Source organism: Streptomyces sp. NPDC025721, assembly GCF_055558595.1.
The window spans coordinates 56,145-113,815 of the sequence record NZ_JBVHMF010000026.1 but is presented as its reverse complement, the minus strand read 5'-3'; the positions used below and the strand labels follow the sequence as shown (position 1 = coordinate 113,815).

Genomic DNA, 57,671 nt, shown 5'->3' with positions numbered 1-57,671 from the left:
CCGTGCAGCACGAGGGCCGGGAACGGGAGCCCGGCTGTGAGCGCCGCGTCGGCGGCCTCGGCCAGCGCGCCGGGGACGGGGGCGGCGAGGGCGCCGGCGACGAACAGCGGATCGGCGTCCAGCCGCCCCCGGTGCGTCGGGCACGCCGTGCGTACGGCCAGCTCGTCGTCCCACCCGGCCGCCGCGCCCGGTTCCGGCGCCCCGGCGAGCAGCAGCGCGTCCGGTGCGACGCCCGTACGCCCCGCGGCTGCCAGCGCGTGCAGGGCCCCGCTGTCGGAACCGGCCAGCACCAGCGGCCTGGCCGCGCCCGCCGCGATCGCTTCGACGGCGCCCGCGACCGGCTCGGGATCGCCGTCCTCGGGCACGTCGAGGACGTGGACGACATACGCGTCGGCCGCCAGCCGCCGGCCGAACCGCTCGTACACGCCCGGATGTTCACCGCGCCCGGGGAGCAGGACGACGGTGCCGCGGTGCGCCAGGCCCGCGGCCGGGTACCAGTCCGCGACCGGCGCGGCCTCCTCCGGCGGGCTCGGGACTCGCGGGTGCACCGGGTCTCCGGTGGCCTCGGCGAGGCCGACCGGGGCGCTCATCGGGCACCGCTCACGGCGGCGACCGCGGGAGCGGAGCCGGACACGCCCGTCGCGTCCGCGTCGCGCCGGGCCACCTCGGCCCGGACCAGCGGCAGCAGGTCACGGCCGTAGTCGATCACGTCGTCCAGCGGGTCGTAGCCGCGGATCAGCAGCGTGGTGACGCCGATGTCCACGTAGTCCAGCAGCGCCTGGGCGACGGTCTCCGGCGTGCCGACCAGGGCGGTCGAATTGCCCGCCGCCCCGGTCGCCTTGGCGGTGGGGGTCCACAGCGCGCGGTCGTGCAGCTCACCCTTGGCCGCGGCGGCGAGCAGCCGCTGCGAGCCGGTGTTCTGCGGCTGGGCGTCCGGGCCGACCGGCAGGGTCGTGCGGCGGCTGCCGACGAACGAGCCGGCCGCGCCGCGGGAGTTGATGGTGTCCAGGATGCGGTGCGCGCGGTCCCACGCTTCCTCCTCGGTACGGCCGAGGATCGGCCGGAAGGAGACGCTGATCCGCGGCGGCTCGGTGCGGCCCGCCGCCTCGGCCGCGGCCCGCACGGACGCGATCTGCTCCGCCGTCTCCGCCAGCGGTTCGCCCCACAGCGCGAAGACGTCGGCGTGCTTGCCGCCGACCCGGTAGGCCGCCTCGGACGAGCCGCCGAAGTACAGCGGGATGCGGGGCTCGGTGACCGGGCGCACCTCGGAGAGGTAGTCCTCGTAGTGGTAGAAGCGGCCCTCGTGGCTGACCGGTTCCGTGCTGGTCCAGGCGGACTTGAGGATGTCGAGGTATTCGTCGGTCCGCGCGTAGCGGTCGTCCTTGCCGAGGTGGTCGCCGTCCCTGCGCTGCTCGGCGTCGTGCCCGCCGGTGATGATGTGCACCGCAGTGCGCCCGCCGGAGAACTGGTCGAGGGTGGCGAAGGTCCTGGCCGCAAGGGTCGGGGCGACGAAGCCGGGGCGGTGCGCCACCAGCAGGCCCAACCGCTCGGTGTGCGCGGCGACATGGGCGGCGACCTGCGTACCGTCGGGGCTGCCGGAGCCGTAGCCGATCAGGACGCGGTCGAAGCCCGCCTCCTCGTGGGCGAGGGCGAACCGCCGCGTGTAGTCGGGGTCGACGACCGGCCCGGACGGAGGACGGACCTCGGAGACGTCGCGGGTGCCGATCATGCCGATGAACTCAACAGGCATGGCTGCTGGGGCCTTTCGTGAGAGGGAGCGGAAGAGAAGGCGAAAAGGGGGTCAGCGGGCGGACCCGCCGAGATCGAGGGCGGCGCGCCCGGTGCCGAGCAGCACCGAGTCGTCCTGCGGGGTATGGACGCGGGAGCACAGCACGTCCCGCAGATGGCGTTGCAGCGGGTTGTCGTTGGTCAGGCCGTTGTTGCCGATCAGCGCGACGGCCTGCTCGACCGAACCGATCGCGGCCCGGGTGCCGAGCACCTTCGCGCCGCCCGCCTCCGCGGCGGCGAGCGGATCGCCGCTGTCGACGGCCTCGGCCAGCGCAGCCACCAGCCTCTCCGCACCGGCCAGTTGGACCTCGATCTCGCCGACCGCGCTCTGGAAGCGCGGCAGCGTGGCCAATGGAGCGCCGAGCGCGCTGGGCACGCGCTCGTGCAGGAAACCGGTCAGCCACCGCAGGGCGGCGCGCGCCACGCCGAGGTAGAGCGCGGTCAGGCCCAGCGAGTTCCAGGCACCGCCCACGACGTCCCGGCCGCCGTCCTGGCCGGGCTCCGCGAGCCCGGCGGTGCGGCCGAGCGGCACACGGACCGAGTCGAACAGCACGTCGTCGCTGCGGCTGGCGCGCAGCCCCAAGTGGTTCCAGGTGGGCCGCACTTCGATGCCCGGCGAGTCGGTGCGCACCAGGAACGAACCGGTCCGCACCGGCTCCTCGTCGGTGCGCGCCCACACCATCATCCAGCGCAGCGCCACCGCGCCGGTCGAGAAGATCTTGTGCCCGGTCAGCTCCCAGTGGTCCTCGCGCCGCCGCGCGGTGGCCGCCGGAAGCCCGCCGCGTACCGGACTGCCCAGATCGGGCTCCACCCGCAGTGCGTTCACCAGCGCCGGGCGCCGCGCGGACTCGGCCAGCAGCTCGCCGTAGGTGTCCTGCGGCCAGTGCGGGGCGCGGGCCTGCGCCGCGTGCGCGAACAGCGTCATCGACGTGACCAGCGCGACCGCCGGATCACCGCCGCCGAGCGCCCGCAGGATGCGTACGGTGTCGGCGAGACCGGCCTCCGCGCCGCCGTGGCCGCGGTCGACGGTCGCGGTGAGCAGTCCGGCGGCGTGCACGGCGGCCACGCCCTCGTGCGGGAAGCTCGCGTCCCGGTCGTGCTCACCGGCCCGCGCGGCCAGCGCCGCCGCGACCTCGGGCAGCCGGTCGTAGTCGGGTGCGGGCAGGCCGGTGGCGGCGGCGTCCGCGGGCGCGGCGGAGCCGGTGCCGGACGAGGACGCGAGGTCGGTGGTCACGGTGTGGCCTTCCTGTGGTGGGGCCGTTCGAAGTGGGGGTCGCCGGGCTCGGGTGGTCCGAGGCGGCCGTACGGGCCGGGCGCGTACGTGTCAGCGGCGGTCGGTCCCGCGGCGGCCGTCGAGGGTGTCGCGTGCGCCGTACGGCCCGCGCGCGGATCGTCGGCGAAGGCGGGCGGCCGGCGGACGGTCACCTCGGGCGGCGGCCCTCCGGTCCACAACTCGACCTCGACCAGGGCGTGTTGGCCGGTGCAGCCCTGGGAGAGCCGGGAGCTGGGGATGTCGGCGGTCAGCACGTTCGGATTGCCGTGCGCGCACAGCGGCGGCTCGTGACCGGGCACCGGGTCGAACCACGCGCCGGTCGGCAGCCGTACGACACCGGGCCGTACCCGGTCGGTGAGCACCGCGCCCGCCAGGCAGGCGCCCCGGTCGTTGAAGATCCGCACCAGATCGCCGTCGCGGACCGAACGGGCCGCCGCGTCCGCCGGATGGATCCGCAGCGCCTCGCGCCCGGCGACCTTGGCGTCCAGGCTCGCGGCCCCGGTGTCGAGCTGACTGTGCAGCCGGTTGGCGGGCTGGTTCGCGATCAGCAGCAGCGGCAGCCGGTCCGCGGCCGGGGCGCCCGGCCACTCGTCGGGTTCGAGCCAGGCCGGGTGGCCGGGGCAGTCGGGCAGCCCGAGGGCGGCCACCGTCGCGCTGGTCAGCTCGATCCGGCCGCTGGGGGTGGCCAGGGGCGCGCCCAGCGGGTCGGCCCTGAAGCTGGCGAAGAGCGTGCGCTCGGCGGGCTGCGGCGGCAGTTCCCACTCGCCCGCCGACCAGAAGTCCGCGAAGGCGGGCGGCTCGCCGGCCCCGGTGGCCGCCAACTCCTCGGCCCACCGGGTGTACAGGTGCTCCAGCCATCCCGCCGGGTCCCGTCCCTCGGTGAACCGCTCGCCGAATCCGAGGCGTTCGGCCAGACCGGCCAGGATCGCGTGGTCGTCGCGGGCCTCGCCGACCGGCTCGACCGCGCGGTGCATGGCGATCAGATGCGTGTCGCGCCGCCCGCCGCCGATGTCCTCGCGCTCCAGGGACGTGGTGGCGGGGAACACCAGGTCGGCGTGGCGGGCGGTCGCCGTCCAGTGCGTCTCGTGCACCAGCACGGTGTCCGGCCGCCCGAAGGCGCGCCGCAGCCTGCCCAGGTCCTGATGGTGGTGGAAGGGGTTGCCGCCGGCCCAGTGCACCAGCCGGATGTCCGGGTAGCGGCGGCGCGTGCCGTCGTAGTCGTACTCCTCGCCGGGACGCAGCAGCAGGTCCGCGATCCGGGCGCAGGGGATGAACTCCGCGACGGGATTCGGCCCTTGGGGCAGATACGGCAGCCGGACCTGCGGACCGGTGTCGCCCACGTCGCCCATCGAGCCGTAGCCGTGGCCGAATCCGCCGCCCGGCAGTCCGATCTGGCCGAGCAGCGCGGCCAGCGCGAGCGCCGCCCACACCGGCTGCTCGCCGTGCTGGATGCGCTGCAACGACCAGGTGACGGTGACCAGGGTGCGCTGCCGCGCGGCGCTGCGGGCCAGGTCGCGGATTCGGTCGGCCGGGATGCCGGTGAGCGCCGCGGCCCACCGCGCGTCCTTCACCGTGCCGTCGTCGGCGCCGCGCAGATAGCGCAGGAAGGTGTCGGCCCCGGCGCAGTAGCGGGCGACGAACTCCCGGTCGTACAGGCCCTCGTCGACCAGGGTGTGGGCGAGCGCCAGCATCAGCGCGGTGTCGGTCGCCGGGCGGATCGGGTACCAGTCGGCGTCCAGGCCGTCCGGCAGGTCGTCGCGCAGCGGGCTGACCAGCGCGACCCGGGCACCGGCCGCGGCCAGCGCCGACAGATGGCCGGGCGTGCCGTGCCGGGTCACCCCGCCGGGGGTGACATGCACGTTCTTCGCGGGGATTCCGCCGAAGGCGATGATCAGTTCGGTGTGCCCGGTGATCGTCGGCCAGGTGGACGAGGACCGCAGCACCGACTCCGCGTCGCCGACCAGATACGGCAGCAGCACCAGCGAGGTGCCCAGGCTGTACGAGTTGCGCGAGCCCGTGTAGCCGCCGAACTGCGCCAGGAACCGGTGGAGTTGGCTCTGCGCGTGGTGGAAGCGCCCCGCGCTCGCCCAGCCGTACGAGCCGCCGAACACCGCCGTGTTGCCGAACTCGTCGCGGACCCGAGCCAGTTCGGCGGCGGCCAGGTCAAGCGCCTCGTCCCAGCCGAGTTCCACGAAGGGCTCGTCGCCGCGCCCGGAGGTGGGACCGGGGCCGTGCTCCAGCCAGCCGCGCCGGGCGGCGGGCCGCCGGATCCGGGTGGCGTGCCGGAGCGATCCCGGCACACCGCGCAGCAGCGGTGACGGCGAGGGGTCGGCGGGGTGCGGGACGGCGGTGACCGTGCCGTCCGCGTTCCGCCGTACCCCGAACGCCCCCCAGTGGGAGGTCGTCGGGGTGACCGCCCCGGCCCTCCTCCCCACCGAGGGCGCGCTCCCGGTCCCGGCGGTCATACGGCAGCCGCTCCGGTCAGCGCGGCGCCGTCGGTCTGCTCGCGGACCAGCCGCACCAGGGCGCCGTAGTCGCGGGCGTCCTCCAGCGGGCTGAAGCCGCGGATCAGGAGGGTGGACACGCCCAGGCCCACGTAGTCCAGCAGCGACTCGGCGACCTGCTCGTAACTGCCCACCAGCGCCGTGGAGTTGCCCGCGGCCCCGGTGACCTTGGCGACCGCCGTCCACAGCCGCTTGTCGTGCACGTCGCCCTTGGCGGCGTATTCGAGCAGCCTGCGCGAGCCCTCCTGTGCGGTGTGGTCGAGGTTGAACGCCTTGCGCACCTCGCCCGCCTTCTCCTTCGTCAGCCGCAGGACGTCCTCGGCGCGGCGCCACGCCTCGGCCTCCGTGGCGGCCGGTATCGGGCGCAGGCTGACGCTGAACCGCGGGTCGCGGCCGTACGGCGACGCCGCCGCGCGGACCTGCCGGATGCGCTCGGCGATCCCCGCGAGCGGCTCGCCCCAGAAGGCGTACACATCCGCGTGCTTGCCGCCGACCCGCACCGCGTCACCGGACGCGCCGCCGAAGTACACCGGGATCGGATCGGCCGGGCGGACCGACGAGTAGCCGCCGCGCACGGTGTAGAACTCGCCCTCGTAGTCGAAGGGTTCGGCCGACTCCCACTCCTTGCGCACCACGTCGAGGAACTCGTCGGTGCGCCGGTAGCGGGTCGGCTTGTCGCTGAGGTCGCCGTCCCGCGCCTGGTCGGCGTCGTCGCCTCCGGTGATGACGTGCAGCGCGACCCGGCCAGGGTGGAAGGCGTCGAGCGTGGCGTACTTGCGGGCCGTGAGCGTCGGGGCGACGAAACCGGGACGGTGGGCGAGCAGCACACCGAGCCGGGTCGTACGGTTCAGGATCTGGTCGGCGACGGTGAAGCCGTCGGGGCTCGCGGAGGAGTGCGCGACCAGCACACGGTCGAAGCCGGACTCCTCGTGCGCCAGGGCCAGTTCGGTCAGGTAGCCGGGGTCGACGACAGGCCCGGACGCGGCGCCGGTCTCACTGAACTGCTGGGTGCTGGCGATGCCGATGAATTCGATGGGCACGGGGTCTCTCCCGAAGATCGTGGGGTTGCTGGTGGTGTGCGCGGGTCAGCGGGCGGCGGCGACCGGGTGGTGACAGGCGGCGGCCCGCTCGCCCGAGTGCGGAGAACTGCCCGGTTGCGCACGGCAGTCGGCGTCCGCCAGCGGGCAGCGGTGGGCGAAGACGCAGGCGCCGGGGTCGGCCGCCCAGACCGGCACCTCACCGGGCGGCCCCGGCCGCTCGCGCCGCTTCGACGGATCGCGGTCCACGCGGGGCGCGGACGCGGTGAGCAGCGCGGTGTACGGGTGCAGCGGGCGGGCCAGCACATCGGCGGTCGGGCCCTGTTCGACCAGTCGCCCCCGGTACAGCACCGCGATCCGGTCGGCGATCCCGGCCAGCGAGCTGAGGTCGTGCGAGATGACGACGACGGCCACGCCCAGGTCGCGGCGCAACTCGTCCAGCAGCCGCAGCACATGGTTGCGGTTCGAGGCGTCCAGCGCGCTGACCGGCTCGTCCGCCAGCAGCAACGCGGGCCGCGTGACGATCGCCCGCGCCAAGGACACGCGCTGACGCTGGCCGCCGGAGAGCTGGGCCGGAATCCGGCCGCCCAGGGTGCCCGCGTCGAGCCCCACCCGGTGCAGCGCCTCCGCCACCCCGCCGCGCCGCTCGCCGCGCTCCACCCCGGCGACCGCCAACGGCTCGCCCACCAGGTCGTTCACCGTCAGATCCGGGTCCAGCGACCGCAGCGGGTCCTGGAACATGTACTGCACCAGCCCGGACCGCCGGTGGTCGCGCAACTCCCGTCCGCGCAGCGCGCCGACCTCGACGCCCGCCACGCCGATCCGCCCGGCCACCACCGGCGCCAGCCCGACCACGGCCCGCGCCAGCGTCGTCTTACCCGACCCGGTCTCGCCGATCACCCCGAGGATCTGACCGGCCGTCACCTCCAGGTCCACACCGCTCAGCACGGGGGCGCTGTGGCTGTGGCCGGGGCGCCGCTGGTAGGTGACACCGAGCCCTTCGACCTGGAGCGCGGGCGCGGACGCCCGCGTCTCGCGTTCGGCGGCGGGCACCGCGGACGGCGCGACCGGCCGCTCGATGTCCGCCGTGGGCGGGGAGACGTCGGAGACCGGCGCCGTGCGGGCCGCGGGGGTGGTGGTCATGCGGGCACCTCCTGGAGGGGCGGCGGGGACAGGGCGAGTTCCGCGGCGCGCACGCAGCGGACACGGCGGCCGTCGGCGGTCGCGGTGAGCGGCACCGGCCGCGTACGGCAGCGGTCCTCGGCGAAGGCGCAGCGGTCGGCGAACCGGCAGCCGACCGGGGCCTCGCCCGCCTCGGGCGGACGGCCGGGGATGACGGCCAGCTCGCGGCGGTTCCAGTCGCCGAGGGAGGCGACGCGCAGCAGCGCGGCGGTGTAGGGGTGCGCGGGGCGGTGGACGACGTCCTGGGTGGGGCCGTCCTCGACGATCTCGCCCGCGTAGAAGACCAGCACCCGGTCGGTGACCTCGGCGACGACGGCCAGGTCGTGGGTGACCAGCAGCAGGGCGAGACCGCGCTCGTCGCGCAACTGGGCCAGCAGATCGAGGACTTCGGCCTGCACGACGGTGTCGAGCGCCGTCGTCGCCTCGTCCGCGACGAGCAGCCGCGGATCGCAGGCGACCGCGATGGCGATCAGGACGCGTTGCAGCATGCCGCCCGACAGCTCGTGCGGGTACCGGTGGTAGACGTCGGCGGGATCGCGCAGGCCGACCGAGGCGAAGAGTTCCACGGCCCGCTCGTGCGCCCGCGCCCGCTTCAGACCGAGGCGTACGCGCAGCGGCTCCGCGAGCTGGCGGCCCACGGTCAGCGCCGGGTTGAGATACGAGGCCGGGTCCTGGAAGACCGCGCCCAGCTCCACCCCGCGCAGCCGCTCCCACTGCCGCTTGTCGAGCGCGGTCAGATCGGTACCGGACGACGAGGCGGCGCCCGACGACTTCCTGGCCGAGGACTTCGCGGCGGACGCCTTGCCGAACGTCCGGCTTGTGGGCCACGAGCTTGCGGGCGACGCCTTTCCGGCCGCCGACCCACCCGCCGCCGACCCACCCGCGGCCGAGGCACCGGCCGTCGCCGTACCGACCGCTTCCGTACCGTCGGGATCCGCACCGGCCAGCACCGCGCTGCCCGCCGACACCTCGCAGCCGGGCGGCAGCACGCCGAGCAGCGAGCGGCAGGTCAGCGTCTTGCCGCTGCCCGACTCGCCGACGACGCCGACGGCCTCGCCCGCGTGGACGGTGAAGGACACGTCGCGGACGGCCTCGGCGCGACCGCCGGAGACGGTGATGTGCAGCCCGTCCACGGTGAGTACGGGTCCGGTCGCACCGACGGTGCGGGCGCGGCCCGGCTCAGACAGCGACGACACGGTCATCGGCCTTCCTCCCCTGGGGTTCGCGGGCGGCTCGCGGCTCGGCCCCGACATCGGCGCCGCTGTCCCGTACGGCGTCCGCGAGCAGATTGAGCGCGCCGACGGTGATCATGATCAGGACGCCGGGCAGGGCGGGCGCCCACGGCTGCTGGGCGAGATAGCCCAGGTCGCTGGCGAGCATGCCGCCCCAGGTCGGGGCGGGCGGCTGGACGCCGACGCCGAGGAAGGTCAGCGAGGCGACGGTCAGCAGCGCCGTCGCCAGCGCGTGGGCCGTGGTCACGGCGATCGTCGGCAGCACCTTCGCGGCGATGTGGGTCCGCAGGATCCGGCCGCGCGAGGCGCCCATCAGCTCCGCGGCCTCCACGTACTGGGCCTGCTTCAGGCCCAGCGCGGCGGCGCGGGACACCCGGAAGAACAGCGGGGCCAGCAGCACGCCGAGCGCGAGCATCGCCTGGTTGAGGCCGTTGCCGAAGACGCCGATCGCGGCGATGGCGAAGAGCGTGAACGGCAGCGTCATCAGCGCGTCCACCGCCCGCAGCGCGGCCCACTCGAAGCCGCGGCCGAGCCACAGCGACGCGAGGCCCGGCACGACGCCGAGGACCATCGCCGCGCCGACCGACTCGACCGCGCCGAGCACGGAGCGGCCGGTGCCCGCCAGCAGCCTGCTCAGGACGTCCCTGCCGAGGTAGTCCGTCCCCAACAGGTGCGATCCGCTCGGCCCTTGGAGCACCCGCGCGGTGTCCTGCGCGAGCGGGTCCTGCGGGGCGATCACCCCGCCGAGCACCGCGAGCAGGGCGACGACGGCGAGTACGGCCAGTGCGAAACGGGCGGCGGGCACCCGTCCGGTGCGGCGCAGCGTCCTCATGAGGCACCGCCACGTGACGCGCCGTCAGCGAGCGCGGCGTCTCCCGATGCCGCGTTCGCCTTCGAACGGCCCCTGCGGGCGGCCGGGTTGAGCGCCAGCAGACCGGCGTTGATCGCGATGTTGGCGAGCAGGACCACCGCCACCGTGACCAGCAGCGTGCCCTGGATGACCGGCACATCGTGCTGCTGGGCCGCCTGGAGGGAGAGCTGCGCGATACCGGGCAGGTTGAAGATCCGCTCGGTGACGACCGCGCCGCCGATCAGCATCGGCACGCTCATGCCGAGGACGGTGAGCGCGGGTCCCGCCGCGTTGCGCAGCACGTGCCCGAAGAGCACCCGCCGGGCCGACAGACCGCGCATCATCGCGCCCGTCACGTAATTCGCCCGCAACTCCCCGACCAGCGAGGCCCGTAGCTGCCGGGCCACGTTCGCGGCGGCGTCCAGGCTGAGCGCGAAGGCGGGCAGCGCCGCGAAGCGCAGCCACTGCGCCGGATCGTCGCCGAAGGCGGTGTAGCCGCCGGACGGCAGCCACCCGAGCTTCACCGACACCACCGCGATCAGACCGATCGCGACGACGAAGGCCGGCAGCGTACCGAGCACCGAGCAGGCCGCCGTGATCGCGCGGTCCAGCCGCCCGCCGTTGCTGTACGCGGCGGCGATCCCGCCCGCCGCGCCGAGCAGCACGGCGATCACCAGGGCGAGACCGGCGATCGACAGGTCCACCGGCAGCGCCCGGAAGACGCTGTCGGAGACCGGGAGCGTGGTGAACCAGGAGCGCCCGAGATCGCCGGTCAGGGCGTGGCCGAGCCAGCTCACGTACTGCACCGGCAGCGGCCGGTCCAGGCCGAAGGCGTGGTTCATCCGGTCGATGTCGGCGGGCGTGGCGGTCTCGCCGAGCACCGCCGCGCCGGGGTTGGCGTTCGACAGCGCGCCGAGCCCGAAGGTCAGCAGCGACGACAGCAGGAACACGGTGGCGGTGGTGAGCACCGCGGAACCGATCGGCCGCGGCGCGATCAGCGCCCGGCGGGCCCGTGCCGACCGCCGCCGGGGCAGCGCGGCGGCGAGCGCCGTCATCCGACGGTCACCCCTTCGAAGCGCTGCACCACCGTGGTCTCGGGCAGCGCCGACACCCCGCGGGCCCTGGCGAGGATGCGCGGCACCGTGAACAGGAAGACGTTGGGCGTGGTGCGCACCGCGGTGGCGCTCGCGGCCTGGAGGACCTTCGGGTAGTCGGGGGAGTCGAGCGGAGTGCGGGTCACCTTGTCGATGGCGGCGGCCAGCTCCGGCGGGGTGGTGCGGCCCGGATTCATCAACCCCTGCTCACCGAAGAGCACTTGGAACGCCTGCACGGCGGAGTCGCGGCCTGCGAACTGGTCGACGGCCAACTGCCGGTCGTGCTGGATGTAGATGATCTGGGTGAACTGCGCCTCGGGGATGACCTCGATCTTCGCGTTGATCCCGACCTTCTTGAGCTGCGCCTGGATCTGCTCGGGCTCGCCCTGCGCGGCGCCCGTGGTCAGCGTGAGGTCCAGGCCGCCCGCGTGCCCGGCCTCCGCGAGCAACCGCTTGGCCTTCTCCGGGTCGTACGGGAAGAGATTCGCGCTGGCCGGGTCGTACCCCGCGTAACCCTTCGGGAAGGGCTGGTAGCTGACCTCGCCGTGGCCGAACGCCTGGGTCTTCAGCAGCGCCTCACGGTCGATCGCGTACTTCAGCGCCTCGACCACCTTGGGGTCGTCGAACGGCGCCTTGCTGCTGTTCACATCCAGGGTGGCGACCACCATCGAGGGAATGACCTGCACTTCGAGCCCGGCCGCCTTGGCCGCCTCGACCTGGCTGCCCGGGATCTGCGCCACGTTGTACTGCCCCGACTGGAGCGCCGCGACGACCGTGGAGGCGTCGGGCAGCGGGTACAGCTCGAAGTTGTTCAGCTTGATCGAGGCCGCGTCCCAGTACGTGGGGTTGCGCCGCAGGACGGCCTTGGCGTTCTGGGTGTACGAGGTCAGCGTGAAGGGTCCCGAGCCGGCCGGTTTGGAGGCGATGCCCGCGGCGTCCGAGGTGAAGGCGGCCGGATTGACGACCATCCCGGTCTTGCCCGCCAGCAGGTTGGGGAGCTGGTAGTCCGCGTGCGTCAGGTCGATCACGACGGTCGTGGCGTTCGGCGCGGACACCGCCTTGACCGAGGTGAGCTGCGGTGCGACCAGCGACTTGGGGTCGGTACGGCCGCGGTCGAGGCTCTTCTTGACGGCGGTGGCGTCCAGTGCGGAGCCGTCCGAGAAGGTCAGTCCGGGACGCAGGGTGAAGGTCACCTGCGTGCCCAGGGCGTTGTACTTCCACGCGCTGGCGAGCGCAGGTACGGCCGCGCCGTGCGGGTCGAGCTTCGTGAGGCCCGCGTAGACCAGGGAGAGCGAGTGCACGTCCCATCCGGCGGAGGAGAAGACCGGGTCCCACGAAGTGGGCAGCGCCCAGCCCCACTTGAGGACGGAGGAGCCCGCGCTGCTCCCCGAGGTACCGCTGCCACTGCCGCAGGCCGCGAGCGCCAGGGCGGCGCCCGCGCCGAGGCCGAGCCCGAGGAAGGAACGTCTGCTCGGGGAGGAGGGAAGGGAACTGGTCACGGCGGCACGATTCATGACGAGGCGTCACCTTTCGAGGGTGCGTTTCGAGGGGGTGCCCTCGACGGTGAGGGCGGCGCGACGGGGCGGCGTACAGCGTGCCGTTCCGCTCGGCGACGGCCAGGAGACCGGCGCGCCGAGGACGGAGGCGGCACGGATCGCGGTGCGGCGCCATGGCGGCGGCACTGTGCGGTGGGCGTGACAGGGGAGTGCCGCGCCGGGGGCGGGTGCCTCAGGCGGTTACGGCGGGGGTCATGGCGTGGACGTCACGGGACGACGGGGCCACGGAAAGACGAGCGGGAGGACGCGTGGGCGGGGCGCACGGGCCTGGACACAGGCCGGCCGATCGGGGGCCTGGGGCCTGGGGTCTGCGGGGCGGTCAGGCGCCGCGCGAGGGCCACGGGCGTACGGTCAGCGACAGAGAGCGCTGCTGGTACGCAGGAAGTCCACGTAGCGGCACACCACACCGGGGTGCGTCGTAAGCATGTGCCCATCCTGACTGCCGGGGTGAGCCGATGTCAATGGACACCAAAAGGTGTCTCATTCGGTGGAACGGTGACCGCGCGCGGAAGACCCGCTGGTCAACGCGGCAGCGGGGGTACGGATACGGGGGCCGGGTATGCCGCGGCCTCGGCCGGGTGGAGCCACAGCGGGCCGTTCCCGGTGGCCACCGGGACGGCCGACGCGGGCGGCGCGACCCCCGGCGCCAGCAGTTCCCACTCCGGCCCGGTCAGGCTGCGGTGGTACGCCAACAGGGCCTCGGCGGACGGCTGTTCGGCCGACACGGACACCCCGGGGGCGACCGCGAGCGCCGCCTCCAGATAGCTCGCCGCCGGGCGCCTGCCGGGCACCACGCGACGCCCGAGCGGCCCGGTCAGCACGACGGTGGGCAGCGCGTACCGCAGCTCTCCCGACGGGGTCTCCTTGGCGGTGCCCGGATGCGGCCCCGCCGCTGTGACGGTCAGCACATCGGCCAGCGGGGCGCGCGTCTCGCGGTGGTCGGCCGTCACAGCGGCGAGCACCCGGGGGGACGCGGCGTCGGCGGCCAGGCGTACGGGGTCGAGACCGGGCACGCCGTCGGCGGCGGCCAGCGCCAGGTCCAGTGTGTCGGCGGGCTCGCCGGTCACGAACATCGTCTCGCGCAGCCGCCGCAGCACCCGGTCGGCCACCTGCCCGCCCTGCGCCTCGGCCGCCTTGGCGACCAGCGAGGCGGGCCAGCTCGTCGCCGCCACCCGGCTCAGCCGCACCGCGTGCGGAGCCCCGGTGTGCCCGCTGATCTCCCGGACGAAGCCCTCGTACCACCGGGTCTCGGCCGCCGGATCGGGCGCCGGGTCGTCGCCGGTGTCGAAGAGGATGCCGAACACCCGCCGCCATGACGCCTGTTCGCCGAGCGCGGCCCGCAGCGCGCGGAAGACGGGCTCGGAGCCCCACGCCCACGGACAGAGCGGATCGGTGTACTCGGTGACCTGGAGGCGGTCGGTGCCACCGGGCGGCGGGGGACCGGTCATGCCACGCCCGCCAGGCGGTCCTCGCCCGCCGAAGGGGCGGCCGGAGCGGCGATCGGAGCGGTGTCCGGCGCGGCGGCCTGTGCGCCGCCGGCCGCGGCCGACCCGGACGGCAGCAGCGCGGCGATCGTCACCCCGGCCAGCACGGCGGCGGCGCCCTCCTCGATCGTGCGCCACACACTCGGCAGGCCCGTGGCGGGCGTCGGATAGGCCAGCTCGGCCAACGGCTCGCCGCGCAGCGTGATCACCTCGCCGTCCACGGCGCGCACCACGTCGAGCAGCGTGATCTCGGCGGCGGGTCTGGTCAGCCAGTAGCCGCCCTCACAGCCGCGCTGGCTGCGCACCAGCCCCGCCCGCCGCAGCTCGCCGACCACGGACTTCAGGAATCGGAACGGAATCTCCTGCGAGGAGGCGATGGCCTCGCAGGTCAGCGGGCGGTCGATGTCGCAGGCCAGCTCCATGAGGGCCCGCGCGGCGTAGTCCGCCTTCGCGGAGATATGCATGGCTCCAGTATGGCGCGCCGGACGGCGGAAGTCGGCACCGCGGGCGGCTCCACCGGCCACGGAAGGGTGCGTCTGTGCAGGTGAGCCGTAATGGACACCTCTTGACATCTTTTCCGGACGCCCTCTAGCGTCGTCTGCCATGAGCGATCAGCCGACCATCGCCGGTGAGGGATTCCATCCGCATCTCCCGGCCGGTTCCGACCCTTCGCACGGCTCGCTGCGCAGCCGACTGCACCACATCAAGGCCGACGGCCTCGACGGCGACACCGCGCAGACCGGCGGCATGCGGCGGTTCGCGGCGATCAGCGGAGGGACCGTCGGGTCCGAGCGGCTGTGGATGGGCCAGACCCATGTCGCCCCCGCCACTGCCTCCTCCGACCACCACCACGGCGAGTCGGAGACCGCGATCTATGTCGTCAGCGGACGGCCGGAGTTCGTCTTCGTGGACGACTCCGGCGGCGAGCCCGAGGAGGTACGGCTGCGCGCCGCGCCCGGCGACTACATCTTCGTACCCCCCTTCGTGCCGCACCGCGAGGAAAACCCGGACGACTCCGAGGAGGCCGTGGTCGTCATCGCCCGCAGCACCCAGGAGGCGATCGTGGTGAACCTCCCGAGCCTGTACGCGCTTCCGGGTGACGGCTCCTGACGAGCCGTCACCCGGAAGGTCACGCGAAGCGGTCACCGAGACCGGTCACGGAGACCGGTCACCGGGGCCGGTGCCGTCACGCGTGCCCGAGACCGGCGGCCGAGGTCAGTCGTTGACCAGGTCGAACTCCTCCCAGGGACCGATCGCCGTACGGTTGGCGATCAGGGCGGCGGCGCCCGCGTTCTCCGCCGTCACGTACTGATGGTTGGAGTGGGCGCGCAGCGTCACCGCGCCGTCCGGGTCGTGGATCAGGTCGAAGGTCTCGGCGGCGCCGATGGTACTGCTGCTCGCGATCAGCGCACCGGCCCCGGAGTTGGGGGTGGTCACGTACTTGTTGTTGGCGTGCGCCCGCAGCGCGACCGTCCCTGAACCGAGGTCGATCGCGTCGAAGGTCTCCCAGGGGCCGATCGCCGTACGGTTGGCGATGAGCGCCGCCGCGCCCGCGCTTTCCGCCGTCACGTACTGGCTGTTGGCGTGCGCCTTGAGGCTGACCGTGGTGCTCTGGCCCGGATTCCCCGTCCCGCCGCCGTTGCCCGCGGGGATGGTGGTCTGGCCGGTGAGGCGGATGTCGCGGGAGGAGGAGCCGACGTAGACGGCGTTGGTGCCGGCCGCGTTGGTCCAGGAGGTGGTCCAGTACTGGAAGCTGCGGGCGTCCAGGGTGACCGTGACGTGCTGGCTCTGGCCGGGGTTGAGGCTGACCCGCTGGAAGCCGCGCAGGTTCTTGGGCGGTTCGCCGGTGGTGGCGGGCTGTCCGACGTAGACCTGGGCGACCTCGGCGCCCGCTCGTGTGCCGGTGTTGGTGACGTCGAAGCCGACGGCCACGTTGCCGTTCGCGTCGGGCGCGCCGACCGTCAGGCCCGAGTAGCCGAAGGTCGTGTAGGACAGGCCGAAGCCGAACGGGTAGGCCGGGGTCTTGTTCTGCGAGTCGTACCAGCGGTAGCCGACGTTGATGCCCTCGCTGTACTGCACGGTGTTGTTCTGGCCGGGCCATTGGGCCGGGGTGTGGGCGGGGACGTCCGCGAGGGAGGCGGGGAAGGTCACCGGCAGCTTGCCGGAGAAGTTGACGTCGCCGTAGAGGAGCCGGGCGATGGCGTTGCCGTCCTCCTGGCCCGGATACCAGTTCTCGATGATGCCCCGGACGGAGTTGGCCCACGGCATGGCGATCGCCGAGCCGCTGTTGACGACCACGATGGTGTTGGGGTTGGCCGCCGCGACATCGGTGACGAGCTGGTTCTGGTCGCCGGACAGCGAGACGTCGTTGATGTCGGCGCCTTCACCCTCGCCCTTGTTCACGAAGACGATCGCGGTGTCCGCGTTGCGCGCCGCCGTGACGGCCTCGCCGTGCAGGTCCTGGTTGGGGATCTGCCAGCCCAGTTCCAGCTCGCTGCCGCCGCCGTCCTGGAAGTAGTCGATCTCGACGCTGACCGGCTGGCCCGCGGTGAGCGTCACCGTGCCCGTCTTCGTGGTGGTCGGCTGATTCGCCCAGTTGTTGATGATCTGCTGGCCGTTGACGAACAGCCTGCTGCCGTCGTCACTGGTCAGGGCGAAGGTGTACGTGCCGGTGGTCGGCGGGGTCAGCGTGCCGGTCCACTTCGCCGACCAGCCGGTCGCCGGGACACCGGACGCCGGAGAGGCGCCGCCCCACAGGAAGTTCAGCGTCGGGTCGACCCGCGAGAGGACCGGCGTGCCGCCCATCGACGTCCCGTTGTAGAACTGCCCGTACAGGCCGTGGCCGCTGCCCGAAGAGGGCGTCAGATACGGGCTGTCGACGATCTCGCCGCTCGGGGAGGCGTACCCCTGGGCGTAGTTGACGCTCGCGCCGCTGCCCGCGCGGGTGACCAGCGCCGAGTACGGGGTCACGACCGAGGACGAGCCGACGTGCGTGCTGCCGCCGCCCGCCGTCATGGCGTTGGGACCCGCGTCGTCGCCGATCACGGCGATCTTCTTGTTCGCGGAGCCCAGCGGCAGCGCGGCGGAGGCGTTCTTCAGCAGGACGCTGCCCTCCTCGGCGACCTGCCGGGCCGTGGTCCGGTGCGCGTCCGTGCTGACCGGCGTGGTGATGGTGCCGGTCTGCGTGGTGTCGAAGAGCCCGGAGGCGAACATCGCGGTGAGGATGCGGCGGACGTGCCCGTCGAGCGTGGCCTGCGAGACCTGGCCGGAGGCCACCGCGTTGGTGAGCGCCGTGCCGTAGAAGTCGCTGCCGTTCATCTCCATGTCCAGGCCGTTGTTGGCCGAGGCGACCGTGGAGTGGGTGCCGCCCCAGTCGGAGGTGACGAAGCCGGTGAAGCCGAGGTCGCCCTCCAGCACCTGCTGGATCAACCGGGCGTTCTCGCAGGCGAAGGTGCCCGCGACCGAGGCGTAGGAACACATCACCGAGTACGCCTGGCCCTGCTTGACGGCGGCCTCGAAGGCGGGCAGGTAGATCTCCCGCTGGGTACGGTCGGACATGATGACGTTGTCCGAGGCGTTGTTGCGGTTGGTCTCCTGGTTGTAGTCCGCGTAGTGCTTGACCTGGGCCATCGGGCCCTGGCTCTGGATGCCCTGGATGTCGGCTGCGCCCAACTGGCCTGTCAGATACGGGTCTTCGCCCAGTGACTCGAAGGCGCGGCCCCAGCGCGGGTCGCGCACGATGTTGATCGTCGGGCCGAGCACCACATTGGCGCCCTTGCCCCACTCCTCGTTGCCGATCACCTGGCCGTAGCTCTTGGCCAGGTCGCGGTCCCAGGAGGCCGCGGCGGCCACCGGGGCCGGGAGCTGTGTGACGCCGCCCGCGCCGTCCGCGACGCCCGCCGGGCCGTCCTGGAGGCGTAACTGGGGTATGCCGAGACGGGTGTTGGCGTCCACGCAGGCGCCCCATGAGCACTGCGCGCCGCCGTGCATCATCGTGATCTTCTCGGCGTTGGTCATCTGCGCCAGCAGAGCGTCGGCGCGCTGCGCGGGGGTGTCGGCCGCGCTCATCCACGGCCGGGCGTCGACCGCCGACGCGGACTGCGCGGGCAGGGGTCCGGCGGTCAGCGCGGCCAGCGCGGCGACCGCGATGGCGAGCACGCTGGAGAGCAGGGGGCGTCGTCTCATCGCCACTCCGTTCGGGTTCGGCGGGCGGTGTGGGGTGCCGCCCGTGCCAGGGGGGATGGAGCCCAAGAGTGCTCACCGAGGATTGTGCTCAACTTGCGCACAGGTCAAGGGTTATTGCAGATTCGACGCCGCCATATTGCGTGAAGTCGGCCGCTACGACCGCCTGTTGCGTCCGCGACTGACCTGATTAGGTGCGATCCCGAACACCCGGAGTCGGCCCGAGACGGCGCGCGCGAGCGGCCCGAGACGGCACGCGCCGAGCGGCCCGAGACGGCACGCGCCGAGCGGCCCGGGCGCGCACGCGCCGAGCGGCCCGGACCCGTACGGCCCGCTCCCGGACATGCGGAAGGGCCGCCGCCCTGAACAGGGCGGCGGCCCCTCGCACTCGGTGGTGCCCGTAGGCGCGCCTGTGGGGCGACGCGCCTACGGGGTCTCAGGCGCCATGACAGCCTTCGTCATGGGGTTACGGGTACGACGTCACCGTGGACGGTACGGTCGAGGTGCCCGACGTGCCCGGCCCGGTGTTGTTGATGACGTGGGCGTATTGGCCCATGCCGCCGAGCGAGACGACCAACAGGTCGTGGAACTTCACGCCCGCCGTGGTCGGTGCCTCGAAGCCGTGGTCCTGGATGATCGACGGATCGGCCGTGTAGTTGCAGTAGCTGCCGAGACCCCAGCCCTCGTGGGTGGTGACGTTGTCGTCCACCTTGTAGGCCGCGAACCCGCGGATACTGCCGTTCTGGACCGCCGCCTGGTTCGGGGCGTCGTAGGCCTTCTCGTTCTGGAAGAAGATCGTCCTGCCGTTCTGACCGGACCACTCCACGTCGTACTTCTTGAAGTGCTCCACGAACAGGCCGGTCGCCAGCACGTTGTTGCCGTTGACCTTCAGACCGATGTCGGCCGGGTTGACGTTCCAGCCGGTCGGCGCGCTGCCGTGGTCGGCACGCCAGATCCAGGTGTGGTCGATGATGACGTCATTGCTGTTGATCTCGAACGCGGTCTGGGCCTGAGCGGCGCGCGCGCCGCCGACCCGGGCGAACACGTCCTGGACCGTGGTCGGGTTGGCCGAGTGGTTCGCGGACGAACCGGGCGCGCCGACCTGGAGGAGCTGCGGCGAGTTGCCCGCACCGGCGTCGATCAGGAAGCTCGCCAGCCGGACGCCGTCCACGTCGGCGACCTTCACCGCGTCCACGCCGTTGTCCGGGACGACCGTGGCGTAGCCGAGGCCGAGGACGACGGTGTTGGCGCGCGTGACGTTGATCGGCTGGTCCACGTGGTAGATGCCCGGAGTGAGCAGCAGGTTCAGCCCCTGCGCGAGCGCCGCGTTGATGGTCGCCGCGGAGTCGCCGGGGTGCGCCACGTAGAACTGCGTCAGCGGGATCGACGTACCCGGCGTGTTGGGCCAGGAGGTGCCGCTCGCGTTCTGCCGCAGGCTCGGCACGAACACCGAGTAGTTGTTGCCGTCCAGGTACATGTACGGCTTCTCACGCGACTCCGGCGTCGTGGCCAGCGTCGTGTAGACCGGGTTCGGGAAGCCCTGCGCCGGAGCGCCCTTCACACCCGAGAACACCATGTTCCACACGCCGTTGGTCCAGCCGCCGATGGAGCTGTCGCGGGTGTACCACTGCTGCTGCGAGTACGGGCCCACGGTGCCGTCGATCTTGCTGTCGGCGATGTAGCCGCCACTCGCCCAGCCGTAACCGGCCGGTGCCAGGTTCAGACCGCCCTGGACGTGGATCCGGCGGAACGGCGCGGCCTGCGCGACGGCCCAGCGGTCGTCGCCGCTGACCGGCTTGATGGCCAGGTTCTCCACCGAGCGCCAGAAGTTCTGCGTCGCGTTGCCGTTGAACCAGCCCGCGTCGACGGTGATGTCACCGTTGATCTGGACGTCGTCCGGGTTCTTGCCCAGGCCGGAGACCGAGGTGTAGAAGCCGACCTGGTCGTTGATGCCGTTGTACGTACCCGGCTTGAAGAAGACCTGGTAGCGGGCGTCACCGAACTGGTTGGACTCCTGCTGGGCGAAGATCTGGTCGAGCTGGCCCTGGAGGTTGGGCGTGGACGGGTCGAAGACCTTGACGTTGGGGCCGAGGTCGCCGCCGCCCTGGATCGGGCCGGTGCCGCCACCGCCGCTGCCCGCGGTGCCGAACACCTGGAACTCCCACAGGGAGTAGCCGTATCCGGTGGCGCGGACCGTGCCGTACACCCGGACGTAGCGCCCGGTGCCGGTCACGGTGAGCGTCTGGTTGCCGCCCGTTCCGGTGGTGGTGGAGTAGATGTCGGTCCAGTTCGTGCCGTCGGCCGAGGTCTGGATCTTGAAGGACTTGGCGTACGCCGCCTCCCAGTTGAGCGCGACCGAGCTGATGGTCGCGGACGCGCCCAGGTCGACCTGGAGCCACTGCGGGTCGCTGGCCGCGCTGGACCAGCGGGTGCCGGCGTTGCCGTCGACCGCGGCCGAGGCGGGCGTGCCCGCGTTCTCGGTCGAGGACGCGGTGGCGGTCTTGCCCTGCGAGAGCAGCGTCCCGGTGGCCGGCGGGTTGCCCCCGCCGCCCGTGCTGCCGTAGACCTGGAACTCCCAGAGCGAGTAACCGTAACCGGTCGCGCGCGCCGTACCGTACATACGGACATAACGCCCGGAAGCGTTTACGGCGACTGTCTGGACACCACCGGTCGCGGTGGTGGTGGAGTAGGCGTCGGTCCAGTTCGTGCCGTCGGCCGAGACCTGGATCTTGAACGCCTTGGCGTACGCCGCCTCCCAGTTGAGGGTGACGGAGCTGATGGTCGCCGTGGTGCCGAGGTCGACCTGGAGCCACTGCGGGTCGGAGGCGGCGCTGGACCAGCGGGTGCCGGCGTTGCCGTCGACCGCGGCCGAGGCGGGCGTGCCCGCGTTCTCGGTCGACGACGCCGTCGCGGTCTTGCCCTGGGAGAGCAGTGTGTCCGCCGCGCGGGCGGAGTGCGAGGGTACGAAGAGGAGCAACGAGGCGATCAGGGCCGTGATGATCGCCGCGGCGGTGTTACGCCGATTCGCCGGTGCTGATGGTCTCAGCGCCGTCGAGCCGGAGGGGGGAGCGAGCATGAGCAACTCTCCTGGTTCCACACGTGGGGGGGCAGGGGTCGGTGATCGTCCGGCCGAACTGCGGTGGCCGGACGACAGGATGCTGCTGAAACGGTGAAGTCCGGGCGGGCGCCCACCTGTTGAGGTGAGAGCGCTCTCCCGGGTGCACACCGCGATGGTTCTCCCTGTGTTTCATCCATGTCAAGAGTTGTGCACAGAGTGCGTCCTCCCGAATGGGGAAGCTCCAGAAATCCGGGCAAAGCCGTCGTAGCTGGTGACACAAGTTGAACGCACTGCGGTGACCAGCGGGTATGTCAGGACGTCTCCGCGCGGCAGGCCGCTTGACGCGCCGTCGCACCTCGCCCGCACCCCGGTCCGACCCGGAAACGCTTCCGTATACCTTCAGAGCATGAAGCCGCAGTGGACTGCGGTGGTATGTGCGGCGGATGGCGAAAAGGGCCGTTCCCGGCGCGCGCGAGGCGCACCGCGAACGGCCCTGGGGCAGAGCGTCGGATCAGACCGCGGTGGTCGAACGGTGACGGCCGCGGCGGGCGTAGTAGAGCGCCCCGCCGCCGACGAGCAGTACGCCCGCGGTGATGCCCAGCGGCAGGACCGGGGAGGTGCCCCCGGTCTCCGCGAGGGTCTGCGTGGAGGCGTCGTTGTGACCGCCGGACGAGCCGCCCGAGTGCGAACCGCCGTTGGAGCCACCGGAGTTCGCGCCGCCGGAGTTCGCGCCGCCCGAGGAGGAGCCGCCGGAGGTGCCGTGGCCGCCCCCGCCGTGGGTGTCGATGTCCTTGACCGACTTCACGGAGCCGTCGGCGTTCAGCAGCACCTGCTTGTTGTTCGGGTGCTTGAAGTCGAACGCGCCGGTCAGCGAGTTGGCGCGGCTGTCGAAGGACGCGTCACCGACCCGGCCGGTCTTCCAGTTGTCCTCGATGAACCTGGTGATCGACGCCTGCTCGGTGCGGGTGTGGTCGACCGAATTCACCTTGCTGTACGGGGAGATGACCAGCAGCGGCTGCCGGGTGCCGGGGCCGCAGCGGTCCGCGTAGCCACCGGCCGACGCGGGACCCGCCTGGCACGCCGGGCTGTCGACGGCCTTGCCGTTGGAGCCGACCGTGCTGTCCTTCGAGCCGTTCTGCGGCTTGGCGTACGCGTGGTCGTACCAGCCGTCGGAGTCGTCGTACGCGACGACGACCGCGGTGTCCTTCCAGGAGGACGACGCCTGGACCGCGTTGATCTCCTTGACGAGGAAGTTCTGCTCGTCGGTCGGGTCGGAGTAGGCGGCGTGGCCGTCCTGGTACTCGGCGGCCTTGAGGAAGCTGACGGCGGGCAGGCTGCCGGCCTTGAGCGCGGAGTCGAAGTCGGTCAGGTCGTAGTTGTGGTTCGCCTGGCCGTTGTGCCCGATCTCGGCGGTGTTCTTCGGCGCGAGGTGGTGCGGGTTCGACGTCGACGCGTAGTACTGGAACGGCGAGTGGTGCGGGCTGTAGTCAACCGAGGACGCGCCGGCGATGTTGGCGTGCGTGGAGTTGGCGCAGCTCGCGTAGTCGCCGCTCTTGCCGTCCCACGCGGTGGAGGGACGGAAGCCGCCCTGGAACCAGCCCCAGGTGACCTTCTTGGAGTTCAGCAGGTCGCCGACGTTCTTGCCGCGCATGACCGCCAGCGCGTTGGTGCCGGTGTGGCTGTTGTCCGAGCAGTCGTCGAACGCCGGGTCGGGGTCGTTGATGACCGTGCCGACGCCCTTGGCGTCGGGGGAGACCACCGTGTACGCGTCCGGCTTCGCCGTCTGCTTCGGGTGCTCGGTGCCCGAGGCCGGGTCGACCGAGATGACACCGTGCGTCTGACCGGAGATCAGATTGAGCGCGCCCGGCGTGGACGGACCGTACGTGGAACTGTACGAGTTGTCGCCCAGCGAGTAGTGCTGCGCGTAGTTCCACAGACCCGTGACGGTGTTGCCGTCGTAGTAGTCCATCACCAGACCGGGCTCGCCGAACAGGCCGCCAGAACACTTGCTGGTCTCGGTGTTCTGGACGTACGCGTCGGCCTTGCCGCCGTTGGCCGCGTACTGCTCGGGCCCGTAGTTGTGGTTCTGGTCGCAGGTCACGGCCTGGTCGGGGGAGAGCCGCTTGGGCGCGTACTGGTTCGGGTTGGTCTTGAGCAGACCGGCGTGCGCGAGGGTGTCGATGTTCTTCGGCGTGTTCCCGGCCGCCGTGAACTTCGTGCCGTCGGTGTTCGCCGCGGCCGGGTAGCTGCCGAAGTAGTGGTCGAAGGAGACGTTCTCCTGGAAGATCACCACCAGGTGCTTGATCGGCGTCTCGGTGCCGCCACCGCCGTTGTGCGACGGGGAGTCGGCCAGGGCCGGCGCCGCCGTCCCGCCCATCAGCACGAGCGCCGCAGCTCCGGCGAACGCCCCCCACCGGGCGGCCCGTACGCGCGGGCCAGCCCCTCTGCTCTTGCCAGAACCGCTTGTGGTGCTCATACTTTCTCAGCCTCCGCTAAGTGCCGCGTCGCGCGTGCCGCTGTCATTCGTGCACGGTGTCGAACGCGATCGTCATGGCGGTCCGCGACATGACAAAGGCACAGCGGTGGAGGCCGGGTGAACAGCGGGTCAGTAAAATCTTAGGAAGCCTTGACCCCGCTTTTACACTCTGAGCTGCGGTTTCAGGCGAGCAGCCCGCTGCCGAGCCAGTCGGACCGGTCGCGCACTCCCGGCAGGACGAAGAAATAGCCGCCGCCGAACGGGGTGATGTAGTCCACCAGCGGCTCACCCGCGAGGCGCTTTTGCACCGTCGCGAACTGCCGCTCGATGTCCTGCTGATAACAGACGAAGATCAGCCCCATGTCGAGGTTGCCATTGCTGTCCATACCCCGGTCGTAGTTGTAACCACGGCGCAGAATACGGGACTTGTCGGTGCGCGCGGTGCGCGGATTGGCGACCCGGATATGGCTGTCCAACGGGATCACATCGCCGGTCGGATCCTGTGCGAATCGCGGTGTGTCGAATTCCCTGGTCCCGTCCAGCGGTGCGCCGGTGTCCCGGCTGCGGCCGAACATCCGCTCCTGCTCGGTGATCGAGACCCGGTCCCAGAACTCCACCAGCATCCGGATCGTCCGCACCACCTGGTACGTGCCTCCGGTCGTCCAGGCGGGCTCGCCGCCGCCCCCGGCGCCCCGCACCCAGAGCAGCTCGTTCGCGGTGGCCGGATCGCTGATGTCCGGATTGGAGGTGCCGTCCTTGAAACCCATGTGGTTGCGCGGTGTGCCGCTGGGCCGCGGCGGGCTGGTGAAACCGTCCAGCCGCCAGCGCACCTGCATCCCGCCGCGGGTGTGCCGGGCGATGTCGCGCAGCGCGTGCAGCGCCGTGTCCGGGTGCGGCGCGGAGAGCTGGAGGCTCAGGTCCCCGTGGCACCAGTCGGGTTGGAGGTCGTCGTCCTCGAACGCGGGCATCGTGCTCAGCCGCAGCGGCTTGCGGTCCTGGAGCCCGAACCGCTCGTCGAAGAGCGACGCGCCCACCCCGACGGTGACGGTCAGACCGTCGCCCGGCACCTTCGGGCCCAGCGTGCCGCTGTCCGACGGCGAGTCCGTGATGCCGAGCGCCGCGGGTGTGCCGCCGCCGGTCAGGAACCTCGCCCGGTCGGTGACGATGTGCAGCAACTCGGTCAGTTCACGCCGGTCGGCGGCGGTGACGTCGAAGGACAGGAAGAGCGAGGACTGCTGCACCGGCCGCGTGACGCCCGCCTGGTGCGGGCCGTGGAAATCGGCGTTCGCGCGTGCCGCCGGGGCCGGGGCCGGGCCGGCGGCGGAAGCGGTCGCGCCCGTCAGCGCGGCGGCGCCACCGGCCACCGCGCCGACGGCGCCCACACCGAGCGCCGCGCCGCGCAGAAAGCCGCGCCGCCGCAGGTCGCCCGCGCCCGCCACGGGCCCGTGCGTGTCCGTCATGCCGTCCTCCGTACATCGAAGATCGTCGCCACCGGGGCGAGTTGTTCGAGCAGATCGCCGAAGTCGGCGTTGATCCGCTGGCGCTGATCGTGTGTCAGCTTGTCGAGCGGCGTCCACGTCCCACCGTGGTGCGCGGCGTCCAGGTCGCGCTCCGCGCGCTTGAGCGACGCGTCGAGCTCGGCGGTCCGCGGGTCGCGCGGGGCGAGCAGGGCGTGCAGCCGGCCGAGCAGTTCCTTCGTGCCGTCGAGATTCGCGCGGGCCGTGGCCAGATTCGTACCGCTGCCGTAGTCCGTACGGCCGGTCAGCTCGAACTGCTCGGCGTTCTCCACGATCTCGTGCGCGCGCAGTCCCAGGTCGGCCGGGTCCATCCGCTCCTGCGACCAGCCGTCGCGCAGCGTCGCCACGTCCTTGACCAGCGCGGCGGCCGGGCCGCGCAGCGAGTCGGCGGAGGCGCCGTGCCACAGCCCGTACTCGATCCGGTGGAAGCCGGTGAAGTCCGCGGAGGCGACCGAGCCAGGCGTGAGCGAGGCCGTGCCGTTGATCGCGCCGTCCGCATCGCCGAAGGTGCCGTACGCGGCGCCCATCCGCTCGTAGACCAGGTGCGCGCTCAGCCAGTCGCGGCGGGCCGCGGCCAGATCGCCGCCGTCGACGTCCGACCTGAGGGCGCCGACGCCGCGGGCGAGGTCGTCGATCCGGGCGCCGACCCACCGCTGGTACGCCAGCGTCGGCGGGATCAGATCGTGCTGGGTGACCGGCACCGCGGCCGGGCCCCGGGGAGCCCTGCCCGGTACGACGACGGTCGGCCCGGTGACCGCGTCGGTGTCCTCCTGGAGGCACTTGAACGCGTACGAGCCGCTGCCCAGGTCCACCGCCATCGGCCGGGTGATGCCCGGCGCCAGGCCCTCCACCTCGCCGTAGACCTTCCCGCTGCGCGGGTCGGTCAGATAGACCTCGGTGGCGCTCGCACCGGTGTTGCGCAGGTCGAAGACCTGCGTGCCCGGCTTCGGCGTGATCCAGCCCCGGCCGCAGCCGCCCGTGGACGCGTCCACCGCCGTGTGCCGCAGACCGTCCGACGCGGTGGCGGGAGCGGCGTGCTTGTCGGTGTGACCGCCACCGCCGCCGACGGTGAGCACCGCCGCGGTGACCGCTCCCGCGACGGCGAGCCCGGCCGCGGCCACCTGCCACATCGGCACGCGGCGGAGTCGGTTCGGTGGCGGCGGAGCTATGCCGTCTGGTTCGGCGGACACACCGGACCTCCAGATGTCGGTGCAGTGGAACGGGGCGCCGTTCATGCTAAGCACCTCACGACCGCGCACCCACCTGCGCCAAGGTCAGGAATCCACAATTCCCCGGCAGTTCACCCTTGGGTCACATAAGGGCACCCTTACCGGGGCTTTCGGCCGGGTCCCGGCCGGTGAAGTGCCGTGTCGCGCCCGGAGCACCGTAGCGCTTTAGCCGCACCGTCACGCGTAGCGCCTCAGCAGCTCAGCAGGCCCGCGTTGACCTTGGCGGTCAGGATGCGGTGCAGGCTGTCGTCGACCGCGGCGCGCAGCGTCGCGTCCTTCGGGAGCCGGTCGATGACGGCGGCGGTCATCGGCGCGATGTCGCTCGGCCGGACCGTCAGCAGCATGTTGCCGCCCGCGGCGAAGAAGTCCAGCGCGCGCTGCGCGGGGGTACGGTCGCTGACGGCGACGGCCGCGCCGATGTCGTCGGAGATGACCGCGCCCTTGAAGCCGAGCTGGGTGCGCAGCAGGTCGTGCAGGACGATGCGCGAGAAGACCGCCTGGTTGTCGGGGTCGATCTTCGTATAGGTCGCCGACGAGACCATGATGAACGGCGTGCCCGCCTGGATGGCGCTGCGGAACGGCTGGAGGTAGGAGTCGTTACGGGTGGTCACCGTGTCCGTGACGCCCGCCGTCAGGTCGGTGTTGCCGCGGACCCGGCCGAGGCCGGGAAAGTGCTTGGCCGTGGGAACGACCCCGGACTGCCGCATGCCGAGCAGAAACGCGTCGCTGTGCGTGGCGACGGTCGCGGGATCGTTTCCGTACTCCCGGTGCAGCTCGCCGATCGGCGCGTTGACGCCCACCAGATCCGCCGGGACCGTGTCCGCGACCGGGGCCAGGTTCATGTTCACCCCGGCCGCCTTGAGCTGGCCCGCCCACGTCGCCGCCTCCTGCCGGAGCCGCGACGCGGACCACTGACCCTGCGTGACCGCGTTCGGCATGCTGGAGAAGCCGGGGCCGTTGAGCACCTGGACCTCGCCGCCCTCCTGGTCGGTGGAGACCAGCAGCCGCAGATTCGAGCCCTTGACGGAGGTGGCGAGCGTCCGCACCCGGTCGGTGACCCCCTTGACCGCCTGCGTGCCCGCCGAGGTGTGGCCCATCAGGATGACCGCGCCCACCTTGCCCTGCGTGATCGCCGACGCCTCGGAGCCGGTCATCCCGGTGGACGTCACGGCCGACATGAAGAGCTGCCCGACGCGCTGGGCGGTCGACATCGCGCCCGCCGTCCGGTCCACGCAGCTCGCCTGCGCCTTGGTCGTGCTCGCCGCGGGCGGCGGTACGGGAGTGGCGTGCGTCGTGCTGGGCGACGGTGACGCCGACGGGCGGGCCGACGTGGCCGTGGTCGTCGGCGCCGCGCTGGGCGACGCCGACGTCGTACCGGGCGCCACGGACGTGGCCGACGTGTCACCGCTCCCGCCCCCGTTGGAACAGGCCGCGACAGTGACCAGCAGCCCCACCGCGAGCCCCACCCCACGCCGTCGCGAGCGGGACGTTCGGCTGGCGGCACCAGGAGCAGTCGGCAGACGCACGGGAAGACCTCACACCTTTTCGATCACACGGAAACGGAACGTATGCACTCATCCCCTTCCCCCTGAGGCGCCAGTTGTCTCATGTGACCTGGAGAAACCCCCGCGATGGGTGTGACACGCCCCGGCAAGGTCCTTACCCGGGGGGAGGCGTCGGAGCGGCCGTCAGCCGTCGGCCGGGTCCGGGGCGGTGGGAGGCGTCGAGCCGGACGTTCCGGTGCCGGATTCGACCTCGGCCAGGCGGCGGAGGAGGAAACGGCGTTCCGGCGGGGTGGGGGAGAGGGCGATGGCCTCGCGGTAGGCGTCGGCGGCGGCGTCGGAGCGGCCGAGGCGGCGCAGCAGGTCGGCGCGGGTGGCGGGGAGCAGGTGGTAGCCGTCGAGTCGGCCGCTCGCGGTGAGGGCGTCGACCAGGGCGAGGCCCGCGGCGGGCCCGCGGGCCATGGCGACGGCGACCGCGCGGTTGAGCTCGACCACGGGGCCCGGCGTCATGCGCGCCAGTTCGCCGTAGAGGAGCGCGATCTGCGGCCAGTCGGTGGCGGCGGCCTCGGCGGCGCTCGCGTGGCAGGCGGCGATGGCGGCCTGGACCTGGTACGGCCCCGGGCGGCGGGCGAGCAGGGCGTCCTCCACGACGGCGAGCCCCTCGGCGATCTCGTCCCGGTCCCAGGCCGTACGGTCCTGCTCGTCGAGCGGCACCAGGTCACCGGCCGCGTCGGTACGGGCGGCGGCGCGCGCGTCGTGCAGCAGCATCAGCGCGAGCAGTCCGCGCGCCTCCGGCTCGTACGGCAGCAGCGCGGCCAGCAGCCGGGCCAGCCGGATCGCCTCGGCCGTGACGCGCCGCTGGTCGGCGCTGTCCGCCGTGTCGGCGCCGGGCGCGTAACCGGCGTTGAACAGCAGGTAGAGCACGGCGAGTACGGCGGAGGTCCGCTCCGGGAGCAGGTCGCGCGGCGGCACGCGGAAGGGGATGCCCGCGTGCCGGATCTTGCTCTTGGCGCGGGTGAGCCGCTGTCCCATCGTGCCCTCGGGCACCAGGAAAGCCCGCGCGATCTCCGCCGTGCTCAGCCCGGTCAGGGTGCGCAGGGTCAGCGCGACGCGGGACGGCAGCGGCAGCGCGGGGTGGCAGCAGGTGAAGATCAGCCGCAGCCGGTCGTCCGGTACGGGATCGTCGTCGTTCCCGGGCGGCGGGAGGGCGTCGTCCACCGGGGTCAGCACGGCCGCCTCCCGCAGCTTGCGTTTCTCGTTCGCCGCCCTGCGCAGCCGGTCCAGGGCGCGGTTGCGGGCGGTGGTGGTCAGCCAGGCGCCGGGCCTGCGCGGCACGCCGTCGACCGGCCAGCGCTCCAGCGCCCGCGCGAAGGCGTCCTGCGCGCACTCCTCCGCGAGGTCCCAGTCGCCGGTCATGCCGATCACCGCGGCCACGACCCGGCCCCACTCCTCGGACCAGGCCGCGGCGACGGCGTCCTTGACGGGGTCGGGGCGGCGCGGCCCCGACGGGGGACGCGCCTGTCCGCGCCCGGAGTCCCCGTGCGCCCCGGTCACCGCCCAGGACTCCGCGTCCCGACCCGTCATCGCCTCACTCCGCCCCGCCACCTCGTCAGCCCGCGGCTCGCGTCACTCCGTCCAGAACGGCCGCACCTCGACCATCCCGTACCGCGCCACCGGATGCTTCGCGGCGATCGCGATCGCCTCGTCCAGATCGGCGCAGTCGATGATGTCGAAGCCGCAGATCTGCTCCTTCGTCTCGGCGAAGGGCCCGTCCGTGATCAGCGGCGCGCCGTCCTTGAACCGTACGGTGGTCGCGTCCTGCGCCGGACGGATGCGGCTGCCCAGCAGCCGGGTGCCGTTGCGGGTCGTCTCCGCGACCCACGGCATCGCGTCCATCTCCTCCTCGGGCGCGTCGGCCAGCGATCCGTCGTCGCAGATGAGCAGCAGATACTTCATGGTCCTTCTCCTTCTCCGGTCACTCCGGAGGTCGCGATGCCTCCGGCGGCCACGGGCCTCTTCCTCCCGTGCGTCCACCCCTACGACGATCGGGATCCGCCGGAAACTACACCGGGCGGAAAGACTTCGGCACGAGCCGCGTCCGCGTCACGCCGCCGCCGTCCAGCCGAGCGCCGAGCGCCGGTGCGGGAACAGCGCCACCGCCACCGCGACCAGCGCCGCACCGGCGATGAGCAGCGGCAGCGCCCGGTGCCCGTGCCCGATCAGCGCGGCACCGGCCAGGGCCCCGAGGAACATCGCCGCCGCCGAGAGCAGCCTGCGCCCCGCCTTGCTCGTCTCGCCGCCCGCCAGGCGGCTGTCCGAGGCCACCCCGGTGATGGTCAGGGTCAGCACCGTGGTCGTCAGGTCGGGCACGGCCAGCCGCCGTACCACCGCGTTCTGCCCGCCCATCGCGAAGCCCAGCAGCACGACCAGGCACCAGCGGCTCCACCCGGCGGCCGGCAGGTCGACCAGCTCGCCGACCACGTAACAGACCAGGACGAGCAGCGCCTGCCCGGCCGTCACCGCGAGCAGCAGCCGCGCCCGGTGCCGCACGACACGGTTGGCCAGCCGCCCCGCGGCCAGCGCGCCCACGGCGAAGGAGAGCAGCGACAGGACGGAGGCGGTCAGCGAGAAGCCGCTGGAACCGGCGAGCGAGAAGGCCATGAAGACGACGTTGCCCGTCATGTTCGCGACGAAGACCCGGCCCAGCGCCAGATAGCTGAAGGCGTCGACCAGCCCGGTCACGACGGTGAGCCCGAGCAGCAGCGGCGGCAGCGGCCCGTGCCGCCCGCCGAAGTCGGGTACGAGCGTGTCGCGGGCCTCGCGGAGCGTGGAGTTCACGGCGGCCGTCCTCCGATCATGCGTTCCCTGGGCGACCCATGGTCCCGCCCCGCAGCCCGTCAGACCCCCCGCCGCGCGGGACCTTCCGGCGTAAGCGGGCCGTTGCCCGTACGAACGCCGTGCCGCGCCGGTACGAAGATCGGTCCGCGCCCGTATGAAAGTCGGTCCGCGCCGGTCCGAAAGCCAGGCCGCGCGGGTCCGAAAGCCAGGCGTCGCCGGTACGAAGATCGGTCCGCGCCCGTACCGACAAGCGGACCGCCCACAGCCGTGCCGGCGCCCGCTCCCGCGCCCGAACGGGCACGTCAGCCGTGCCGCGCGTGGCATACGGGGGACGCGCGGGCTGTCGGCGCCGTACGGGCCCGCGCCGGTGTGAGACTGGCCCGCGACGTGGCGATCCTGGAGCGCGCGAGCAGCGGCGCGGCATGACGGCACGTCAAGGGGGCAGCCGCGCAAGGGTCGGGCCGTCGGCCCGGCTCGGACCGGGCTGTCGGACCGGCTCACGTCGAGCCGTCGGTACGGCTCATGAAGGAGGGACCCATGGCGTCAGCGCCGGAAGCCGCGTCCGGCGGCACGATCACCACCGACGTCCCCGCGCGCCTCGACCGGCTGCCGTGGTCGCGCTGGCACTGGATGATCGTGATCGGCCTCGGCACCGTGTGGATCCTCGACGGCCTCGAGGTGACCACCGTCGGCAACATCGCCGGGCGGATCTCCGAACAGGGCAGCGGGCTGTCGATCACATCCGCCCAGATCACGGGCATCGCCGCCGCGCTCTACGTGGCGGGCTCCTGCGCGGGCGCGCTGTTCTTCGGCTGGCTGACCGACCGCTTCGGCCGCAAGAAGCTCTTCATGGTCACCCTCGCGGTCTACCTCACCGCGACCGCGATGACCGCGCTGTCCTTCCAGCCCTGGTGGTTCTTCACCTTCCGCTTCCTGACCGGCTTCGGCATCGGCGGCGAGTACGCGGCGATCAACTCGGCCATCGACGAACTGATCCCGTCCCGATTCCGCGGCCGGGTCGACCTGATCATCAACGGCAGTTACTGGCTCGGCGCCATCGGCGGCTCGCTGCTGTCAATCGTCGCGCTGAACACCGACATCTTCCCCAAGGACGTCGGCTGGCGGCTCACCTTCGCCCTCGGCGTCGTCCTCGGTCTGGTGATCCTGGTGGTACGGCGGCACGTGCCGGAGAGCCCGCGCTGGCAGTTCATCCACGGCTACGGCGACGAGGCGGACCAACTGGTCGGCACGGTCGAGCGGGAGATCGAGGAGGAGAAGGGCGAGCGGCTGCCGCGCGCCAAGAACTCGATCACCATCCACCAGCGCAAGAGCATCGGATTCGGGCTGATCGCCAAGACCGTCTTCCACAAGTACCCCAAGCGCGCGGTGCTCGGCCTGTCGCTCTTCATCGGCCAGGCGTTCCTCTACAACGCCATCACCTTCGGGTTCGGCTCCATCCTCACCACCTTCTTCGGCGTCTCGACCGGCAAGACCGGCTACTACTTCGCGGTCATCGCGGCGGGCAACTTCCTCGGCCCGCTGCTGCTCGGCAAGCTCTTCGACACCGTCGGCCGCCGGATCATGATCTCCTCGACGTATCTGATCTCCGGCATCCTGCTGTTCGGCACGGCGTGGCTCTTCCACCGCGGCTCGCTGGACGCCACGACGATGACCGCGTGCTGGTGCGTCGTGCTGTTCTTCGCCTCCGCCGGTGCCAGCAGCGCGTATCTGACCGTCTCGGAGATCTTCCCGATGGAGACCCGCGCGATGGCCATCGCCTTCTTCTACGCGATCGGTACGGCCGCCGGCGGCATCAGCGGTCCGCTGGTCTTCGCCGACCTCACCAAGTCCGGTGTCGTGGACGACACCGTCCTGGCCTTCGTGATCGGCGCGTCCCTGATGTGCGCGGCGGGCCTGGTCGCGGCGGTGCTCGCGGTCAAGGCCGAGGGCCGCTCGCTCGAGGACATCGCCACCCCGCTGTCGTCCGCCGAACCGGCGTCCGCCTCCGCCTAGCGGCGGGCCCCGCGGGGCGAATCGAGTGGACGCGGCCGGATTCCGGTCGCGTCCACTGTCTTGTCCAGGGCCCGGAGCCGGTGCTACGTTCACCGCCAATCGAACGAATCGAATCAGTTCGACAGTCGAGGGACTCGGAGTCGGTCATGACGGTGACGATCGCGGATGTGGCGCGGCACGCGGGCGTTTCGCGCAGCACGGTGTCGTACGTCCTGAGCGGCAACCGGACCATCTCGCCCGAGACCATCAGGCGCGTCGAACTGAGCATCGAGACGCTGGGGTTCAGGCCGCACGCCGGGGCGCGGTCCATCCGCACCCGCCGCACCGGTGTGATCGCGATGGCCCTGCCGATGGTCTACGGCCCGCACAACCAGGTGCAGATGCCGTACGTCTGGGCCGCCCTCACCGCGGCCCAGGACAGCGGGCTCAAGGTGCTGATGCTGACCGACGACGACGGTGAGGCGGCCATCAGGGACGCGGTCGCCAGCGCGCTCGTCGACGGCGTGATGCTGATGGAGGTGCAGCGGCAGGACCCCAGGATCCCGCTGCTCACCGAGCTGAAGTGCCCCGCGGTGCTGGTCGGCACGCCGGACGACCCGCACGGACTGCCGCGCGTCGACTTCGACTTCGCGCTGGCCGCGCGGGCCTGCGCGGAGCATCTGCACGAGTCGGGCCACACCCGGGTCGGCTACCTCGGGCAGGCGCCCGAGGCGTTCGGCCGTGACGTGGCCTACGCGGTGCACGCCCGCGAGTCGGTGCTGGCCGCGCTGGAGAGCGGGGGCAGGACCGCGGTCTGGGCCGCGTGCGAGCCCGCTCCCGGCGGGGTGGTCCGCGCGCTGGACGACCTGCTGACCCGCGAGCCCGAACTGACCGCGCTGATCGTCTACAACGAGCGCGTGCTGCCGCTGGTGATGGACCGGCTCGCCGGTATGGGGTGCGCGGTCCCGCGCGACATCTCCGTCATCGCGATCTGTCCCGACGACGAGGCCGAGCGGTGCACCCCGCCGCTGACCTCGGTGTCGCTGCCCGCCGAGGAACTGGCCAGGGCGGCCGTACGCAGCCTGGCCCGGCGGATCAAGGGCGAGGAGCTGCCCGCGAGCACGCTGCTCGCCCCGACGCTGAAGGTGCGCGGCAGTACGGGTCCAGCCCGCTGAGGCGCGTCCACCGGCGCTTACCGCCTCCGCTCTGACCGGGGCGTCACCCCTCTGACTCGGTGTCACCGCACCGACCCGGTGTCACACCGCACCACCCTCTGCGTTTCCTTGCCCACACTCCCTCACGCACGGCGCGGACCGGTGGGCGGTCCCGTGCCCGCGGCGCCACTGTCGAATCAATTCGAAAGGCACGTCGATGAGCCGCTCCCTCCCCTTCCCCCGCCTCTCCCGCACCGCCGCCCGACCCGGCACGCTGGCGGCGCTGGCCGCCGCCGGGGTGCTCGTGCTGGCCGCCTGCGGCACCGGCTCCGGCAGTTCGGGCTCCGGCTCCGACACGCTGACGGAGATCGACTACTACGACGCGGCACCGCAGAACACCCAACTGCCGCGGATACTCGACGAGTGCGCCGCCAAGTCCGGCGTGCACATCAAGCACCAGCAGGTGCCGCGCGCCCAGTTCATGCCGAAACTGCTCCAGCAGGCATCGGCCCGCACCCTCCCCGACCTGGCGCTGATCGACAACCCCGACCTCCAGCAACTGGCCGCCACCGGGGGCCTGGTGTCGCTGTCGAAGGCCGGACTGACCACCGAGGGCCTGTACCCGTCGATCGTCGCCGCGGGGCAGTACGACGGCCAGACGTACGGGATCGCGCCGGGCGTCAACGGCCTGGCGCTCTACTACAACAAGGACCTGTTCACCCGGGCGGGGCTCACGCCGCCGAAGACCTGGGACGAACTGACCGCCGCGGCGAAGAAGTTGACCAAGGGCTCCCGCTACGGCGTCGCGTTCAGCGCGGTCGGCACCGAGGAGGGCAGCTTCCAGTTCGAGCCCTTCTTCTGGACCGCGGGCGCCAGCCTGAAGGCACTGGACTCGCCGCAGGCCGTCAAGGCGCTCACGCTGTGGAAGGACCTGGTCGGTACGGGCTCGGCCTCCAAGTCGGTGGTCACCTGGACGCAGGCGGACGTCAACGACCAGTTCCTCGCCGGGAACGCGGCGATGATGGTGAACGGCCCCTGGCAGCTCCCCACGCTCAACGCGGCCAAGGACCTGCGCTTCGGCGTGGTGCCCATACCGGTGCCCGATCCCTCCGCGAAGCCGGTCGTGCCGCTGGGGGGCGAGGTCTGGACGGTCGGGCACAGCAACGCGGCGCGCGAGGCCAAGGCCGTCTCCGTGGTGAAGTGCCTGCTCGGCCAGGAGGAGAGCCTGAAGTGGTCCAAGGACGCGGGCTACATCCCCAGCAACCAGCAGGCCGCCGCGCAACTGGCGACCAGTCAGCCGCAGTTGTCGGCCTTCGTGGCGGAGGTCGGCACCGCGCGGGCCAGGACCACGGAACTGGGCACCGACTACCCCAAGGTCAGCCAGGCGCTCGCCGACGCGATCCAGGCCGCGCTCGCGGGCGGCACCAGCCCGCAGTCCGCGCTCGCCCAGGCGCAGCGCTCCGCGCGGAACTAGGCGGGGCCGACCGATGTCCACCACTGTCCGCAACGCCCCGGTGGCACGGGCGAAGCCCGTCGCCGCCCGGCAGGACGGCCACGGCCGCCGCCCCCGGCGCCGCACCGGCCGCTGGGCGGCCTTCGCCTTCATCGCCCCCGCCTGGCTCTACGTCCTCGGCTTCTATCTGTACCCGCTGGCCGGCAACGTCCGGATGGGCTTCCAGAACTACACCGTCTCCTCCTTCTACACCGGCGTCGCGCCGTACGTCGGCTGGGACAACTACACGGCCGTCCTCCACGACAGCCACTTCTCCCGCACCGTCGTCAACACCGTGCTGTTCACGGCCGGTTCGCTGGCCTTCCAGTTCGCCATCGGCTTGGCCCTCGCGGTCTTCTTCAACCGGTCCTTCCCGCTGGGCGGCCCGCTGCGCTCACTGCTGCTGATCCCCTGGCTGCTCCCGCTGGTGGTCTCGGGCACCGCCTGGCGCTGGATCCTCGACACCGACTCGGGCGTGCTCAACCACGCACTGCTGAGCCTGGGTCTGACGGGCCATCCGATCCCGTGGCTCGCCAGCACCCACGACTCGCTGATCGCCGTGACGCTGGTCAACATCTGGGTCGGCATCCCCTTCAACATGGTGATCCTCTACGGCGGACTCCAGAGCATTCCGGGGGAGCTGTACGAGGCCGCGTCGCTGGACGGCGCGAACGCCTGGCGCCGCTTCCGGCACATCACGCTCCCGCTGCTGCGGCCGGTCACCGCCGTGGTGCTGACGCTGGGGCTGATCTACACCATCAAGGTCTTCGACGTGATCATGATCCTCACCCAGGGCGGCCCCGCCGGGTCCTCGCAGACGCTGACCACCTACGCGTACAACCTCTCCTTCCAGCAACTGCTGTTCGGGCGGGGCGCGGCGGTGGGCAACCTGCTCATCGTGGTCGCGGTGGTCTTCGCCGCGGTCTATCTGCGCAGCACCCGTGAGCAGCGGCAGGCGGGACGGTGAGCGCCCCCGCCACCGGCGCGCGCCGGTTCACCCGCCCGCTGAACACCGTGATCGCGCTGCTGATCCTCGCGGTGATGCTCTTCCCGCTGTACTGGATGCTCAACGCGTCGCTGCTGCCCTCGACCGATCTGGTGAAGAGCTCCCCGACCTGGTTCCCGCTGCACGGCACGCTCCAGGGCTACCGCAGGGCGCTGTCCAGCCAGGGCGGCCACCTCCTGGTCAGCCTCGGGGTGTCGGCCGGGACCGTGCTGGTGGTGCTGCTGATCGCGGTGCCCGCCGCGTACGGTATGGCCCAACTGCGGGCGCCCGGCGGCCGGATGCTCACCTTCGCCTTCCTGGTGGCGCAGATGATCCCCGGCGTGGTGATGGCCAACTCGTTCTACACGATGGCCAACAAGCTCCAGTTGCTGAATTCGCCGCTGGCGCTGATCCTGGCCGACTCCACACTGTGCGTGCCCTTCGCGGCACTCATCCTGAGCACCGCCATGCGCGGTGTGCCCGCGGAACTGAGCGAGGCGGCGGAACTCGACGGCGCGTCACGGCTGCGCACCCTGCTGTCGGTGATCCTGCCGGTCAGCAGGAACGCCGTGGTCACCGCGAGCCTGTTCTCCTTCCTCTTCGCGTGGGCCGACTTCCTGTTCGCCGTCACCCTCACCACCCAGGACGACCGGGCGCCCGTCACCGTCGGCATCTACCGCTTCATCGGCGCCCATCTCAGCGACTGGAACAGCGTGATGGCCACCGGGATCATCGCCTCGCTCCCGGCCGCGGTGCTGCTCGTCATCGCCCAGCGCTACGTGGCGGCGGGCGTGACCAGCGGCGCCGTCAAGGACTGACCCCCAACAGCCCTGCCCCGCCCGGCCCCGCGACCCCGACCGGCCGCGACCCCGGCCGCCCGCGACCCCGACCACCGAGGAGAGACCTTGCCGTCCGCGTTCACCCGCTCCCCGAACCGCCTGCGGTGGCGTCACGGCCACCACGTGCTGGAGATCCAGCCGTGGGGACCCGACAGCGTCCGCGTGCGGGCCGGTGTCCACCGCGTCACCGACGGCCTGCCCGGCGCGCTGGAGACCGCGCCCGCACCCTCCGCGTGCGTGATCGACGTCCACGACACGCACGCCACCTTGACCAACGGCCTGCTGCGGATCACCGTCGCCGCCTCCGACGGACTGCTCACGGCCGTACGCGCCGACACCGGCGCGGAGTTGCTGCGCGAGGAGCCGCCGCACTTCTGGTGGCCGGGAGCGCGGCACTTCGAGTCGGCGGGCGGCGGCAAGTACCGGATCGAGCAGCGCTTCGCCGCGTACGACGACGAACGGATCCACGGCCTCGGCCAGCACGGCCACGGCCGCTTCGACCAGAAGGGCACGGTCCTCGAACTCCAGCAGCGCAACGGCGAGGTGACCGTCCCCTTCGCCGTGTCCAGCCGGGGCTACGGCTTCCTGTGGAACAGCCCGGCGGTCGGCCGGGTGGAATTCGCCGCCAACGGCACCCGCTGGGTCGCCGACCGCGCCCAGCAGCTCGACTACTGGCTCACCGCGGGCCGCACCCCCGCCGACGTCCTCGGCCACTACGCCGCCGCCACCGGACACGCCCCCGCCTTCCCGCGCTGGGCCTCCGGACTGTGGCAGAGCAAGCTCCGCTACCGCGACCAGGACGAACTCCTCGCCGTCGCCCGCGAATACGCCCGCCGCGGCCTGCCCCTGTCGGTGATCGTCGTCGACTACCTGCACTGGCGCAATCTCGGCGACTGGGACTTCGACCGCCGCGACTGGCCGGACCCGCGCGCCATGGTCGAGGAACTGCGCGCGCTCGGCGTCGAGTTGGCCGTCTCCGTCTGGCCGTCGGTCAGCCCGCTGTCCACCGGCTACGCGGCGCTGCGGGACGCGGGCCAGCTCGTCGCCACGTACAACGGCGTGACCTCGCACGGCGACTGGCCGGACACCGAGGACGCGGCCGAGGGCATCGGCGTCGCCTTCTACGACGCCACCGACCCCGCCGCCCGCGCCGCCCTGTGGGACCGGCTCCAGGAGCACTACTACAAGCTCGGCGTCCGCGCCTTCTGGTTGGACGCCTGCGAACCGGAGATGCGCCCCGGACACCCGCACAATCTCAGCTACGCGGCGGGCCCCGGCAGCGAGGTCGCCAACCTCTACCCCCGCGAACACGCCCGCGGTGTGTACGAGCACCTTGCCGAGCAGGGCGAGACGGAGATCCTGTCGCTGGTCAGATCCGCGTGGGCGGGCTCGCAGCGGTACGGCGTCGCGCTCTGGTCCGGCGACATCCCCGCGACCTTCGACGCGCTCGCCGACTCCATCAGGGCCGGGCTCAACGTCGCCATGAGCGGCATCCCGTGGTGGACCACCGACATCGGGGGCTTCCACGGCGGCGACCCGGACGACGAGGACTACCGCGAGCTGATGGTCCGCTGGTTCCAATTCGCCGTGTTCTGCCCGCTGTTGCGGCTGCACGGCCACCGCGAGCCGCGCGTCTTCCACGGCCCGATCGGCACCGGCGGCGGGCCCAACGAGATCTGGTCCTACGGCGCGGTCGCCGAGCGCGCGATGACCGGCGCGCTGGCCCTGCGCGAGCGGCTGCGTCCCTACCTGCACGCCCAGTTGGACGCGGGCCGCGAGGACGGGCTGCCGCTGCTCCGCCCGCTGCTGCTCGCATTCCCCGACGACGCCACCGCCTGGTCGGTGGACGACCAATTCCTGTGCGGACACGACCTGTTGGTGGCCCCGGTCACACGCCCCGGCGCCCGTGAGCGCCGCGTCTACCTCCCCGCGGGCGCCGACTGGACCCACCTCGAAGGCGCCGGGGCCCCGGAGCACCCCACAACGCCGACACCGACGCGGTACGCGGGCGGCCGGTGGGTCACCGTCCCCGCCCCGCTCGACGCCGTACCGCTGTTCGTGCGCGACCGCGCCGAACCGCTCGGCCCACCTGCTGACGTACCCCCCACCCCACCTGTCAAGGAGGACAGATGAACCCGTCCACGGTACGACCCCGGTGGCGTGCCACCGCACTGGCGGCGGCGGCGCTGGGCGCCGCCGTCCTGGCCTGCGCCACCCTCGGCCCGTCCCCGGCGGCCGCGGCCGACACCACCGTCTCCGTCGACCTCGGCAACCAGGGCGCGGTGCCCAACCAGGCCGGCTCCGGCTTCCTCTACGGCCTCAGCCAGGACGGCTCGGGGCCCGCCGACAGCCTGCTCCAACCGCTCAGGCCCACCCTCTTCCGCGGCGGCGGCGCCCGGATCGCGGGCGGCGGCTGGCTGGGCGACGGCTACACCGCGGGCTCCGGCTACCGGATACGCGTCGACTCCGCGCTGTCCCAGGCCCGCCGCGTCACCGCCGCGCCCTACCGCGCCACCTACCACCTGCTGGTCTCCGACGTCTGGGGCGCCGACACCACCCAGCCGTCGAACACCGTCTACCCCTGCGACAACGGCGACTGCTCCAACTGGGCGGCCTTCATCGACCGGCTCGTCGCCGACGTCCAGGCGTCCGGGGTGCCCGTCAGCTACGACATCTGGAACGAGCCGGACGGCACCGGCTTCTGGCAGCGCGGTGTCAACAGCGCGCAGTACTACCAGATGTGGGACACGGCGGTGCGCGAGATCCGCCGCCTGGTGCCCTCCGCGCAGATCGTCGGCCCCTCCTACAGCGGCTACAACCACGGCTGGCTCGACGACTTCCTCGGCCGTACCAAGGCCGACAACACCCTGCCGACCGTCGTCAACTGGCACTTCGGCAACGACCCCGCGGCCGACGCCGCCGACGCCCGCGCCCTGCTGTCCGCGCACGGCATCGCCCCGCTCCCGCTGACCATCAACGAGTACCTGTTCTCGCAGCAGCAGAACGCCGCCTACACCGCCTGGTTCCTCGACCGGCTCTCCGCCTCGGGCGTCGCGTCCGCCGCGCACGCGATCTGGACCGACTGCTGCGGGGCCGGGACGCTCGACTCCCTGCTCGTCGGCGGCCAGCCGACCGGCCAGTGGTGGGTCTACCAGGCGTACGCGCGGATCGGCGGCCACCTGCTGGGCACCACGGGCAGCGGCGGTATCGCCGTCGCCGCGGGCGCGGACACCACCGCCCACCAGGTCCTCGCGCTGATCGGCAACAACTCGGGCCAGGGCGGCACCACCACGGTCACCTTCCAGAATCTGTCCGCCGCCTCCTGGCTGCGCGGCGGCAACGGCAAGGTGCACGCCAAGATCCAGCGCATCCCCGACCAGTCCCCGCTCGGCGCGCCCGCCACCGTCCTGGACTCCGACCTCACCCCAGACGGCAACACCCTGCGCGTCCCCGTCACCCTCACCAGCGGCACCGACGCCTACACGGTCACCCTGACCGCGGGCACCGGCTCCACCGGACCCGTCGACCCGGTGACGACCGTCGTGGACGGCACCGCCACCAACTCCGGCGACGCCAACTACTTCCAGTACGGCGCCAACTGGGGCGTCGCCAACGGCATCACCGACATGTACCAGCAGACCGCCAACTGGACGTTCACCGCGGGCGCCTCGGCGACCTTCCACTTCCACGGGAGCACCGTCGCCCTGCACGCCGTCCGCGACACCGACCAGGGCATCATGTCGCTCTCGGTCGACGGCGGTTCACCCGTCAGCGTCGACAACTACGCGGCCGCCCGCAACGCCTCGGGCACCGTGTGGACCAGCCCCGCGCTCCCGTCCGGCAGCCACACCCTGACCATCACCAACACCGGTGCGCGCAACGCGCACAGCACCGGGAACAACATCGCCGTCGACCGCGCGGACGTCTCGTAGTCCCGGACGCCCCCGCGACGCACACCGGCCCGTCCGCGACCCCCGGCCTTCCGGCCACGGGGCCGCGGACGGGCACCGGTCACACGGCCTCGCCGCCCACCGGCTGCCGAAGGACCAGTCGCAACGCGTAAGCGGGCTCCGTCTCCTGGCGCGCCCAGCCGACCGAGGCGACCGTGTAGGCGGGCCCCTCGCGCAGCCAGTCCGTGGCGGCCTGGAAGAGCTCGGCGGCGTCGCCACCGGCGAGGATCAGCACCCCGTCGTCCTCCACCGTCACCCACATGTCGACATGGCTGTTCACGAACGCGCCCGCCCGGTCGCGCAGTTCGTCCGACACCGACTGGCTGTCACTGGCAATGGTCATGGACCGCACCCCTTCGTCATCCGTCATCCGGATCCCTCATCCCGCAATCGTCAACTACCCCTCGCATTCCCCGTTCACTGTCCGTCACACACTTCACGTGTCGCGCAATCGACGGGGGAGCGGTACGGGCAGGCGTGAACGGCTGAGGGGCCTCCCGGTCCGGGAGGCCCCTCAGCCGTTCGTCGTGCCCGCTGCCTGCTTCCGGCTGCCTACTTCTGCGTCATCAGGCCCGCGCGCAGGCCGGCGATGGTGCGGCTCAGCAGCCGCGACACGTGCATCTGCGAGTAGCCCAGCTCCTCGCCGATCTGCGCCTGCGTCATCTCCTCGCCGAAGCGCATCTGGAGGATCTGCCGGTCGCGCTCGGGGAGCTTGGCGATCAGCGGGGCCAGGCTCTGGAAGTTCTCGATGAGGTCCATCGCGTAGTCGCACTCGCCGAAGGTGTCGGCCAGCGTGCGGCCCTCGCCGTCACCGCCGCTCTCACCGTCGTTGTACGGCGTGTCCAGCGAGCCCGCGGTGTAGCCGTTGGCGGCGACCAGGCCCTCGATGACCTCTTCCTCGGTCAGGTCGAGGTGCGCGGCCAGCTCGGCCACCGTCGGGTCGCGGTCCAGCACCAGCGCGAGCGCTTCCTTGGCCTTGCTCAGCTCGACGCGCAGCTCCTGGAGGCGGCGCGGTACGTGCACGGCCCAGGAGGTGTCGCGGAAGAACCGCTTCATCTCGCCGACGATGTACGGGATGGCGAAGGTGGTGAACTCGTTCTCCCGCGACAGGTCGAACCGGTCGATGGCCTTGATCAGGCCGATCGTGCCGACCTGGACGATCTCCTCCATGTCGGTGGCCGGCCGGTTGCGGTAGCGCCCGGCGGCGAAGTGCACCAACGAGAGGTTCATCTCGATCAGCGTGTTGCGGGCGTACTGGTATTCACGGGTGCCCTCCTCGACGGCCTGGAGCCGGTCGAAGAAGAGCTTCGACAGCGCCCGCGCGTCCTTGGGGGCTACCGCCGTGGCGTCGTCGATCCGCGGAAGTTCACCAATCAAGCCGCCCTCGGATCGCGGTGATGCCTCAAGCGTCGCCGTTTCGTACGCGCTGTCCGACTGCTGAACCTGTGTGGTCACGTCATCGCCTCGCCTCGGTAAGACTGTCCACAAGCCGCTTGCCCGCTGTCGAACGTCCTATGCCAACTTTTTTTCGAGCAATTTTTCCGGGCCCCGAACGCGTCCGAGCGGCGGCCTGTTTCGCGTCCTTGTCCGTGTTCTGCCGGGTCCCGTCGCGCGTCCCGTCTCCGGCCGCGCGCCGCGACTACTGCCCCGCACGGTAACGCAATCCGTCCATGAGCAGGTCCAGCAGGCGTCCCGCCTGCGCCCTGCGCTCCGGACCGGCCGCAGACAGCGCCACCCCGCCGAGCCCGACGAGCACGTCTTCGGGGTCGGCGTCCGCCCGCAGCGTCCCGGCCTCCGCGCCCGCCCGCAGCAGGGTGCCGACCGCGCCGAGCAGCGCCTCACGGCTGTGCGCGAAGGGGTCGCCGCCGGACGCGATCACGGCGCGCAGCGCGTCGGCCATGCCGCGCTTGGTCGTCATGTAGTCGATGAAGTGGTCCATCCAGGCGCGCGCCGCCACGTCGGGGGGAGCGGCGGTGAGCAGCCGGGGCGCGGCGTCGCACAGCCGGGTCAGCTCGTTGCGGTACGCGGCCTCGACCAGCGCCTCGCGGGTCGGGAAGTTCCGGTAGAGCGTGCCGATGCCGACCCCCGCGTCCTTGGCGATCGCCTCGAGCGTCACCTCGGGCCCGTCGTGGGCGAACGCGCGCACGGCGGCGGCCAGCAGCCGGTCGCGATTGCGCTGCGCGTCGGCGCGCAGGGGGCGGGGTGAGGTGCCCGGCACGGTGTCTCTCCTCGGTGGGACGCGGATCGTCGGGGTACGGGGGCCCGGCGAATTTGCAAGCGGAGGTTCCTCCACTTACGGTGGATCTGAGCGGAGGTTCCTCCGGTTTTTATCGTACCGGCAGTGCCATGCCCTCCGCGCTACCGAGGAGACGCACGGATCATGACGTCAAACCCCCTCATCACCACCCCCTTCACCAGGGAGTCCACCGCCGCCGACGTGCTGGCGGGCATCGATCTGACCGGCCGCCGCGCCGTCGTGACCGGTGGCGCGTCCGGCATCGGTGTCGAGACCGCCCGCGCCCTGGCCGCCGCCGGGGCCGAGGTGACGCTGGCCGTACGGGACGCGGAGGCAGGCCGGCGGACCGCCGAGGACATCACGAGGACCACCGGGAACGAGCAGGTGCGGGTCGCTCCGCTCGACCTGGCCGACCAGGCGTCCGTCGCCGCCTTCGTCGCGGACTGGCAGGGCCCGCTGCACATGCTGGTCAACAACGCCGGAATCATGGCCTCGCCCGAGATGCGCACCCCGCAGGGCTGGGAGATGCAGTTCGCCACCAACCACCTGGGCCACTTCGCCCTGGCCACCGGCCTGCGCCCGGCGCTCGCCGCGGCGGGCGGCGCCCGCGTGGTCGCGGTCAGCTCCAGCGCCCATCTGCGCTCGCCCGTCGTCTTCGACGACATCCACTTCCGCGAGCGGCCGTACGAGCCCTGGTCCGCGTACGGCCAGTCCAAGACCGCCAACGTGCTGTTCGCCGTCGAGGCCACCAAGCGCTGGGCGAGCGACGGCATCACCGTCAACGCGCTGATGCCGGGCGGGATCAGGACCAAGCTCCAGCGCTATGTGTCCGACGAGGAGCTGAACCGGCTGCGCGCCGAGCGCGGCCCCGACCTCCCCCGGTGGAAGACCCCGGAGCAGGGCGCGGCGACCTCGGTGCTGGTCGCGGCCTCTCCGCTGCTCGACGGCGTCGGCGGCCGGTACTTCGAGGACTGCGACGAGGCGGCGGAGAACCGGCCCGGCGCCCCCGACGGCGTCGCGGCCTACGCCCTCGACCCGGAGGCGGCGCGGCGGCTGTGGGAGGTGTCCGTGGCGACCCTGGCCGCCGGATAGCGCGGCGGGGACATCTCCGGTGGCAACGGCTACGGACATCTCCGGGAACGCACGGAGACTTCCGTATATACGGTGGCGCCGCGGTACGTCACGCACCGCGGCGCCCGGCCGATGGCCGCTCACCCGCGCTTCTGACCGCCTTCGCGCCCGGTTCGGTCGGGGTCGGTGGTGCACCCGCCTTTACGGCAGTTCACGTCGGAGCATGACATCGTGGATCACCTCCTCTCGTCCGGCTCGGTCCCCGGCAGGTCGCCGGGGACGCAGTCCAGCAGGAGTTTGTCGACGCGCCTGCCCTGCCACAGCGCGGCGCTGCGCAGCCGCCCGGCGTCACGGAAACCGGCCTTGAGGTAGGCGTGCACCGCGGCGGTGTGCGGAGCGAGTACCTCCAGCCACACCGCGCTCAGCGACGCGATGGTGAAAGCCCAGTCGAGGGTGAGTGCGGTGGCCTCGGCGGCGTAGCCCAGGCCGCGGTGCTCCGGGGCGATGACAAGGGTGTACTCGGCGCTGTTGGCCGACTGGTCGACGCTCAGCGCGGTGGTCCCGACCGGAATGCCACTGTCCGTGGTGATCACTTCGAAGAGTTGGTAGTGGGTGGAGGTATGGCCACTGTGGAAACGAGCCTGGAAGACTTCCCAGGACACCGGCCAGCGGGCCCCGAATCCGACGACGGTCGCCGGATCGGTCTCCCACCGGTGGTAGTCCTGCATCATCTCTTCCCTCGCCAGTGCCAGCGCCAACCGTGCCCCGCTGCGCAGCGGAACGGGTGCGGCGGAGCGGCTGTTGGTCATCACGCGCGGTCTCTCCTCCGTGTGCCCTGTCCGGCTCCGGACAGCCGTCCGTAAAGCGTCATTCCACTTTCCGCGTCACCTGGGCAGATCCGCTGTATTGGCCATCGCCCGGTGGGCCGTGTGCTTGCGCCCCCGGCACGCGGGCGGCCCGGCCGGCCCCGGCGCACGTCGGCCGGGCGGCTCGCCGGATCTGGCGGGAAAACGATGCACCTGTTCCGCGCACGCCCGCCTGCGCGTGCCCCTGCGTCGTACGCGGTGCGGGTGACCGGTGTGACGCGTGGTCCAGTGCGATCCGGACGATTTCCCGCAGAACGGCCGCACCGCCGTCCGAGGCCCGCGCGACGCACGCCCGTTCGGGGGAATGCCGGGCCAGGGGCTCGCGTTCGCGGATACGGAGAACGGGCCGGCCACTTGGCTAAGGTGACCGGTGGGACCCGTATTGACCACATCTGTCAGGAGCGGTGAATGAGCGACGGCGACGACTTCAATGCCCGGATCACGGCCGAGTTCCGGGCCAACCACGGGAAGGTCGGCGGCCCCTTCGAGGGCGCGCCGATGGTGCTGCTGCACACCCGCGGCGCCCGTACCGGCATCGAGCGCGTCAACCCGCTGATGTACATGGCCGACGGGGACCGCTATCTGGTGTTCGCCTCGAAGGGCGGCGCCGACACCCACCCCGCCTGGTACCTCAACCTCCTCGCGCACCCCGACATCGACATCGAGATCGGCGACGAGACCATCCCCGTGCACGCCGAGGAGCTCAAGGGCGCCGAGCGCGACGAGAAGTACGCCGAGCAGGCGTCCCGCTTCCCCGGCTTCGCCGACTACCAGAAGAAGACCAGCCGGGTCATCCCGGTGATCGCGCTCAGCCGCCGCTAGGACCGCGCGCGGCGGGTGCGACCTGCCGTCGGACCGCGCGGGCGGCGGAATTACGTCAGGCTCCCGCGCGGTAGGCCGCGTCCAACCGGGGAAGGCAACAGGGGCACACGGTTGTCGACGGCAGGAGGTCTCGGTGAAGGTGGGTCTGTTGACCCGGGAATATCCGCCGGATGTATACGGCGGAGCCGGGGTCCACGTGGAGTTCCTGGCCCGTGAACTGCGCTCATTGGTGGATGTCGCCGTGCACTGCTGGGGCGACGGGGCGGACAGCCCCGACACGGGGGTGACCCGGCACCACGCCCCGTCCACGCTCGACGGCGCCAACGACGCGCTGCGCACCTTCTCCGTCGACCTGGCCATGGCCGCCGGTCTTCAGGGCCGCGACCTCGTCCACTCGCACACCTGGTACGCCAACCTCGCGGGCCATCTGAGCAAGCTGCTCTACGGCATACCGCACGTGCTCACCGCCCACTCGCTGGAGCCGCTGCGGCCCTGGAAGGCGGAGCAGCTCGGCGGCGGCTACGCCCTGTCGAGCTGGGCCGAGCGCACGGCGATGGAGTCGGCCGACGCGGTGGTCGCGGTCTCCGACGGCATGCGCGGCGACATCCTGGGCTGCTATCCGGCGCTCGACCCCGACCGGGTGCACGTCATCCGCAACGGGATCGACACCGCCACCTACCGGCCCGACCCGCGCACCGACGTGCTCAGCCGGATCGGCATCGATCCGCAGCGCCCCTACGTGCTCTTCGTCGGCCGGATCACCCGGCAGAAGGGCGTGCCCCATCTTCTGCGGGCCGCCCGCGAACTCGACCCGTCCGCGCAGCTCGTGCTGTGCGCGGGAGCGCCGGACACCCCCGCGCTCGACCGCGAATTCCGCGCGCTCTTCGACGAGCTGAACGCGGTACGCGACGGCGTGCACTGGATCCCGGCGATGCTGCCACGCCCCGCCGTGGTCCAACTCCTCACCCACGCGGCGGTGTTCGCGTGTCCTTCGGTGTACGAGCCGCTGGGCATCGTGAATCTGGAGGCGATGGGCTGCGGCACACCCGTGGTCGCCTCCGCGGTCGGCGGCATCCCCGAGGTCGTCGAGGACGGCGTCACCGGGCTGCTCGTGCCCTACCGCGAGGAGGACCCCGCCGCGTTCGAGGCGGGACTCGCGCGGGCGCTCAACCGGGTGATCGGCGACCGCGCCGAGGCGGAGCGGATGGGGGCGGCGGGCCGGGACCGCGCGGTGCGCGAATTCGGCTGGGACACCGTGGCACGGCGTACGGCGGAGCTGTACGCGTCGGTGCTGGCGCAGGGCCGGTAGGCGGAGTGAGCCGGTGAACGCCGGAACACGGGACCGGGATCAGGCACGAGAACGGCACGAGGAGCAGATATGAGCGGCAGAGACGACAAGGGGGGGTCTCGATGCGTGGAGGACCTTCGGTACTGGGCATAGTGCTGGCCGGTGGCGCGGGAAAGCGGCTGATGCCGCTGACCGCCGACCGGGCCAAACCAGCGGTGACCTTCGGCGGCACGTACCGCCTGGTCGATTTCGTCCTGTCGAACCTGGTGAACGCGGACATCCTGCGGATCTGCGTGCTGACGCAGTACAAGTCCCACTCGCTCGACCGCCATGTGACCACCACCTGGCGGATGTCCAGCCTGCTGGGCAACTACGTGACGCCGGTACCGGCACAGCAGCGGCTCGGCCCGCGCTGGTACCTCGGCAGCGCGGACGCGATCCTTCAGTCCCTCAATCTCGTGCACGACGAACAGCCGGACTACATCGCGGTGTTCGGCGCCGACCACGTGTACCGGATGGACCCCCGGCAGATGCTGGCGCAGCACATCGAGCACGGCGCGGGCGTCACCGTCGCGGGAATCAAGGTGCCCAGAGCCGACGCGGCGGGCTTCGGCGTGATCTCGCCCGCCGCCGACGGCATACAAGTGGAACGCTTCCTGGAGAAACCCCTCGACCCGCCGGGGCTGCCCGGCGACCCCCAGCATGTCTTCGCCTCGATGGGCAACTACCTGTTCAGTACGAAGACCCTGATCGACGCCCTGCACGAGGACGCGGAGGACCCGCAGTCCGTGCACGACATGGGCGGCAGCATCCTGCCCCGGCTCACCGACCAGGGCGTCGCCCAGGTCTACGACTTCGACAACAACCACGTGCCGGGCGAGACCGCCCGCGACCACGGCTACTGGCGCGACGTCGGCACGCTGGACGCGTACTACGACGCGCACATGGACCTGATCTCCGACCAGCCCGCCTTCAGCCTGCACAACCGGCGCTGGCCCATCTACACCCACTCCGGGCAGCTCCCGCCCGCCAAGATCGCCGCGGGCGGCATCGTGGGCGAGTCGGTGGTGAGCCCCGGCTGTGAGATCCGCGGGCAGGTCACCCGCTCGGTGCTGTCGCCCGGCGTGGTCGTGGACACCGGCGCCGTCGTCCAGGGCTCGGTACTGCACGACAACGTGCGGGTCGGGCGCGGCGCCATCGTCAGGGGCGCGGTGCTCGACAAGAACGTCGACGTGCCGCCGGGCGCCACCATCGGCGTCAACCCGGACCGCGACCGCGAGCTGTACACGGTCTCCGCGGCGGGGGTGATCGCGCTGGGCAAGGCCCAGTTGGTGCTCTGACACGCACCGCCCGTCCGCGGAACGGCGGCCACCCCTCGCACCGAGGGGTGGCCGCCGTTCCCGTGCGGCCGGGGGGAGCGCCGCCTAGCTGCCGTACACCTCCAACTCGTAGATCCGCGCCGCGGGATCGGTGTTCTGGGTCGGCGTGATCACGCTGAGCCGCACATAACGGGCCGTGGCGCTCACCGCGTTGGTCGTGGAGTCAGCGGTGTTGCCGCGGACCTGGGCGACCGTGGTCCAGGTGCTGCCGTCGGCGGAGACGGCGAGGTCGAAGTCCTTGGTGTTCCAGCTCGGGTCCTCACCGCCCGCCCCGGCGTGCCGGACGGTCAGCGAGGACAGGGCGTGCGAGGCGCCGAGGTCGACCTGGAGGGTCTTGGTGCCCGACACCTTCGAGCACCACTTGTCGCTGTTGCCGCCGGTGTAACTGCCGTTGACCGCCTTGTCGGGCGTCTCGGTGGTGCCGCACGCGTCGGAGCCGGTCGCGGTGCGGCCGAGCGCGAGATCGGCCTGGCCGCCGCCGTACACCTCCAGTTCGTAGAGCCTGGCCGCCACGGTCGAGCCGGCCGCGTCGTTGACCGGCGAGGAGATGGCGACCTTCACATAGCGGGCCTGGCGCGCCGAGACCGGGTGGTAGGTACGGCTGGAGCGCGAGCCCGTGACGGTAGCCGCGGTGGTCCAGTTGGCGCCGTCGGTACTGGTCTGGATGGTGAACGCGGCCGTGTTCCAGCCGGTGTTCTCCCCGCCGAGCCCGGCGTGCTTGAGCACGAACGACGACACGGTCTGCACCGAGCCGAGGTCCACCTGGAGGGACGGATTGGCCACCGTGGAGCACCACTTGCTGTTGTCCTTCAGCGTGCCGTCCACGGCCTTGTCGCCGGATTCCGCGGTCGCGCACGGCGCCGAGGCCGTCACCGGCTTGCCCTTGGCCAGGTCCGTGCCCAGTTCGGGCGCGGCCGGCACCGGGGTCGCTCCGTCGGTGAAGGACGGCGGGACGTCGCCCGCGCCCGTTCCCCAACTCGCGCTCGGCGTACCGCCCATGGTGAAGTTCAGCGTCCCGCCGCCCGCCACGTCCGGGTAGCGCAGGTAATTGTGGCTGGTGGCCGTCCCGTTGACGCTGACGCCCTGCACATAGCCGCCGCTGCCCGAGGAGTTGATGGTGATGTTGCCGCCGGGCCGCTGGAGCAGCACGGACGGGAACTGCGGGCCGTGGATCGCCAGCGTGTCCGCGCCGGGCGTCGCCGGGTACACCCCGAGCGCGGCCCACACGTACCAGGCCGAGGTCGCGCCCAGGTCGTCGTTGCCCGGCAGGCCGCCGGGACCGGTGGTGTACGACTCGGTCATCACCTTGCGCACCGCGTCCGAGGCGCCCGCGGGGTCACGCGCGTAGTTGTACGCCCACGGCACACCGTGCTCCGGCTCGTTGCCGATGTAGTAGTACGGCAGGCTCTGGCCCGCGTTGACCTGTGTGAAGTGGTGGTCGAGGCGCTGCACCGCGGTCTGCCGGCCGCCCATGTCGTTGATCAGGTCGGAGAAGTCGTACGGCACCATCCAGGTGTACTGCGACGCGTTGCCCTCGGTGAAGTTGTTCTGGCTGGCCGGATTCAGCGGCCACGCCCAGCTCCCGTCGGAGTTGCGCGGCTGCGTGTAGCCGGACTCGGTGCTGTACGTGTTGCGCCACCACTGCGCGCGCGTCATGTGCGTGGAGTAACTGGACGTGTTCCCCAGCGCCTTGGCGAACTGCGCGACCGCGAAGTCCGATGCGGAGTACTCGAGGGAGTCCGAGGGCGCGCCGGGCAGATAGTGCAGGTTGGTGTACGTGCCCTGATTGCCGCGGATCGGCGAGCCCTGCATCGTGCCGCCGTTGGACGCCTTCTCCATCAGCGACAGCGCGCTCGCGGTGTCGAAGTCCCTGGCCCCGAAGGCGTAGAGACTGCTGACGATGATCGGACCCGGATCGCCCGTCATCACGAAGTCCTCGTTGGTCTGCTGCGACCACTTCGGCAGCAGACCGCCCTGCTGCCCGTCCAGGACCATCGACTTGGCGATGTCGCTCGCCTCGGTCGGCGCGATCAGCGCGACCAGCGCCGCCCAGGACCGGTAGATGTCCCAGCCCGAGTAGTTCTGGTAGACCGGCCGGGTCGAATTGTGCACCGCCCCGTCGAAGCCCCGGTAGTCGCCGTTGACGTCACTGGAGACGTTGGGGCTCTGGAAGACGTGGTAGAGCGAGGTGTAGAACTTCTTCAGGTCGGCGGTCGCGCCGCCGGTGACCTGCGCCCGGTTGAGGATCTGGTTCCACGAGGTGTCGGCGGCCGTGCGCACCGCGCCGAAGTCCCAGCCGTTGTTCTCCGCCACCACGTTGGCCTGCGCGTTCGCCACGCTCACGTAGCTCAGCCCGACCTTGAACTGCACGGCCGCGTTGCCGGTCGTGTCGAAGGTGACGTACGCGCCGGTGTTGGTGCCGCTCGCGCTGGACGAGCCGTCGGTGACCGTGCCGCCCGACCAGGTGCCGTGCCCGGTCGGGGCGCGGTCGAAGCGGATGTCGAAGTAGATCTGGAAGGTCTTCGTGGAGCCGCAGAAGCCGCCCGCGGTGACGCTGCCGGTCACTTCGGAACCGTTGACGTTCACCGTGCCGCTGCGGTTGCCCGTCGCGCTGCGGCTGGTGTTGATCAGCAGCCGGGACGACGTGGACGAGGGGTAGGTCAGCTTCCCCATGCCGGTACGGGTGGTGGCCGTCAGCTCGACATTGGTCGCGTACTTGTCCAGCCGGTTCTTGTAGTAGCCGGGAGCGGCCGACTCGTTCGCCTTGGTGTAACCGGACGCGTAACTCGTCCAGTTGGTGCCCGGTGAGGTGCTGACCGCGCCGGTGACCGGCATCAGCGGCAGGTCCTCGTTGTTCGGGCAGCCCGCGCCGTCGAAGTGCGTGAGGCTGAAGTCCTCGATCGAGGTGTCGGAGTAGCGGTAGCCGGAGGGCGAGGCCGTCGGGGTGTCGGGGCTGAACTGCACACCGCCGAAGGGCACCACCGCGCCCGGATACGTACTGCCGCCCGCGCCGCCCGGCACGGGGTTGGGAGCCGAGCTGTCGTCGGTGCCGACGAACGGGTCGGCGTACTGCGTCAGCGGCAGCGTCGCGGCGTGCGCGGGGGCCGCGGCCAGGCCGCCGACGCCGAAGGCGGCCAGTAACAGGGCGCTCGCGGCGCCGACGGTTCTGATGCGGAACGGAGTGGGGGGCACGGAGGAGACCACCTTCTCGCGGAGGCGGCGCGCCGTCGTCCTTGCGGGCCGCCTCGGGGCACGGGGGGCTGCGCGAAGTGCATGTGAACGTTACCAAGCAGAACCGAATTGTTGAGGTGTACCTGACTGGATGTCAAGGGTGCGGACCAGGCCGGGACATCGGGTGTTTCTGGCCGTACGAGGCCCGTGCGGAGCCGCCGACGAGGTCCGGGCAAAGCGGCGTGACGATGCGTCGGGTCGAACGCGTGGGGGTCTGACATTTTGTGAACGTTACCAAGCGCGCCACCACGGACGATGGTTGTCCGCGCCGTGGCCTGACATCATCGGCACAAGCCCGTACGGCGGTCGGCCCGAAGCACGCCGAGGAGGAGGCCCGTGAAGCGCCCGACGATGAAGGACGTGGCCCGGACCGCGGGGGTGAGCCCCATGACGGTCTCCCGCGTCGTCTCGGGCGAGCCGGGCGTCTCGCCGGACACCGCCGCCAGGGTTGAGCGGGCGGTCAGGAAGCTCGGTTACCAGCGCAACGACAACGCGCGCAATCTGCGCCAGAAGAACCTCGGCACCTCCACCATCGCGCTCGTCGTCGACGACCTCGCCAACCCCTTCTACGCGCTGATGGCCCGCTCGGTCGAGGACGAGGCGCACCGCCGCGGCTACGTCGTGCTCGTCGGCAGCACCAACGACGAACCGCGGCGCGAACGCGAGGTCATCGCCGCCTTCACCGCCCGTCAGGTGGACGGCCTGATCATCGTGCCGACCAGCGGCGGCCACGGTTTCCTCAAGCAGCCCATGGAGGGCGGCACCCAGGTGGTCTGCGTGGACCGGCCCGCCAAGGGCCTCGCCGTGGACACCGTCACCGTCGACAACCGCGCGGGCGCCGAACGCGCGGTCAGCCACCTGCTCGGCCACGGCCACACCCGTATCGCCTACCTGGGCGACCGCTACGGCATCTGGACCCAGCGGGAGCGCCACCTCGGCTACCTCGACGCGCTGGCCGCGCACGGCATACCCGAGGACCCCGACCTCGTCCGGCACGAACTGCGCTCGCACCGCGAGGCGCGCGGCGCGCTCGCCGGGCTGCGCGCCCTGCCGGACCCGCCGACCGCGCTGTTCGCCAGCAACGACCTGATCACCATGGGCGTGCTCGACGGCCTCGACCACCCGGCCCCGGTGGCCATCGTCGGCTTCGACGACCTGCCGCTCGCCGAACGGCTCAGCCCGCCGCTGACCGTGGTCAGCCAGGACCCGGTGGCCATCGGCGGCACGGCGGCCAATCTGCTCTTCGCCCGGATCGGCGGCGACCGCTCCGCACCCCGCTCCGTGGTGCTGCTGACCCGTCTCGTGATCCGCGGCTCCGGCGAATTCCGCGGCCTCCGGCCTCCCCAACCCGCCCCGGATCAGCGGTGATTACCGTCAGCAGCGGAAGTCCACTGTCGCGTCATTGACATGCACACCATTCCCCATCAGGGTGAGAGCGCTCTCAGAACCGCTGCGGAGGAACGGATTCCGCGATGTCCGGCGACGTCTGTCCTCCGCGGTGCCCCAACTGATGAGGAGTACAGAGCGTGTACATCACCAAACGGAAACTGTTCGTACCGCTGGCCGCGGCCACGCTGATCGGCGGCGGACTGACCGCCGCGGGGCTCGCGTCGACCGCCTCGGCCTCGGTGCCGGACACCATTCCGCTCACCTTCACCAACAACTCCGGCCGCGGCGACCAGGTCTACGTCTACGACATCGGCACCAACCTCGCCACCGGAGAACAGGGCTGGGCCGACGCGGACGGCGCCTTCCACGCGTGGCCGGCCGGCGGCAATCCCCCCACCGAGGCGCCCGACGCGTCCATCGCGGGCCCCGCCGACGGCCAGTCGCTCACCCTGAAGCTCCCCAAGTTCTCCGGCCGGGTGTACTTCTCCTACGGCCAGAAGCTGGTCTTCAAGCTGACCACCGGCGGCCTCGTCCAGCCCGCCGTGCAGAATCCGGACGACCCGAACCACGACATCCTGTTCAACTGGACCGAGTACACGCTCAACGACTCGGGCCTGTGGATCAACAGCACGCAGGTCGACATGTTCTCCGCCCCCTACGCGGTCGGCGTGAAGACCGCGGACGGGACGACGAAGACCACGGGACACCTCAAGCCCGGCGGCTACAACGGGTTCTTCGACGGCCTCAAGGCACGGCCCGGCGGCTGGGCGGGCCTGGTCGAGACCGCGCCCGACGGGAGCGTCCTGCGCGCGCTCGCGCCCGGCCACGGCATCGAGTCCGGCGCGCTGCCCGCCTCGGTGATGGACGACTACATCAACCGGGTCTGGGACAAGTACAGTTCCTCGACCCTGACGGTCACGCCCTTCGGCGACCAGCCGGACACCAAGTACTTCGGCCGGGTCTCCGGTGACGTCATGAACTTCACCGACTCCTCGGGCGCGGTCGTCACCAGCTTCCAGAAGCCGGACTCCGACAGCGTCTTCGGCTGCTACAAGCTGCTGGACGCGCCGAATGACCAGGTGCGCGGCCCCATCTCCCGTACGCTGTGCGCCGGTTACAACCGCACGACGCTGCTGACCAACTCCGAGCAGCCCGACGCGGACGCGTCCGGCTTCTACCAGGACGCGGACACCAACCAGTACGCCCGCGAGATCCACGAGCAGATGGCCGACGGGAGCGCGTACGCCTTCGCCTTCGACGACGTCGGCAACCACGAGTCGCTGGTCCACGACGGCGACCCGCAGGAGGCGTCGATCACGCTCGACCCGTTCGACTGAGCCGCGTCAGCGGCCCGGTGGGGTGACGACGACGGCCGCGGCGGCGGGTGCTGTCGCCGCGGCGTTGTCGTCGTTGTTCCCGTTCCAGTCGGTCACGGTGTCGCCGACGATGTGGCCCGCGAGACCGACCGCCAGGAAGACCCCGACGAGGACCTTCGCCGCGGTGCTCATCAGCAGCGGCCGGGTGGCGGAGGCGAGGGCGCCGGGAACGGCTCCGGGCACCGCCCCGTAGGTGTCGCCCGGCACGGCGCCCGGCATGCCCGGCCGCACCGCGCCCGGTACGGCCCCAGGCGCGTCGCCGTCGCCGAAGAGCCGCTTGGGGTAGGCGGAGGTCAGCAGGAGTACGTAGGCGCTGAACCGCATGCTGTAGCGCAGCGTCGCGGCGCTCGCCTCGAACAGCGGCCGGGGCATGCGGCCGAGCACCAGCGTGATCAGCCAGATGATGAAGGCGAGCGCGTACCAGCCGGAGGTCACCAGGCCCTGCACGATGCCGGCCGGGATCATCAAGATGATGCGGAAGAACACCGCGAGCCGGTTCAGCGGCCCCGGCCGCAGCTCGATCCGCACCGGATAGTGCTCGGCGGGCCGCAGCGCGAACGGCGGATACCGGTCGACCAGCAGCATCGCGCTGGCGTGCACACGCGTCTCGTACGCCAGGAACGCGCCGAGGTAGCGGGCCACGCCCTCGGGTAGGTGCCCGGTGAACAGTGCGGCGAACCAGCCGACGATGACGGTGAAGAACGCGCCGACGCCGAGCACGAACACGACGATGAACTGCGGGATCAGCAGCAACCAGCGCAGCAGCACCGTCAGCCGCCGCTGGCGGCCCGGGTCCGGCATGTCCAGTTCCGGCAGCCACTCCACCGGCTCGGCCCCCTCGGGCCTCGCCCACATCGGTTGCGTCATGCCCGGCGCTCCGTCCTGGGACGTCCACGAAGACGCCCTCGTGGACGAACCTCGCAGTACGGGGCACCCCTCGCATGTCCAGCAGGGCGGCCGGGTGACGCCCGGACGGGCCGCACCGCCGTGCGGGCGCTCCCGCGTGCGGTGACCATGGAGCGCGAAGGGGGGCTTCCGTGTAGGCCCGCACGTGCCGGGCAGGCGCGGGAACAGGGGCGCTGCGCGTGACCCGCGGGTGCCGCCGCAGCGATGACGACGACCGAGAGGTGCGAGCCATGCCCAGGGGATCGAGTGCCAAGCGCGAGCGCCAGTACGAGCACATCAAGGAGAGCGTCGAGGACCGCGGCGGGTCCGAGAAGCGGGCGAAGGAGATCGCGGCGCGCACCGTCAACAAGGCGCGCGCACGCTCCGGCGAGGCGCGCACCGCGAGCCGCAGCTCCACCCACGACATGTCGTCGGGCCGCCGCGGCGGCCTGCGCTCGCACTCCGGCGCGCAGGGCCCGACGAAGGAACAGCTCTACAACGAGGCCAGGCAGCGGAACATCAAGGGCCGCTCGTCGATGACGAAGGCGGAGCTGTCCAAGGCGCTCGGCCGCTGACGCCCGCCCGCTGACGGCCGCCGGGCGTCGGACGACTCGGGTCCAGGTCCAGGTCCAGGTCCCGGTCCAGGTCCGGGCTCAGGCTCGGGCTCAGTTGAAGGTGTCCGGGTCGGGGCCCGTGCGCTCACCGCGGTCGAGTGCGGTGATGGCGGCCATGTCGGCCTCGGGCAGCTCGAAGTCGAAGAGCCGGAAGTTCTCCTCGACGCGGGCGCGGGTCACCGACTTCGGGAAGACGATGTCGCCGCGCTGGATGTGCCAGCGGAGCGTGACCTGGGCGGGTGTGCGGCCCAGCCGTTCCGCGGCGGCCACCAGCACCGGGTCCTTGAGCACGTTGCCCTTGGCGATCGGGGACCACGCCTCGGTCGCGATCTCGTGCTCGGCGTTGAAGGCCCGTACGTCGTCCTGCACCAGGTACGGGTGCACCTCGATCTGGTTGACCGCGGGGACGACCGTGCACTTCTGGAGCAGGCGGCTGATGTGCGGCGGCTGGAAGTTGGACACCCCGATGGCCTTGGCGCGGCCCGAGGCGTAGATCTCCTCCAGCGCCCGCCAGGTCTCGGTGAAGTCGCCCACCGCGGGCCTCGGCCAGTGGATCAGGAAGAGGTCCAGATACGGCGTGTCCAGGTCGTCGAGCGAGCGGGCGAAGGCCGTGAGGGCGTCGCCGTACGCGTGGTAGGAGTTGTCGAGCTTGCTGGTGACGAAGACCTCCTCGCGCGGCAGGCCCGATGCGCCGACGGCCTGGCCGACTTCCTTCTCGTTGCCGTACATCTCGGCGGTGTCGATGTGGCGGTAGCCGATCTCCAGGGCGGTGGTGACCGCCTCCCGGGTGTCCTTCGGCGGGATCTGGAACGTCCCGAAGCCGAGCTGGGGGATGGCGACGCCGTTGTTGAGCGTGAGAGCGGGCACAGCAGACATGTGCGCGACTTCCTTGCGTGTCTCGGCGGATGATTCCCGGTGGAGCCGCCTGACCTGCGGCGACGAGCCCGGAGTGACAGGGCGGCCTTCACCCACCGTAACTTCTGCCGACGTATCCGGCCTGCCGACGGCAGACCCCGGCGCGCGGACCCTGAGCGGGTCATGAGGGGCGCCCAGCCGATACGACCGGACGACGGGGGGGATGCCGCCGGCCGTATCGGCTTGTGAGGCGGGGGGGTGCCTCAAAGGTTCGGGTGCCCGGGTCCCGCACCGCCAAACACCCCGAATCCGGGAGCGGGCCGAATTCGCTTCGGAGAGCGCTCTCTCGGGAGGGGTGTAACCCGTTACGCTGTGCCTGTTCCGTGCCACGCCGCCCCGCGTGAAGGAGACGTCCCTTGTCCGACCCGAGCTTCGCGCCGCGTCC

General features: G+C 71.9%; 44 protein-coding genes (2 of these 44 cut by a window edge). 16 read left to right on the top strand and 28 right to left on the bottom strand.

Annotated elements, in window-relative coordinates; translation table 11 throughout:
- From ACZ4EF_RS29335 to ACZ4EF_RS29280, 12 genes are all read right to left on the bottom strand, one after another.
- Nucleotides 1–590, bottom strand: the 5' portion of a protein-coding gene (locus tag ACZ4EF_RS29335; RefSeq protein ID WP_467507093.1) for an alpha/beta hydrolase. The gene continues 217 nt to the left of window position 1, outside the view; the window shows 590 of its 807 coding nt (coding positions 1–590); its start codon is at nucleotides 588–590; the stop codon falls past the left edge of the window.
- Entirely contained in the window at nucleotides 587–1,750 is a 1,164-nt protein-coding gene (locus tag ACZ4EF_RS29330) for an LLM class flavin-dependent oxidoreductase (RefSeq protein ID WP_355345803.1), read from the bottom strand. Before ACZ4EF_RS29330 ends, ACZ4EF_RS29335 begins: the two co-directional genes overlap by 4 nt.
- Before the next feature lie 51 nt (nucleotides 1,751–1,801).
- Nucleotides 1,802–3,022, bottom strand: a complete 1,221-nt coding sequence (locus ACZ4EF_RS29325) for an acyl-CoA dehydrogenase family protein (protein ID WP_467507091.1) — start codon at nucleotides 3,020–3,022, stop codon at nucleotides 1,802–1,804.
- Nucleotides 3,019–5,526 carry a molybdopterin-dependent oxidoreductase gene (locus ACZ4EF_RS29320; protein ID WP_467507089.1) on the bottom strand — a complete coding sequence of 836 codons (2,508 nt, stop codon included), beginning with the start codon at nucleotides 5,524–5,526 and terminating at the stop codon, nucleotides 3,019–3,021. Before ACZ4EF_RS29320 ends, ACZ4EF_RS29325 begins: the two co-directional genes overlap by 4 nt.
- Nucleotides 5,523–6,605, bottom strand: a complete 1,083-nt coding sequence (locus tag ACZ4EF_RS29315) for an LLM class flavin-dependent oxidoreductase (RefSeq protein WP_355345812.1) — start codon at nucleotides 6,603–6,605, stop codon at nucleotides 5,523–5,525. Before ACZ4EF_RS29315 ends, ACZ4EF_RS29320 begins: the two co-directional genes overlap by 4 nt.
- A 45-nt stretch (nucleotides 6,606–6,650) precedes the next feature.
- Complete coding sequence (locus ACZ4EF_RS29310; RefSeq protein WP_467507087.1) at nucleotides 6,651–7,745, bottom strand: ABC transporter ATP-binding protein; 1,095 nt, start codon at nucleotides 7,743–7,745, stop codon at nucleotides 6,651–6,653.
- Complete coding sequence (locus ACZ4EF_RS29305; protein WP_467507085.1) at nucleotides 7,742–8,980, bottom strand: ABC transporter ATP-binding protein; 1,239 nt, start codon at nucleotides 8,978–8,980, stop codon at nucleotides 7,742–7,744. Before ACZ4EF_RS29305 ends, ACZ4EF_RS29310 begins: the two co-directional genes overlap by 4 nt.
- Nucleotides 8,964–9,848 (bottom strand): ABC transporter permease, encoded by an 885-nt coding sequence (locus ACZ4EF_RS29300; RefSeq protein ID WP_391052338.1) that lies wholly within the window; start codon nucleotides 9,846–9,848, stop codon nucleotides 8,964–8,966. Before ACZ4EF_RS29300 ends, ACZ4EF_RS29305 begins: the two co-directional genes overlap by 17 nt.
- On the bottom strand, nucleotides 9,845–10,921 hold the full coding sequence (locus ACZ4EF_RS29295) for an ABC transporter permease (protein ID WP_355345824.1): 1,077 nt from the start codon (nucleotides 10,919–10,921) through the stop codon (nucleotides 9,845–9,847). Before ACZ4EF_RS29295 ends, ACZ4EF_RS29300 begins: the two co-directional genes overlap by 4 nt.
- Nucleotides 10,918–12,474 (bottom strand): ABC transporter substrate-binding protein, encoded by a 1,557-nt coding sequence (locus ACZ4EF_RS29290; protein ID WP_391162189.1) that lies wholly within the window; start codon nucleotides 12,472–12,474, stop codon nucleotides 10,918–10,920. The genes ACZ4EF_RS29295 and ACZ4EF_RS29290 overlap by 4 nt, the downstream gene beginning before the upstream one ends.
- Nucleotides 12,475–13,037: 563 nt before the next feature.
- A complete protein-coding gene (locus ACZ4EF_RS29285) occupies nucleotides 13,038–13,964 on the bottom strand; it encodes a DsbA family oxidoreductase (protein ID WP_467507081.1) in 927 nt (308 codons plus the stop codon).
- Complete coding sequence (locus ACZ4EF_RS29280; RefSeq protein WP_355345833.1) at nucleotides 13,961–14,464, bottom strand: RrF2 family transcriptional regulator; 504 nt, start codon at nucleotides 14,462–14,464, stop codon at nucleotides 13,961–13,963. Before ACZ4EF_RS29280 ends, ACZ4EF_RS29285 begins: the two co-directional genes overlap by 4 nt.
- Nucleotides 14,465–14,603: 139 nt before the next feature.
- On the opposite strand from ACZ4EF_RS29280, the gene ACZ4EF_RS29275 reads away from it, so the two are divergent.
- Complete coding sequence (locus tag ACZ4EF_RS29275) at nucleotides 14,604–15,110, top strand: cupin domain-containing protein (RefSeq protein WP_355345836.1); 507 nt, start codon at nucleotides 14,604–14,606, stop codon at nucleotides 15,108–15,110.
- Between the two features lie 105 nt (nucleotides 15,111–15,215).
- On the opposite strand, the gene ACZ4EF_RS29270 is transcribed toward ACZ4EF_RS29275, so the two are convergent.
- From ACZ4EF_RS29270 to ACZ4EF_RS29230, 9 genes are all read right to left on the bottom strand, one after another.
- Nucleotides 15,216–18,185: a glycoside hydrolase family 3 C-terminal domain-containing protein gene (locus tag ACZ4EF_RS29270; RefSeq protein ID WP_467507078.1), complete on the bottom strand. Its 2,970-nt coding sequence runs from the start codon at nucleotides 18,183–18,185 to the stop codon at nucleotides 15,216–15,218.
- 463 nt (nucleotides 18,186–18,648) lie between these two features.
- The gene (locus ACZ4EF_RS29265) at nucleotides 18,649–21,258 is read right to left on the bottom strand and encodes a discoidin domain-containing protein (protein WP_467507076.1); all 2,610 of its coding nucleotides are present in this window, start codon (nucleotides 21,256–21,258) and stop codon (nucleotides 18,649–18,651) included.
- A 493-nt stretch (nucleotides 21,259–21,751) separates the two neighbouring features.
- A complete protein-coding gene (locus ACZ4EF_RS29260) occupies nucleotides 21,752–23,716 on the bottom strand; it encodes an alkaline phosphatase family protein (protein WP_467507074.1) in 1,965 nt (654 codons plus the stop codon).
- A 182-nt stretch (nucleotides 23,717–23,898) separates the two neighbouring features.
- Nucleotides 23,899–25,176, bottom strand: coding sequence for an iron uptake transporter deferrochelatase/peroxidase subunit (gene efeB / locus ACZ4EF_RS29255; protein ID WP_467507072.1), 1,278 nt, complete (start codon nucleotides 25,174–25,176; stop codon nucleotides 23,899–23,901).
- Complete coding sequence (locus tag ACZ4EF_RS29250; RefSeq protein ID WP_467507114.1) at nucleotides 25,173–26,363, bottom strand: EfeM/EfeO family lipoprotein; 1,191 nt, start codon at nucleotides 26,361–26,363, stop codon at nucleotides 25,173–25,175. Before ACZ4EF_RS29250 ends, efeB begins: the two co-directional genes overlap by 4 nt.
- Nucleotides 26,364–26,653: 290 nt before the next feature.
- The gene (locus tag ACZ4EF_RS29245) at nucleotides 26,654–27,916 is read right to left on the bottom strand and encodes a glycoside hydrolase family 3 N-terminal domain-containing protein (RefSeq protein ID WP_467507070.1); all 1,263 of its coding nucleotides are present in this window, start codon (nucleotides 27,914–27,916) and stop codon (nucleotides 26,654–26,656) included.
- A 234-nt stretch (nucleotides 27,917–28,150) separates the two neighbouring features.
- Nucleotides 28,151–29,548 (bottom strand): RNA polymerase sigma factor, encoded by a 1,398-nt coding sequence (locus ACZ4EF_RS29240; protein ID WP_467507068.1) that lies wholly within the window; start codon nucleotides 29,546–29,548, stop codon nucleotides 28,151–28,153.
- Between the two features lie 42 nt (nucleotides 29,549–29,590).
- Nucleotides 29,591–29,920: a YciI family protein gene (locus tag ACZ4EF_RS29235; RefSeq protein ID WP_391117591.1), complete on the bottom strand. Its 330-nt coding sequence runs from the start codon at nucleotides 29,918–29,920 to the stop codon at nucleotides 29,591–29,593.
- Between the two features lie 147 nt (nucleotides 29,921–30,067).
- Complete coding sequence (locus ACZ4EF_RS29230; RefSeq protein WP_355345862.1) at nucleotides 30,068–30,802, bottom strand: YoaK family protein; 735 nt, start codon at nucleotides 30,800–30,802, stop codon at nucleotides 30,068–30,070.
- A gap of 537 nt (nucleotides 30,803–31,339) precedes the next feature.
- Here ACZ4EF_RS29230 and ACZ4EF_RS29225 point away from each other — a divergent pair.
- From ACZ4EF_RS29225 to ACZ4EF_RS29195, 7 genes are all read left to right on the top strand, one after another.
- Entirely contained in the window at nucleotides 31,340–32,815 is a 1,476-nt protein-coding gene (locus tag ACZ4EF_RS29225; protein WP_355345865.1) for an MFS transporter, read from the top strand.
- 146 nt (nucleotides 32,816–32,961) lie between these two features.
- Entirely contained in the window at nucleotides 32,962–33,969 is a 1,008-nt protein-coding gene (locus tag ACZ4EF_RS29220; RefSeq protein ID WP_391052369.1) for a LacI family DNA-binding transcriptional regulator, read from the top strand.
- A gap of 196 nt (nucleotides 33,970–34,165) precedes the next feature.
- The gene (locus ACZ4EF_RS29215) at nucleotides 34,166–35,422 is read left to right on the top strand and encodes an ABC transporter substrate-binding protein (protein WP_467507065.1); all 1,257 of its coding nucleotides are present in this window, start codon (nucleotides 34,166–34,168) and stop codon (nucleotides 35,420–35,422) included.
- A gap of 13 nt (nucleotides 35,423–35,435) precedes the next feature.
- Nucleotides 35,436–36,407: a carbohydrate ABC transporter permease gene (locus ACZ4EF_RS29210; protein WP_401722579.1), complete on the top strand. Its 972-nt coding sequence runs from the start codon at nucleotides 35,436–35,438 to the stop codon at nucleotides 36,405–36,407.
- 74 nt (nucleotides 36,408–36,481) lie between these two features.
- Nucleotides 36,482–37,243, top strand: a complete 762-nt coding sequence (locus ACZ4EF_RS29205) for a carbohydrate ABC transporter permease (RefSeq protein WP_355346068.1) — start codon at nucleotides 36,482–36,484, stop codon at nucleotides 37,241–37,243.
- Between the two features lie 87 nt (nucleotides 37,244–37,330).
- A complete protein-coding gene (locus ACZ4EF_RS29200) occupies nucleotides 37,331–39,397 on the top strand; it encodes a glycoside hydrolase family 31 protein (protein ID WP_467507063.1) in 2,067 nt (688 codons plus the stop codon).
- Entirely contained in the window at nucleotides 39,394–41,196 is a 1,803-nt protein-coding gene (locus ACZ4EF_RS29195) for a beta-xylosidase (RefSeq protein WP_467507061.1), read from the top strand. Before ACZ4EF_RS29200 ends, ACZ4EF_RS29195 begins: the two co-directional genes overlap by 4 nt.
- A 79-nt stretch (nucleotides 41,197–41,275) precedes the next feature.
- Here ACZ4EF_RS29195 and ACZ4EF_RS29190 read toward each other — a convergent pair whose 3' ends face one another.
- From ACZ4EF_RS29190 to ACZ4EF_RS29180, 3 genes are all read right to left on the bottom strand, one after another.
- Nucleotides 41,276–41,557 (bottom strand): hypothetical protein, encoded by a 282-nt coding sequence (locus ACZ4EF_RS29190; RefSeq protein ID WP_391052382.1) that lies wholly within the window; start codon nucleotides 41,555–41,557, stop codon nucleotides 41,276–41,278.
- 209 nt (nucleotides 41,558–41,766) lie between these two features.
- Nucleotides 41,767–42,669 carry a SigB/SigF/SigG family RNA polymerase sigma factor gene (locus tag ACZ4EF_RS29185; RefSeq protein WP_391052386.1) on the bottom strand — a complete coding sequence of 301 codons (903 nt, stop codon included), beginning with the start codon at nucleotides 42,667–42,669 and terminating at the stop codon, nucleotides 41,767–41,769.
- A gap of 184 nt (nucleotides 42,670–42,853) precedes the next feature.
- Nucleotides 42,854–43,432 (bottom strand): TetR/AcrR family transcriptional regulator, encoded by a 579-nt coding sequence (locus ACZ4EF_RS29180; RefSeq protein ID WP_355345886.1) that lies wholly within the window; start codon nucleotides 43,430–43,432, stop codon nucleotides 42,854–42,856.
- A 162-nt stretch (nucleotides 43,433–43,594) separates the two neighbouring features.
- On the opposite strand from ACZ4EF_RS29180, the gene ACZ4EF_RS29175 reads away from it, so the two are divergent.
- A complete protein-coding gene (locus ACZ4EF_RS29175; RefSeq protein WP_391052390.1) occupies nucleotides 43,595–44,542 on the top strand; it encodes an SDR family NAD(P)-dependent oxidoreductase in 948 nt (315 codons plus the stop codon).
- 215 nt (nucleotides 44,543–44,757) lie between these two features.
- On the opposite strand, the gene ACZ4EF_RS29170 is transcribed toward ACZ4EF_RS29175, so the two are convergent.
- Nucleotides 44,758–45,330 carry a GNAT family N-acetyltransferase gene (locus ACZ4EF_RS29170; protein WP_391052393.1) on the bottom strand — a complete coding sequence of 191 codons (573 nt, stop codon included), beginning with the start codon at nucleotides 45,328–45,330 and terminating at the stop codon, nucleotides 44,758–44,760.
- A 465-nt stretch (nucleotides 45,331–45,795) separates the two neighbouring features.
- On the opposite strand from ACZ4EF_RS29170, the gene ACZ4EF_RS29165 reads away from it, so the two are divergent.
- The 3 genes from ACZ4EF_RS29165 to glgC all read left to right on the top strand — a co-directional run bounded on the left by ACZ4EF_RS29165 (nucleotide 45,796) and on the right by glgC (nucleotide 48,837).
- Entirely contained in the window at nucleotides 45,796–46,209 is a 414-nt protein-coding gene (locus ACZ4EF_RS29165; RefSeq protein WP_355345895.1) for a nitroreductase family deazaflavin-dependent oxidoreductase, read from the top strand.
- 133 nt (nucleotides 46,210–46,342) lie between these two features.
- Nucleotides 46,343–47,518: a glycogen synthase gene (gene glgA / locus ACZ4EF_RS29160; protein ID WP_391045618.1), complete on the top strand. Its 1,176-nt coding sequence runs from the start codon at nucleotides 46,343–46,345 to the stop codon at nucleotides 47,516–47,518.
- A gap of 101 nt (nucleotides 47,519–47,619) precedes the next feature.
- Nucleotides 47,620–48,837 (top strand): glucose-1-phosphate adenylyltransferase, encoded by a 1,218-nt coding sequence (gene glgC, locus ACZ4EF_RS29155; RefSeq protein WP_355345901.1) that lies wholly within the window; start codon nucleotides 47,620–47,622, stop codon nucleotides 48,835–48,837.
- Between the two features lie 84 nt (nucleotides 48,838–48,921).
- On the opposite strand, the gene ACZ4EF_RS29150 is transcribed toward glgC, so the two are convergent.
- The gene (locus tag ACZ4EF_RS29150) at nucleotides 48,922–52,068 is read right to left on the bottom strand and encodes a GH92 family glycosyl hydrolase (RefSeq protein WP_401722564.1); all 3,147 of its coding nucleotides are present in this window, start codon (nucleotides 52,066–52,068) and stop codon (nucleotides 48,922–48,924) included.
- A 375-nt stretch (nucleotides 52,069–52,443) separates the two neighbouring features.
- Between ACZ4EF_RS29150 and ACZ4EF_RS29145 the strand changes: the two genes are divergently transcribed.
- Nucleotides 52,444–53,475, top strand: a complete 1,032-nt coding sequence (locus ACZ4EF_RS29145) for a LacI family DNA-binding transcriptional regulator (RefSeq protein WP_391045613.1) — start codon at nucleotides 52,444–52,446, stop codon at nucleotides 53,473–53,475.
- Nucleotides 53,476–53,633: 158 nt separating this feature from the next.
- Nucleotides 53,634–54,833 carry a glycoside hydrolase family 64 protein gene (locus ACZ4EF_RS29140; protein WP_391162165.1) on the top strand — a complete coding sequence of 400 codons (1,200 nt, stop codon included), beginning with the start codon at nucleotides 53,634–53,636 and terminating at the stop codon, nucleotides 54,831–54,833.
- A 6-nt stretch (nucleotides 54,834–54,839) separates the two neighbouring features.
- Here the strand turns inward: ACZ4EF_RS29140 and ACZ4EF_RS29135 are convergent, their stop codons facing one another.
- Entirely contained in the window at nucleotides 54,840–55,739 is a 900-nt protein-coding gene (locus ACZ4EF_RS29135) for a DUF4389 domain-containing protein (protein ID WP_402712070.1), read from the bottom strand.
- Between the two features lie 269 nt (nucleotides 55,740–56,008).
- Here ACZ4EF_RS29135 and ACZ4EF_RS29130 point away from each other — a divergent pair, with 269 nt between their 5' ends.
- Nucleotides 56,009–56,332, top strand: coding sequence for a plasmid stabilization protein (locus ACZ4EF_RS29130; RefSeq protein ID WP_467507056.1), 324 nt, complete (start codon nucleotides 56,009–56,011; stop codon nucleotides 56,330–56,332).
- Nucleotides 56,333–56,422: 90 nt separating this feature from the next.
- On the opposite strand, the gene ACZ4EF_RS29125 is transcribed toward ACZ4EF_RS29130, so the two are convergent.
- Nucleotides 56,423–57,247, bottom strand: coding sequence for an aldo/keto reductase (locus ACZ4EF_RS29125; RefSeq protein ID WP_355345915.1), 825 nt, complete (start codon nucleotides 57,245–57,247; stop codon nucleotides 56,423–56,425).
- A 395-nt stretch (nucleotides 57,248–57,642) separates the two neighbouring features.
- Here ACZ4EF_RS29125 and ACZ4EF_RS29120 point away from each other — a divergent pair, with 395 nt between their 5' ends.
- A protein-coding gene (locus ACZ4EF_RS29120; RefSeq protein ID WP_467507054.1) for a LacI family DNA-binding transcriptional regulator crosses the window boundary here: on the top strand, nucleotides 57,643–57,671 show its 5' end (the start). 1,018 nt of this gene lie beyond the right edge of the window; the window shows 29 of its 1,047 coding nt (coding positions 1–29); it begins with the start codon at nucleotides 57,643–57,645; the stop codon falls past the right edge of the window.

What these genes read in the sequence shown, in the direction of transcription:
- ACZ4EF_RS29260 (WP_467507074.1), bottom strand. Translation starts at nt 23,716, where the DNA reads ATGAGCACCACAAGCGGTTCTGGCAAGAGCAGAGGGGCTGGCCCGCGC.
- ACZ4EF_RS29310 (WP_467507087.1), bottom strand. Translation starts at nt 7,745, where the DNA reads ATGACCACCACCCCCGCGGCCCGCACGGCGCCGGTCTCCGACGTCTCC.
- ACZ4EF_RS29280 (WP_355345833.1), bottom strand. Translation starts at nt 14,464, where the DNA reads ATGCATATCTCCGCGAAGGCGGACTACGCCGCGCGGGCCCTCATGGAG.
- ACZ4EF_RS29190 (WP_391052382.1), bottom strand. Translation starts at nt 41,557, where the DNA reads ATGACCATTGCCAGTGACAGCCAGTCGGTGTCGGACGAACTGCGCGAC.
- ACZ4EF_RS29250 (WP_467507114.1), bottom strand. Translation starts at nt 26,363, where the DNA reads ATGTGGCAGGTGGCCGCGGCCGGGCTCGCCGTCGCGGGAGCGGTCACC.
- ACZ4EF_RS29220 (WP_391052369.1), top strand. Translation starts at nt 32,962, where the DNA reads ATGACGGTGACGATCGCGGATGTGGCGCGGCACGCGGGCGTTTCGCGC.
- ACZ4EF_RS29330 (WP_355345803.1), bottom strand. Translation starts at nt 1,750, where the DNA reads ATGCCTGTTGAGTTCATCGGCATGATCGGCACCCGCGACGTCTCCGAG.
- ACZ4EF_RS29205 (WP_355346068.1), top strand. Translation starts at nt 36,482, where the DNA reads ATGCTCTTCCCGCTGTACTGGATGCTCAACGCGTCGCTGCTGCCCTCG.
- ACZ4EF_RS29165 (WP_355345895.1), top strand. Translation starts at nt 45,796, where the DNA reads ATGAGCGACGGCGACGACTTCAATGCCCGGATCACGGCCGAGTTCCGG.
- glgC (WP_355345901.1), top strand. Translation starts at nt 47,620, where the DNA reads ATGCGTGGAGGACCTTCGGTACTGGGCATAGTGCTGGCCGGTGGCGCG.
- ACZ4EF_RS29135 (WP_402712070.1), bottom strand. Translation starts at nt 55,739, where the DNA reads ATGACGCAACCGATGTGGGCGAGGCCCGAGGGGGCCGAGCCGGTGGAG.
- ACZ4EF_RS29320 (WP_467507089.1), bottom strand. Translation starts at nt 5,526, where the DNA reads ATGACCGCCGGGACCGGGAGCGCGCCCTCGGTGGGGAGGAGGGCCGGG.
- ACZ4EF_RS29235 (WP_391117591.1), bottom strand. Translation starts at nt 29,920, where the DNA reads ATGAAGTATCTGCTGCTCATCTGCGACGACGGATCGCTGGCCGACGCG.
- ACZ4EF_RS29265 (WP_467507076.1), bottom strand. Translation starts at nt 21,258, where the DNA reads ATGCTCGCTCCCCCCTCCGGCTCGACGGCGCTGAGACCATCAGCACCG.
- ACZ4EF_RS29300 (WP_391052338.1), bottom strand. Translation starts at nt 9,848, where the DNA reads ATGAGGACGCTGCGCCGCACCGGACGGGTGCCCGCCGCCCGTTTCGCA.
- ACZ4EF_RS29195 (WP_467507061.1), top strand. Translation starts at nt 39,394, where the DNA reads ATGAACCCGTCCACGGTACGACCCCGGTGGCGTGCCACCGCACTGGCG.
- ACZ4EF_RS29290 (WP_391162189.1), bottom strand. Translation starts at nt 12,474, where the DNA reads ATGAATCGTGCCGCCGTGACCAGTTCCCTTCCCTCCTCCCCGAGCAGA.
- ACZ4EF_RS29130 (WP_467507056.1), top strand. Translation starts at nt 56,009, where the DNA reads ATGCCCAGGGGATCGAGTGCCAAGCGCGAGCGCCAGTACGAGCACATC.
- ACZ4EF_RS29295 (WP_355345824.1), bottom strand. Translation starts at nt 10,921, where the DNA reads ATGACGGCGCTCGCCGCCGCGCTGCCCCGGCGGCGGTCGGCACGGGCC.
- ACZ4EF_RS29125 (WP_355345915.1), bottom strand. Translation starts at nt 57,247, where the DNA reads ATGTCTGCTGTGCCCGCTCTCACGCTCAACAACGGCGTCGCCATCCCC.
- ACZ4EF_RS29175 (WP_391052390.1), top strand. Translation starts at nt 43,595, where the DNA reads ATGACGTCAAACCCCCTCATCACCACCCCCTTCACCAGGGAGTCCACC.
- ACZ4EF_RS29210 (WP_401722579.1), top strand. Translation starts at nt 35,436, where the DNA reads ATGTCCACCACTGTCCGCAACGCCCCGGTGGCACGGGCGAAGCCCGTC.
- ACZ4EF_RS29170 (WP_391052393.1), bottom strand. Translation starts at nt 45,330, where the DNA reads ATGACCAACAGCCGCTCCGCCGCACCCGTTCCGCTGCGCAGCGGGGCA.
- ACZ4EF_RS29270 (WP_467507078.1), bottom strand. Translation starts at nt 18,185, where the DNA reads ATGAGACGACGCCCCCTGCTCTCCAGCGTGCTCGCCATCGCGGTCGCC.
- ACZ4EF_RS29225 (WP_355345865.1), top strand. Translation starts at nt 31,340, where the DNA reads ATGGCGTCAGCGCCGGAAGCCGCGTCCGGCGGCACGATCACCACCGAC.
- ACZ4EF_RS29240 (WP_467507068.1), bottom strand. Translation starts at nt 29,548, where the DNA reads ATGACGGGTCGGGACGCGGAGTCCTGGGCGGTGACCGGGGCGCACGGG.
- ACZ4EF_RS29215 (WP_467507065.1), top strand. Translation starts at nt 34,166, where the DNA reads ATGAGCCGCTCCCTCCCCTTCCCCCGCCTCTCCCGCACCGCCGCCCGA.
- ACZ4EF_RS29275 (WP_355345836.1), top strand. Translation starts at nt 14,604, where the DNA reads ATGAGCGATCAGCCGACCATCGCCGGTGAGGGATTCCATCCGCATCTC.
- ACZ4EF_RS29285 (WP_467507081.1), bottom strand. Translation starts at nt 13,964, where the DNA reads ATGACCGGTCCCCCGCCGCCCGGTGGCACCGACCGCCTCCAGGTCACC.
- efeB (WP_467507072.1), bottom strand. Translation starts at nt 25,176, where the DNA reads ATGACGGACACGCACGGGCCCGTGGCGGGCGCGGGCGACCTGCGGCGG.